This window comes from Bacillus sp. SN32, from assembly GCF_002837495.1.
In the GTDB taxonomy this organism is placed as follows: domain Bacteria; phylum Bacillota; class Bacilli; order Bacillales; family Bacillaceae; genus Bacillus; species Bacillus subtilis.
Genome location: NZ_PJCT01000003.1, coordinates 1 through 57671, shown reverse-complemented (window position 1 = coordinate 57671; position 57671 = coordinate 1). Strand labels below are relative to the sequence as shown.

The window sequence follows — 57671 nt, the reverse complement described above, 5'->3', positions numbered from 1 at the left end:
GGGAGAGAACAATGCACAGCTTACTCGCATACATACCGATCGCTGCCATGATGGTTATCATGCCGGGGGCAGATACGATGCTTGTGATGAAAAATACGCTTAGGTATGGCCCGAAAGCCGGCCGTTATAACATTCTCGGATTGGCAACAGGACTTTCCTTTTGGACGGTGATTGCCATTTTAGGATTATCGGTGGTGATCGCAAAGTCAGTGATTCTTTTCACAACGATCAAATATTTGGGAGCGGCATACTTGATTTATTTAGGTGTAAAAAGTTTTTTTGCTAAAAGTATGTTTTCGTTAGATGACATGCAATCCCAAGCAAAAAATATGGCAAGTTCTCCGAAACGTTATTATAAAACTTCCTTTATGCAAGGATCACTCAGTAACATTCTCAATCCTAAAACTGTTTTGGTGTATGTTACAATCATGCCCCAATTTATCAATTTGAACGGAAATATAAACCAGCAGCTCATTATTTTAGCTTCAATCCTAACCTTATTAGCGGTGTTGTGGTTCCTGTTTCTTGTTTATATTATTGATTACGCAAAAAAATGGATGAAAAACTCGAAGTTCCAGAAAGTGTTTCAAAAAATTACCGGAATAATATTAGTAGGTTTCGGCATCAAAACTGGTTTGAGTTAACACTTAAATGAAGTGAATGAAATTTGAAACCAAAGTTTAATTTAGTGTTTGGCCCTATAAAAAAGACAAGGGAGTGAGTATCCCTTGTCTTTTCTTTATTTCATCTTATGTCCTCTGCGGGTTTGCACCTTATATAAAATAATCAATAAAACAAACCAGACCGGGGTGACAAACAAAGCAATACGTGTATCATTCGCCAGTGCCAATATGACAAGAATGAACGCGAGAAATGCAAGTGTTAAATAGTTGGATAATGGGTAAAAAGGCATTTTAAATTTGTTTGCTTTCGCTTCATGCTGCCTTGTTTTTCGATATTTCAAATGGCAAATCACCGTGATACCCCAAATAAAAATGAAGCATATTGTAGAAACACTTGTAATCAGTGTGAAGACTTGCTCGGGCATTAAATAATTCAGGCTAACGCCAATCAGAATGGCGACGGATGAAAAGAACAGCGCATTGCTTGGCACGTTAGAAGAAGTCAATTTCTTTAATAGTCCAGGTGCGTGATGATCCTTTGCAAGTGAATAGACCATTCGGCTTGTGCTGAATAAAGCGCTATTTGCAGCTGACGCGGCTGATGTTAATACAACAAAATTGATCAAACTGGCAGCCACAACGATGCCTACTGCAGAGAAGACCTGAACAAATGGGCTTTCGTTTGGATTCAACACATTCCAAGGATAAATACACATAATCACGAAAAGTGCGCCAACATAAAAAAGTAAAATCCGGACAGGGATTTGATTGATGGCTTTAGGGATCACTTTTTGGGGATTTTCTGTTTCACCTGCTGTCAGTCCAACAAGTTCAATACCCACGAAAGCGAAGACGACCATTTGGAACGACAGGATAAACCCATGCCATCCATTTGGGAACATGCCGCCGTGGCTCCAAAGATTGGTGAGGCTGGCAGGGCCGGAAGCTGCGGAAAAACCTTTCGCAATCAGGACAATGCCAGTTACGATCAGAGACAGTATGGCAATGACTTTGATCAATGCAAACCAAAATTCTAATTCTCCGAAAAGTTTAACGGTGGCAAGGTTCATGATCAGCAGGATAATAAGCGCAAGAAGACCCGGCAGCCATTGAGGCACATCGGGAAGCCAATATTGTGTATAAATGCCGACCGCCGTTAAATCAGCCATCGCGAGGGAAATCCAACAGAACCAGTAGGTCCACCCAGTGATAAATGCTGCCATGTTTCCTAAATAGTCCCTTACAAAATCAACAAAAGAGTGGTATCCCGCATTTGATAAGAGCAGTTCTCCGAGCGAGCGCATAATGAAAAAGCAAAATACGCCGGTGATCAAGTAAGCAAATAAAATGGATGGTCCTGCAAAGTGGATGGATTTACCTGAACCTAAAAATAAACCTGTACCGATTGCACCTCCAATCGCCATTAATTGTATATGCCTGTTTTTAAGGCCTCTAGACAATTTCTGTTGCTGGCCAAAATTGTCTTTGCTAGAATTGCCTATCAATTTTATTTTCCTCCAGTAATAAAAAGATGAGTAAAGTTTTATCGGATATTATAACATTTAAAAGAATAGATACTTTTATTTTTAAATTTTAAAACTATTTTAAGTGCTGTTACATGTCTTCAGGCTCTATTTTCACTCGTGATTCTACCTGAATAGCAGAGTAAAACAGGAAAGTCATTTGGACAATCTGACAGGCTAGTTTTAATCGGTAACGATTTGTATAATTGCATATCCACTATGATTGAGGCCTGCAGGGGGGATCAAATCGAGAGAATCGGAGATAAAGTTTTTAAGCTTACAGATTCCTTAACTTTCAAGGTGGATTGCAAAAATGACGAAGTTTTGCATATTGTAATACTGTGGCGGTCACATAGAGTGTCCGTCTTTTTTGTTGTGAACGAACCTAAGGGGTTATATTTAGGAAAATTGTCCTGATCTATAAGATTCATTTTTTGTCATTGATGATTTTGACATCATTACATTCCCCAAGAATGATAAACTGTTTACTGATTATTACTTTTGAAGGGGACTGGCCCTCCAGAACCGCGAATCTATCATACTAATATGAGTTGCAAATGATTCGAAATGTAAACATATATGCATAAAAGCCAGCTTTGTCAATCTGCTATAGAGACCTTTTTGAACGTGTATCAGCAGATAATCTCAACGCGGACTATAAAGTTTCGAAATATTCTTGTTAATGGCTTATCTAATAAGGACAAAGGATGATAGACGTGAGAAGAATAGATAAAATATACCATCAGCTCATGCATAATTTTCATGATTCAACCTTAGATCATCTATTAAAAATACAAGGGAATTCAGCAAAGGAGATTGCCGAGCAGCTGAAAATGGAGCGGTCCAATGTCAGCTTTGAATTGAACAATCTCGTCCGGTCCAAAAAGGTCATCAAAATTAAAACGTTTCCTGTAAGATACATCCCAGTCGAGATAGCAGAAAAATTATTCAACAAGAAATGGGATACAGAGATGATGGAAGTGAAAGACCTTCAGGCGTTTTCCGGAAATTCAAAGCAAAATCATCAACACATTTCCACGAATCCCCTAGAGCTTATGATAGGGGCAAAAGGGAGTTTGAAGAAAGCGATCTCCCAGGCAAAAGCAGCTGTCTTTTATCCGCCGAACGGTCTGCATATGCTCCTCCTAGGGCCGACTGGTTCCGGTAAATCCCTTTTTGCGAACCGAATTTACCAGTTTGCCATTTACTCTGACATATTGAAGGCCGGCGCACCATTTATTACATTTAACTGTGCAGACTACTACAACAACCCTCAATTATTGCTTTCTCAATTATTCGGACACAAAAAAGGTTCATTTACAGGTGCTGACGAGGATAAGGCAGGTTTAGTCGAACAGGCCAATGGGGGCATTCTTTTTATGGATGAAATCCACCGTCTCCCTCCCGAGGGACAAGAAATGCTGTTTTATTTTATTGACAGCGGTTCTTATAACAGGCTTGGAGAATCTGAACATAAACGAACATCGAACGTATTGTTTATTTGTGCGACTACAGAAAATCCGAGTTCTGCACTATTGAAAACGTTTTTGCGAAGAATCCCAATGACCATTCATATTCCTTCGCTTGAAGAACGATCGCTTAAAGAAAGAGTGGATCTGACGACGTTTTTATTAGGGAAAGAAGCAGAGCGGATTAAGAAGAATCTGAGTGTGCATATCGATGTCTATAATGCGCTTATTCACTCTGCGAAATTTGGGAATGTCGGACAGCTGAAATCAAATGTCCAGTTAGTTTGCGCACACGGATTTTTGCATAACCTTGACAGAAATGAGGTTATTGAACTGACTGTTCGCGATCTGCCTGATGAAATCAAGCAAGAATGGATGTCCAGCAGCAAAAACATGCAAAGAAGCAAAGCCATTTCTGAATATGTCAATATTACAACGATTATCTCTCCGATTGTAGAAGATGAAACAACAAAAATTGAGGAAGACCTCTCATTTAACTTATATCATTTGATTGAGGAAAAAGTGAAAACGCTTATGAAAGAAGGTTTATCCAAAAAGGATATTAACCAATACATCTTGACTGATGTCCATTTGCATGTCAGAAGTTTTTTTCACCATCAAGCTTTTCAAAAAGACAACCTGCTGACATTCGTTGAAGATGACGTGATTCAAATGACAAAACAGTTAAAAGAAATAGCTGAACATGAGCTGGATTGCACATTTGACCGCAAGTTTATTTATTTCTTGAGTATGCATATTGACGCATTTTTAAAGCGAGGAAAGCAAATTGATGTTTTAAATACACAGGAGACGGATGAAATTCGTGATACTCACGTGAAAGAATATCGGGTGGCGATGATTTTTAAAGATAAAATTCAGGAATATTTTAAAGTGGCTATTCCTGAAATAGAAGTCATCTACTTAACGATGTTAATCCATTCCATCAAATCGTTAAAAGAGAACAAAAGAGTCGGAATTATCGTGGCTGCTCATGGAAACAGTACGGCGAGTTCAATGGTTGAAGTTGCGACAGAACTGCTAGGGAGCACGCCGATTGCAGCAGTTGACATGCCGCTTTCTGTTTCACCTTCGGACATTCTTGAATGCGTAGCGGAAAAAATGAAACAGGTTGATGAAGGCGAAGGTGTTTTAATGCTGGTAGACATGGGGTCGCTTGCAATGTTGGAAAGCAGGCTGGAGGAAAAGACAGGTATTTCCATCAAAACGATCAGCAATGTTACGACTTCAATGGTGCTGGATGCTGTCAGAAAGGTCAACTATTTGAATTTAAATTTGCATGCGATCTATCAATCGGTCACGAAGGATTTTATCGAGCTGTGGGAGCGTCAGCCCGCGGCATCCGGCAAAAAGAAGGCATTGGTATCCATCTGCACGACGGGCAGCGGAACGGCCAAAAAGCTGGAAGACATTCTAACCACGATCGTAAACAAGGCCTCCGATACCCCGATTCACATATTGACCGTATCATCGATTAAACTGGCCAACAGCATAAAAGAAATCGAAAAAGAGTATGAAATCCTTGCGACAGTCGGAACGAAAGACCCTAAAATCAATGCTCCGCATGTATCTTTAGAAGTGTTAATTGAAGGGGAGGGAGAGAAGCTGATTCAACAGGCGATTACAAAAGGAAGCATCCCCTTGAGCAATGGATTGAACGAAGCAAATATTATTGTCAGGGAGCTTTGCGAGGATAGCCTGAAAAAATACCTTGTCTTCTTGAATCCCCACCATGTGATCGAAATATTATTGGAGTGGCTGCAAACCGTTCAAGATGAGCTGGGGGTCATTTTCAATAATGCGGTTTTGATCAAAGTCATTATGCACACGGCTTTCGCCTTTGAAAGGGTAATTAAGCAGAATCCGATCGCTTTCTCGGAGGAAGAAGAGATCAATGATCAGCTGAAGGAAATGGTGTACGTGACAGAACGAACATTAGCCCCTTATGAAGAAAAGCTCGGACTTCGCATAAGTGATGATGAAAAATTATTTATAGCCGCCATATTTGCTGAAGAAGTGCATGGCCAGCTGTTTTAAAAACAGTTTTTTTATATGAACCTGTATTAAATGGAACACCATTTTAATACAGGTTTATTTTTTTCGTTTTAAGTGTTTCGACAACAAATTGCTATTGGCTGAAATAACAATGAAAACGCTTAACACAACTGTGTTGGCACGATCCTTGCATTATATATGGATGTACAAAACAGGAAAGGAGCAATAGATATGATTTCAGTTATTATCAGCGGTCATGGAGATTTTCCCATAGCATTAAAAGAATCTTCAGGGATGATATTCGGTGAAGAAAATAACCTGATTGCAGTGCCGTTTTTTAAAGGGGAAGGAATACAAACGCTGCAAGAAAAATATCATCAGGCGCTCAAGGATATCCCGGAAGAACATGAAGTGCTTTTTTTAGTCGATATTTTTGGAGGGACGCCATATAACGCGGCAGCTTCCTTTATTGCTGAGGATCAAAGAATGGATATGGCAGCCGGCGTAAACCTGCCGATTCTGCTGGAGGTTTTAAGCCTGAGAGAACATCTGGCTCTCAAAGATTTGCTGAACAACTTAAAAGCAATGAGTCAGCAAAGCTTTCAAGTGTGCAGTGAACATTTAGAAAAAGTAAAAACAGCCAATCAAGATACAAGAGAGGATGAATTATGATGAACATTGTGTTAGCAAGAATTGATGACCGCTTTATTCACGGCCAAATCCTGACAAGGTGGATAAAAGTCCATGCAGCCGACCGAATCATCGTTGTCTCCGACGATATTGCTCAGGACGAAATGAGAAAAACGCTGATCCTTTCTGTTGCGCCTTCAAATGTAAAGGCAAGTGCCGTCTCGGTTTCTAAAATGGCAAAAGCATTTCATAGTCCGCGCTACGAAGGCGTAACAGCAATGCTCTTGTTTGAAAATCCGTCTGATATTGTATCTCTTATAGAAGCAGGTGTACCGATCAAAACCGTAAACGTCGGGGGAATGCGTTTTGAAAATCATCGCAGGCAAATCACAAAATCAGTCAGTGTCACAGAACAAGATATAAAGGCATTTGAAACATTAAGTGACAATGGCGTGAAACTGGAATTGAGGCAGCTGCCTTCAGATGCCAGTGAGGATTTTGTACAGATTTTACGGAACGTAACAAAATAATCAAGGGGATGAGAATATGTCTTCATTACAAATTATTTTGTTGTTAATCATTGCAGCAATCACCGGAATCGCAAGTGTATTGGATGAAGGGCAGACACACCGTCCGCTTGTGGCCTGTACGTTAGTTGGCTTGGTGCTCGGGGACTTAAAAACGGGAATTATTCTTGGAGGCACACTGGAGCTGATGGCGCTCGGCTGGATGAACGTCGGGCTTGCCATGGCACCTGATACAGCGATCGCCTCTGTCATCTCAACCATTTTAGTTATTACCGCTGATCAGGGAATTGGCGAAGGGATTGCTGTTGCTGTTGCTTTAGCAGCTGCGGGTCAGGCGCTGACGATTTTTGTTCGGACGATCACTGTCTTTTTCATCCACCGCGCTGATCAATATGCAAAAGCGGGAAATATAAAAGGAATTGAAATTATGCATATTACCGCGATGGTGTTTCAAGCTTTGCGCGTCATGATTCCTACATTGATTGTTGCTTTAATTAGTGTCAGCGCTGTTCAGGCGTTCCTGGGAAATATTCCTGATGTCATTACAAAAGGACTGCAAATAGGCGGAGGCATTATTGTGGTTGTCGGGTATGCCATGGTGATCAATATGATGAATATTCCTTATTTAAAGCCATTTTTCTATATTGGTTTCTTATTAGCGGCGTTTACCGATTTTAACTTAGTGGGATTTGGAGCCCTTGGTCTCTGTCTGGCGCTTTTATACCAGCAGGTGATGCAAAAACAAAGCGCTCACGGAGCAGTCGCGGCCGCATCAGACAGTGGCAGTGTTGCTGTTTATGATGACGATGATGATCTTGATGCCTAAACGATGAGGGGGGAAGAAAAAATGGAGAAAGAAAAACGATTAACGAAAAAAGAAATTTTCAGCATGTTTATTCGTTCAAATTTTTTACTCGGTTCCTTTAACTTCGAACGTGTGCAGGCAATGGGATATTGTTATGTCATGATACCGGCGATCAAAAAATTGTACGGTCCCGGAGCGAAAAGAAACGAAGCCTTGCAGCGGCATTTGGAATGGTTTAATACACATCCGTGGCTGACAGCGCCTATATTTGGCGTGACGGCAGCCATGGAAGAAGAAATGGCGAACAATAAAGGAATTGACGGAAAAGCGATAAGCGGAATGAAAATCGGTTTGATGGGACCAATAGCGGGCGTAGGCGACCCGATTTTCTGGGGAACGATTCGTCCTGTTTTAGCTGCGCTAGGAGCCTCCCTTGCTTTAGGAGGAAACATTGCCGGCCCTTTGCTATTCTTTTTCTTGCTGAATGCCATAAGATTAAGCACAAAATATTACGGATTAAAGTATGGCTATGTGAAAGGAATGGAGATTCTTCAGGATTTAGCGGGGAATCGCATTCAAAAGCTTACAGAGGGCGCTTCGATTCTCGGATTATTTGTTATGGGGGCTCTCGTGTCCAAATGGACCACCATCAACATTCCAATCGTTGTATCCAGGATTAAGGATGAAAGCGGAAAAGTAGATGTTCAAACTGTACAAAATGTGTTAGACAGCATTATGCCGGGTGCGCTGCCTCTCGGATTAACGTTATTGGTGGCATGGATGCTTCGCAAAGGGGTGAATCCTCTTCTCATTATTTGCGGCATCTTTGTCATCGGGATTCTCGGGTATTGGGCTGGATTCTTAGCATAAGGTGTGTGAAGGAAAAAGAGAGAAACTGCAGAAGTCTTTTCATATATAAATCATTCGGATAACAGCGAAACAGAGGAGAATTGCCAGAAACGGACCAGCTTGCGCAGCAGTCTCTCTTGAAAGTGTTCAAACATGAAGAGAGGAGCGAAGGAACAAATGAAAAAGAGACTTATTCAAGTCATGATCATGTTCACCCTGCTGTTGACTATGGCATTTTCGGCAGATGCAGCCGATTCAAGCTACTATGATGAGGATTACCGTCCTCAATATCACTTCACACCGGAGGCAAACTGGATGAATGACCCAAACGGAATGGTATATTATGCTGGGGAATATCACTTGTTCTATCAATACCATCCATACGGGCTTCAGTGGGGGCCCATGCATTGGGGGCATGCCGTCAGCAAAGATTTGGTTACATGGGAACACCTTCCTGTTGCGCTCTATCCGGATGAAAAAGGCACGATCTTTTCTGGAAGCGCAGTTGTAGATAAAAATAACACAAGCGGTTTTCAAACAGGCAAAGAGAAGCCGCTTGTGGCCATTTATACACAGGATCGGGAAGGCCATCAAGTGCAAAGTATTGCCTATAGCAACGACAAAGGAAGAACATGGACGAAATACGCTGGCAACCCTGTCATTCCAAACCCGGGTAAAAAAGATTTTCGCGATCCAAAAGTCTTTTGGTATGAGAAAGAAAAAAAGTGGGTAATGGTGCTTGCGGCCGGTGACCGAATCCTCATTTATACATCAAAAAATCTGAAGCAGTGGACGTATGCAAGTGAATTTGGACAGGATCAAGGAAGCCACGGGGGAGTATGGGAATGCCCGGATTTATTTGAGCTTCCGGTAGACGGCAATCCGAATCAAAAGAAATGGGTCATGCAGGTCAGTGTCGGAAACGGAGCGGTCTCGGGAGGATCAGGCATGCAATATTTTGTAGGGGACTTTGATGGAACTCATTTTAAAAATGAAAACCCGTCAAACAAAGTTCTCTGGACGGATTACGGCAGAGACTTTTATGCGGCTGTATCCTGGTCTGATATTCCAGCCACAGACAGCCGCCGGCTATGGTTAGGGTGGATGAGCAATTGGCAATATGCGAATGATGTTCCGACATCCCCATGGAGAAGTGCAACGTCCATTCCAAGAGAGTTAAAATTGAAAGCGTTTACCGAAGGGGTTAGAGTGGTCCAAACACCAGTGAAAGAGCTGGAAACCATTCGCGGAACCTCTAAGAAGTGGAAGAATCTGACCATATCGCCTGCAAGTCATAATGTGTTAACGGGGCAATCTGGAGATGCCTATGAAATAAATGCAGAATTTAAAGTAAGCCCTGGTTCAGCTGCTGAATTTGGTTTTAAGGTCCGAACAGGTGAAAATCAATTTACGAAGGTCGGCTATGACCGAAGAAACGCCAAATTGTTCGTTGACCGGAGCGAGTCGGGCAACAACACCTTTAATCCGGCCTTCAACACCGGAAAAGAAACAGCCCCATTGAAGCCGGTAAATGGGAAGGTTAAGATGCGCATTTTTGTTGACCGCTCCTCGGTTGAAGTATTTGGGAATGACGGAAAGCAGGTCATAACGGATATTATTCTCCCAGACCGATCAAGCAAAGGGCTTGAATTATATGCTGCAAATGGCGGTGTAAAGGTAAAATCTTTAACCATACACCCTTTAAAAAAGGTATGGGGAACGTCACCTTTTATGTCCAATATAACTGGCTGGACGACTGTAAATGGCACGTGGGCCGACACGATTGAGGGGAAACAAGGGAGGTCGGACGGAGATTCCTTTATCTTGTCTTCAGCATCCGGGTCAGACTTCACTTATGAATCTGATATCACCATTAAGGATGGAAACGGAAGAGGGGCAGGAGCACTAATGTTTCGCTCTGACAAAGATGCCAAAAACGGTTATCTTGCGAATGTGGATGCGAAGCATGACCTAGTGAAATTTTTTAAATTTGAGAACGGTGCTGCTTCTGTCATTGCTGAATACAAAACACCGATAGACGTTAATAAAAAGTATCATTTGAAAACAGAGGCCGAGGGCGATCGCTTTAAAATCTATTTAGATGATCGTCTTGTGATTGATGCAAATGATTCCGCATTTTCAGAAGGCCAATTTGGCTTGAATGTGTGGGACGCGACTGCTGTCTTTCAGAATGTAAAGAAGGAGTCTTAATTTTAAAAAAGGCACAGACCCGAACAGTCTGTGCCTTCTCGTTATTTTAACAAATTTAAAGATTCGCGGTTAAATGCTTCCAAATCATCAGGTGTTCTGCTTGTGACAATGTTGTGGCTGACGACTACTTCTGCATCTTTGTAGTTTGCACCGGCATTGATTAAATCTTTGCGGATGCTGCGGTAGCCTGTGATATCTTTGCCTTTTAGAAGATCCGTATCAATCAGTACTTGCGGGCCGTGGCAAATTGCGAAAACAGGTTTTTTGTTTTCGACAAATGCTTTTGCGAATTCGCCCGGACGGTCATCTGCACGAAGCAAATCCGGAGAGAATCCCCCAGGAATTAAAAGTGCATCAAAGTCACTTGCATCCACATCTGAGATGGCTTTGTCAATCTTTACTTTCTCGCCATGCTTACCGGTAACTTCTTTGCCGGCTTCTAAATCGATAGCCACAACACTGTAGCCAGCTTCTTCGTATGCTTTTACCGGACTTGTATATTCGATGTCTTCGAATTGGTCTGTAACAAGAACTGCAATTTTTTTGCTCATAAAAAACCCTCCTAATAACTCTCTATTCATAGAATAACAGGAAGATTGACCGGCCTTCAAAATATTTGCTTAACGAGATCGTTTTTCGTGAGTTTCATTAAAAGCGGGTCAGCCCATATAAGGACTAACCTATTACAATGTGGAAATATCAATCACAAATCGATAACGGACATCGCTTCGGAGGATACGTTCGTATGCCTCGTCCACTTGGTCAGCTGCGATGACTTCGATTTTAGGTTCGATGCCATGCTCAGCTGCGAAATCCAGCATCTCTTGAGTTTCTTGAATTCCGCCGACTAGAGAACCTGCAATGTTGCGGCGCCCCATGATTAGGGAAAACACACTGTATGTGTCCGGCTTGGCAGGAGCTCCCACGTTTACAAGTGTCCCGTCTATACGAAGCAATGATAAATAGGCATCTACATCGAGATTTGCCGATACCGTATTTAAGATCACGTCAAAACGCCCGGCCAATGCAGTGAATGTGGCTGGGTCACTTGTTGCAAAGTAATGATTTGCACCGAGTTCCAGAGCTTCCTCTTTCTTATTCATGGAACGGCTCAGGACGGTTACCTCTGCACCCATCGCATGTGCAAATTGAATCGCCAAATGTCCAAGGCCACCCACGCCTACAATCGCAACCTTTTTACCAGGGCCAACATTCCAGTGTTTCAGCGGGGAATACGTTGTAATACCTGCACACAACAGCGGACTGGCAACATCCATTTCCAAACGGTCTGGTATGCGAACAACAAATCTGTCAGTGACAACGATTTTTTGGCTGTACCCGCCATAAGTGGGGTTTCCGTCGTAGTCTACTGAGTTATACGTTTGAACAACACCCTTCGTGCAGAATTGTTCCTCTCCGTTGAGACAGTATTCGCATTCTCCGCAAGAGTCAACAAAACAGCCGACACCAACGCGGTCCCCGACAGCAAACTTGGTGACTTTTGTTCCAATGGCTGTTACAACACCGGCTATTTCATGTCCAGGCACCATTGGGAAGATGCCACCGCCCCATTCATCAAAAGCGCTATGAATGTCTGAATGGCAAATACCGCTGAATTTAATACCGATTAAGACATCGTGCGGCCGTAATTCTCTTCGCTCAATCGTCGTTTGTTCAAATTTGGCTTTTGCATGTGACACGCTTAATACACGGGTTTGATGTTGATTACACATATGAACCAATCCTTTCTTCATCATAAGTGTTGTAAAAAAACATGCACTTATTTATGTTTTATGGTGTCTTCAACATAACGATAAACCTTAAAGTCTGCTTTAAGGCAAGGGTTTTTTAAAAATAACATTTAAAATGAACCTGATATATAAGCTGAGAAACAGTCAGCAATTAATACAGAAACTGTAATCATGCTGCGATCCCGGGTGAAAGTTCTTCCTCTCTTGCCCAAATGTCACCGAATAGGACATCATCATGAAGTTCAGCAAACTTTGGCGCAAATTCTCCTAATTGTTCTCTTCCGGCAGTTAGTTTATTTGCCATTCAGCAATCCCCCCATCTACACTGTTTTTATTGCATGGAGAAGTATAGAGCTTAAAGTGTGCTTTAAGGCAAGTCCCGAATATATAAACCCAGATTCAGCAGCTAACCACTTGCTTGAGCTTGACTTAAAGTTAACTTTAAGTGTTACCTTCACAACATGCAGGATAGAGAGGTGAAGATAATGAATATTGCTCAGGTGGCAAAGCAGTTTGGCCTGACAGCCGCAACACTCAGATATTACGAACGTGTAGGATTAATCCCGCCTGTAAAACGAAAAGACAGCGGCATTCGCGACTATGATGAAGAAGATATCAAATGGATTGAATTTATTAAATGCATGCGAAATGCGGGACTATCGATAGAAGCGCTAATTGAATATACAACATTATTTACCGAAGGTGACCGTACGGTAGAAGCTCGAAAAAATATCCTGGCTGACGAACGACAGCGGCTGATAGAGAAGCGGAAAGAAATTGATGAAACAATTAAGAGATTAGACACAAAAATTAAAGATTATGATGGGAAATTGCGTGAAAATGAGGCAAAGCTCAAAAGCAGGCCTAAAACGGAAAGTCTTCACGGATCAGTGGAGCAAAGAAGGTAGCATTCTTTGCGTGTGAAGAGGGCAGGTCAAAAACGAAGGATTTTGTTTCTGGCCTGTTTTCTCCATCAAGAAATCGCATAAAAAGAGGTGGTTACGAATTCTTATTTGATTGGAGAATTTGCAAACATTATCGGAGATCAGATGGAGAAAAGCGGTTAATCTATTTACGGTCATAGGACCCGAAAATAGTGCTCATGGCGATTCAACTTGAAGCTGAGGAACAGTTGTGGCCAATCAATACTGTTCCTCAGCAAATCACTCATTGTATGTTAAAGGGTTGGCAATTGAATGGCTGTATCAATATTTTTTAAATGTAGCTTGACTTGTTCGTCTGTGTTCCAAGGGTGGTACCAGCCTTTTTCCATCATATAGCTTGAGAGTTGTTCGTGCATATCAAGGGCTTCTTCCAAATGGCGGATAAGGACCTCTTTCACTTCAGGCGTTCCGGCTTCAGTGGCTGCCATCGCATAATTTCTGACTCCGTTTTTTGCTGCAATTAATAAGTCCATAGCAATGATTTGGTCTGTTAGAACATTCATGCCGGTCAGATATTCAATGATAGGATTCATGATTTATTCATCTCCTCATTCGTGCTTTGCATTAGATAAAATAGAGGCAAATTCCTGCAGCTGGCGTGTGGTGATATCAACATCTTGCTGCATGATTTCTTTCAGCTTCGGATCAGATACCAGTGCTTTCATTGTTTTAGATTTCGTCAAACAAAGTGTCTTAAATGCAGTCATTTCCTGAACCTCAAGCACTTCGTGTAAGGCGTATTCCATTTCTGTAACCTCCGTTTTTTAAGGCTTTAACACAACTTTGATACAATCATCCATTTTTGAATCGAAAATGTCATATCCATGCTTGGCTTCACTAAGCGGCAGGACATGGCTGACAACATCTCCCGGGTCAATTTTGCCCGTTGATACTAGTTCAAACATGTACGGCATATAGTGGATCACAGGAGCCTGTCCAGAGCGTATATTGACGTTTCGCTGCATGATATCGCCTAGCGGAAAACCGTTATATCTGCCTCCGTACACACCTGTAATTTGTATGGTTCCTCCTTTGCGAACAGCTTGAGAGGCAATGACCAATGCACTCATTGTTCCGCCATGAAGCTTTAAGCCGCTGGCAAGGAACTCGAGATCGCTCATTTTACCATCCATCCCAACAGCGTCAATGACTACATCCGCTCCGCCTTTCGTGATTTCCTTTAAATAATTCCCTGTATTCTCATGGTCTTCAAAATTAACGATTTCTACTTTGTTTGTACGTTTCGCATGCTGTAAGCGATAGTTTACATAGTCAACTGCTATGACGCGTTTTGCGCCTTTTAGCCAACAAAACTTTTGAGCAAACAGGCCGACTGGTCCGCAGCCGAGAACGATAACAGTATCGCCGTCTTTTACACCGGCATTGTCCACACTCCAAAAGCCGGTGGTCATGGCATCGGCAATCACGCTTAATTTCTCATCGGGTTCCTCACAAGATTCAGGGATTTTAAAATGGGTAAAATTCGCAAACGGCACTCTTAAATATTCAGCTTGCCCGCCTGGATAACCGCCAGTTTGCCCTGAATAGCCGAAATAAGCACCCATTTCCCCATTGTCATTAGACTGATCACATTGGCTTTCCAGCTGGTTTTTACAAAAAAAACATTCACCGCAGGCGATCGTAAAAGGGATAATGACGCGGTCACCTTTTTTGACCTTTGTAACCCCTGGCCCAACTTCTTCAACAATTCCCATCGGTTCATGGCCGATGACATAGTCTTCATGAAGATTAGGAATCAATCCATGGATTAAGTGTAAATCTGATCCGCAAATGGCTGTACTGGTGACTTTGATAATCATGTCATCGGATTTTTCAATCTTTGGATCGGGGACATCTTTGACAACAACATTTTTAATGCCTTGATACGTTACTGCCTTCATGCTGTACAACCTCCAGTGTTAGTGTTCATCAGGTGTCCGGTCAAACATCCCTTTACGATTTGTTTCATCAGGAAAGAGGTTCATATTGCCGACCATGATCGTGTTTTTTGCAGAGAGCTGATCCAGCTTATACTGTTCGCTCAGCTCATATGGGTGGAACCATTTTTTGCTGATCATCAGTTCCGTAATCTCTTGGTGCATTGCAATTCCTTGCATCAGCTGTTTCCGCAGCAAGGCTCTTACATCTGGTGAAGCGGTTTCTGTCAAAGCTACAGCAGTATTCCTTACGCCTTCCTTAGCTCGTATAAGAAAATCCATCGCGAATGTAGTGTCTGCTAGTTCAGGCACATTCAGCGAATTAATGGGGTCTAAATGATCATTATTCAAAGAGGCTTACCTTCCTTTCAATTGATGATTGGCGTTGGGCGGCTTTGAGGGACAGGGGCCTGAAATGAGGCACGCTCATACACCGCCTGTAATTCAGTAAGGTCTTGAATGGATTGCTGCACATCTTTTTGCATCAAGTCCTTCAGTTCTTGGTCAAACACAAGTCCTTGCATTAACTTTGATTTCGCTATACAAAGTGTTTTAAAGTTCACGATTTCATGTAAGTCAACAGCCTCGTGAGCTGCCAATGTTTGATGATCCATATTGATGTAACCTCCTTTTATCAACGTTACATTTCCCGAAATGACGTTGAAGCATACAGAAAGTACACTCGGTATCATTTTTTGTTTTAAGAATCGCTGTTTTTGCCCGTTCTTATGACTTGCACTAAACTGCACTTAAATCTGAAATAAAGGTGAAGTATGGAAATTTATTTATGGAAACTTGACATAGTGCTGTCAGGTTTCCTTTTGTATTATTAAATTGGATGACCAGTAAAAAGTATGGTTTTATAGGAGGCACTCGATATGAAGCTGTTACAAATTAGACTTTTGGTGAATGATTTTAAGAAAAGCGTCGAGTTTTACAAAGATTCATTAGGACTTCAAATAAGTTGGTTAGAGAATGAAATGGAATATGCACTCTTTGATAATGGGGAAACGAAAATAGAGCTTTTATCTCGAGAAACGATGGCTGAAATCGTTGGAGAGGGAAAAAAATCGTTGGAAGGAGAAGCTCAATCAAAATTTTTGCTTCAGTTTAAGGTAGAAGATGTTGATAAAATGTATGACGATTTACACAAAAAAGGAGTTAAATGTGTGAATAAACCGCATGATCGCAAGGAATGGAGTGCCCGAGTTGCTCACTTCAGAGATCCAGATCATAATCTGATTGAAATATATAAAATGTTATGATTTTTCGACTCGCAAAATCATAGAATAACGTTTGAGAACGTACCTAATCATTTTTATACGCCCTGGTAAAAGAAAGCAAAGTCATAATAGGTTGCGGACACTGAACTTGCAGCATTTACGCTGATTTGTTTGGTGTCCGTTTTTGATTGGTGAAAAAGGTGGAGTATCTATGAATCGAGAAGAAGCGTGGATAAAAGGAAGCAGTACACTGATTGAGTTAATTGGTGGAAACGAAGCCGCTTGATCCATGTCCTTTTTCCGGATTGTCAATCGTGATTACTGACTGGACAAATGATTAAGAGCCAAATGTAACATACCATCAATATCAAGCCTGACTACCATTTATTTTGTATCCTTAATTGTCGAAAACATAGGAATAATTCCACTTTTGAAAGATCTAGTTTATGGTACATTGATAAATATATGGGAGGGGAGGAGGCATGGTATCTGAAAGTAAATCCTTAACTGGATGTAAGAAAGTCAAACGTACGTCATTTATAAGGGGAGGGTATAAGGTGAATAAGCTAAAGAGGCTAAGTATGCTAACGGTGATGATTGCATCTTTGTTCATTTTTTCTAGCCATGCACTTGCGGCTCAGTATTATACGGTTTCAACAAGCAGCGGTGCGCCTGTAAATATGCGCAGCGGCCCAGGTACAAGTTGGGGAATTGTAACGACCATTCCGAGCGGAACCCGCATCCCGATCTATTGCTACAAAACCGGTACAACTGTAACTGGAAAGTATGGAACGAGTAATATTTGGAATTACACAGAGCGGACGCTTGCCAGCGGGGAGATCGTTCCTGGATTTGTCTCTGATACATATATGTATACAGGCTCAGACGGTCCGGTTGTTCCTAAATGCAGCTGGTAGCCTATGTTCTATCGTTTTTTAAAATGAAGGAATTGAAGAAAGAGGGATGACATTGACTAAACTGAAAATGCTGAGTATGTTAACCGTGATGATTGCATCTTTATTCATTTTTTCCAGTCAGGCACTTGCCGTTCAGTACTTTACTGTCTCAACAAGCAGCGGTGCGCCTGTCAATATGCGCAGCGGTCCTGGTACAAATTATCCTATTATGCTTTCCATTCCGAGCGGCTCCCGTGTTCCTTATTATTGTTACGCTTATGGAACGACTGTTACAGGGAAGTATGGAACGAGTAATATCTGGGACCAAATCCAGTGGAAAGATTCCCGGGGGATCGTGAATATTGGATATGTGTCTGACACATATGTGTACACAGGATCAGACGGCCCTGTCGGTTACAAATGCAATTAGTTAAATACTCCGTACAATAGAATCTCTTCTTAAGGGCCTATCTAGGACGAACCATACCAACAACATTAGTTGGTATGGTTTTTGCTGCGATGAAGTCTTCCATACCTGCATTTGTGGTAATTTTCAAAAGAGATTCATGATGTTAGACACTGGTTGTTGTTGAGGAAAAAATAACGAGCCGCTTTAGAGTTGTATCTAATGGTATAAAATACGGAATTAAAATAGGAAATAATCAATAGGAGAACGTAATGTACAAACCTATTTTTCGATGAAATACCTAATATCACTTTGGTTAGACATCTCACATTGCGTTCTCGTTAGTGAAAAGTTCTTTTTACGCTTCGTGAAATCTTCTCTAATTCTATAGTTAGTTTTACCTGTCCTATTTTGAACACGTATGTTTCTTTTCTCTTTCTAACATGTCGTGTAACCTCTCAGAAAATTCTTTATGATGCATTGTGTACCCCGTATGATTTCCGGGGAATTCAACCAATTCTGTTTTCAATTGTTCCGCTAGGGCGTTCGCGCAACGATAAGGAAAAAGCTCCCGAGAAGCACTTCCGCCAGCTGGGAGTATCTTCATCGGTGAAGATGTAAACACAGTTTTTAATGCTTCGAAATCTAATGTATAGTTGAGAATTCCTTGAATTTCATACTCAGTGAAATACGTTGAATTGCCGAGAAGCCGCTTTGTCAGGACAGCCTTTGATTGTTCGTCTGTCTCTAATCTTGACATTAATTTAATGACTTCACTTCGATGATTTTTCTTAAGGTCTTCCATGAATTGCTCGGCTTGTTTCAGCTCATTTCCATGCAGAAGCTGCAATAAGATTGGTTCGTGTGGGATCATGACATGTACTTGTTCGGGATGGCGTATGCACAGATCAAGCCCGATAACAGCCCCGGAGCTGCTTCCAAATACGTATGCCGGTTTATTGGTGATTTTGGCTAGAAGACGGTGAGCATCGTCACTGTGTGTTTCCACACGGTAATCCTCAATCTGATTGGCGAGATTGCTGCGGGAATGGCCGCGGCGATCGTAAGTAACAACCGAGTACCAGTTAGCCAGATGATTGGCAACATGATGGAACTTGTCGGCATCACCGCCTCCGCCGTGGACCAAAAGAATGATTGGACCTGAGCCACGCACCTGATAGTGGATGTTCGCGCCGGGTACTTGCAACGTTCCATTGTTTATCGTCATTTGTAGGACCTTCCTTTCTTCTCATCTCCCTTAACTTTACACAATTGGCCAATGGTATCATATGCAGGAAATAACTAAGAAACAAACTCGCCATATAAAAAGCACTGATGATTTTTCATCAGTGCTTCCGTTTTGTTTATTGAGAGTAGACAATTTTTTTTATTGTTTCATCAGAGAGGTGATATTCATCAGATAATTGATGAATTGTTTTGCCGTTTTTAAATGCTTTTTTAATAGAAGCGTTTCTATCATCGATCAGCTTTCTTGTTCCTGAACACGCACCCCATTTTTGATGAGAGGATTCAGGTTTAGGGATATATATTGTTTTTCCTTGAACATACTTTTGAATTTCCGATATCAGCTTTTCAGGTAAAATAGCGGTTGCTTTTACATATGCCATTTCTGCCAGCTCCTTATTTTTTTTATGTCAAATAAGGTGCAAAGCCACTATATCAGAAAAGCTTACTTGGGCGATCTTTTAGAAAGTCTACCCCATGCAAAGTATCGCCTTCCTAATAATAGGCTTTGCATGGGACGTTGCGGAATCTGGCATTCTCATCTTGCTTGCCATTTACATCACCTCCCTAACGATTTTCTATGATCACTTCCATTATAAAATAGAGTAAAGCCTTATGGCATCTTGTTAATTAAAGTTGAAGCAGTATGAAAATCAAGGGACCTTCCCAGTGAGAGGGGCTAAGGCTGATTGGCAATGAAAAGAGTAAGATTTAAGCTATATTACTTTAGATTCAAAATATTGACAAATTGATGTATTTTCAACAATAGGGCAGTTTCTTCATGTATACTGAGTCTGTATTTACAATATTTAGAAAGGGGAAGTAAAATGAAAATCAGTATGCAAAAAGCAGATTTTTGGAAAAAGGCAGCGATCTCATTACTTGTTTTCACCATGTTTTTTACCCTGATAATGAGCGAAACGGTTTTTGCGGCGGGACTGAATAAAGATCAAAAGCGCCGGGCGGAACAGCTGACAAGTATCTTTGAAAACGGCACAACGGAGATCCAATATGGATATGTAGAGCGATTGGATGATGGGCGAGGCTATACATGCGGACGGGCAGGCTTTACAACGGCTACCGGGGATGCATTGGAAGTAGTGGAAGTATACACAAAGGCAGTTCCGAATAACAAACTGAAAAAGTATCTGCCTGAATTGCGCCGTCTGGCCAAGGAAGAAAGCGATGATACAAGCAATCTCAAGGGATTCGCTTCTGCTTGGAAGTCGCTTGCAAATGATAAGCAATTTCGCGTCGCCCAAGACAAAGTAAATGACCGTTTGTATTATCAGCCTGCCATGAAACGATCGGATAATGCCGGACTAAAAACAGCATTGGCAAGAGCTGTGATGTACGATACGGTTATTCAGCATGGCGATGGTGATGACCCTGACTCTTTTTATGCCTTGATTAAACGTACGAACAAAAAAGCGGGCGGATCACCTAAAGACGGAATAGACGAGAAGAAGTGGTTAAATAAATTCTTGGACGTACGCTATGACGATCTGATGAATCCGGCCAATCATGACACCCGTGACGAATGGAGAGATTCAGTTGCCCGTGTGGACGTGCTTCGCTCTATCGCCAAGGAGAACAACTATAATCTAAACGGACCGATTCATGTTCGTTCAAACGAGTACGGTAATTTCGTAATCAAATAAGCAATTGAATGAGTAAAACGTCAGCGTTTCTTATCGATGTTTAGCCAGCATTTTCAGCACGATGTGGAAAAGACAAGAGACAAACAAGCCCTTGTCTTTCCTATATATGATAGTTCAGCATAAATATTTAAGAAAAATGTCAGTATTGAGTAATGAATGTATCACCAGGCGTATGCCTCAGGTGTCTCTCCTCCAGGTCCGGGAAAGATATCATTTAACATGCGGAGAATCTCCTCATCCAGACTGATTTCAACGGCTTTTATCGTATCACGCAGCTGCTCAACCGTTCGTGGTCCGATGATCGGAGCAGTTAAAACTGGATTTGCCAGCACCCATGCCAAAGCCACATTTGCTTCTTTTTCTCCTAGTTCTTTGCATAAATCTGAAAATTTCTCGAGTTGTAAACGATGTTTTTCAATTAAATCTGCTCTTTTTGCTGTACGAGTTCCGGCATTGCTTTTCAATGCCTTCCCGCCAAGAAGCCCTCCTGCAAGGGGACTCCACGCCACTACTCCTAAACCAAGATCCCGTGCAGCCGGCAGCACTTCCATCTCAGCTGTTCGTTCTAATAAACTATACTTATGCTGTTCAGTGACGAGTCCCATGAATCGCCGTTTTTCAGCTTCAGCTTGCGCTTTAACTAAATGCCAGCCTGCAAAATTACTGGATCCAATATAGTCTACTTTGCCGGAGCGAACCTGAGTCTCAAAAGCTTCCCATATCTCATCCCACGGTGTCCGCCTATCGATATGATGCATTTGGTACAATTCGATATGATCTGTCTGAAGCCGCTTCAGTGATCCTTCCAGGTGACGTCTGATTTTGTATAGAGACAAGCCCCTCATATCATTTGGCCCGTCATTCGAATCAGAAATCGGTTCATATACTTTTGTCGCCAGAACAACTTTCTCGCGGCGCTGTCCTCCTTGTGCAAACCATTTTCCAATGATGCTCTCTGTCAATCCTGCGTTTTTGCCCCAGCCGTAAATATTGGCAGTATCAAAAAATTGGATGCCGTTATCAAGCGCTTCATCCATGATACGGAACGCAGTCTTTTCGTCTGTATCAATTCCAAAATTCATCGTGCCTAAACATAAACGGCTCACCCGCAATCCTGTTCTCCCTAAATAGGTATACTCCACAACAAACCTCTCCTTTATCATTATTTTTTGCAACAGCTGCAATACAATTGATTCAACAATTGTTTCGCTCTTTGTTACGATTAAAAAGACGAAGCAAATGTAAAGCAGACGCAAAATTATAGGAGGTTTTTTCAAATGAATATAGAGGATCTATGGGATCAATTTCATCAGCCGTTAAAAACATATATTTCACAAAGGGTTAACGATCAATCTATCGTTGATGACCTCTTGCAAATCGTATTTATGAAAATACAAGTGCATCTCCCAAATCTGATCGATGAACAAAAGATCGACAGCTGGATTTATCGGATCACTAGAAATACGATTATTGATTTTTACCGTACAAAAAAAACAAGCGAAATATTGCCTGATGATCTACATTTTAATAACAGTGCAGAGGAAGAAAATTTCACCAAGGAAGCAGCTGTGTGTATTCGATCGACCATCAAACGGTTGCCTGAAAAGTATCGAGAGGCGCTCGAGTTAACTGAATTTCAGGGGTTATCACAGAAAGAGTTGAGTGAAAAGCTCGGCATTTCTTACTCAGGAGCAAAATCAAGGGTACAACGCGGACGGGGAAAATTAAAACAGCTGCTTGAGGGGTGCTGTCATATTGAAGCGGATCGATATGGAAATATCGTAGACTTTCGTATTTTAAAGGAATAACTGATGAACAAAGTCAGTTATTCCTTTAAAATAGTCCATCCGCATGAAGAGCATTTTCCCTTTGATGTTTGCAAGAGATGCATGTATAATATAAATCGTAATGTTTTCGATTTAATAAAAAGGAGTGTTGGAATGAACATTTTATTTTCAAAGCGGCTAGGCATATTAACGATTGGTTCATTACTCGTATTGGCAGGATGTCAGACTTCCGGTTCATCTAAAGGTGAGTCTAATCAAACAACATCATCCTCAGCAGTTGAAGAAGACTCTTCCAAAACGCAAGAGCAAACATCTGACAGTCATACACACGAACATTCTCACGATCATAGTCATGCGCATGATGAAGAAACAGAAAAAATATATGAAGGCTATTTTAAAAACAGCCAAGTAAAGGATCGCTTACTTTCTGATTGGGAAGGAGATTGGCAATCTGTATATCCATACCTGCAAGATGGTACTCTTGACGAAGTGTTTTCATATAAATCAGAACACGAAGGCGGCAAGACAGCTGAAGAATATAAAGAGTATTATAAAAAGGGCTATCAAACAGATGTTGACCGTATTGTAATCCAGAAAGATACTGTAACGTTCTTCAAAAATGGAAAAGAATATTCTGGTAAGTATACGTATGACGGGTACGAAATTCTCACCTATGATGCGGGCAATAGAGGGGTAAGATACATATTCAAACTAGCTAAAAAAGCAGAAGGGCTGCCTCAGTATATTCAGTTTAGTGATCATAGTATTTACCCGACTAAAGCTAGTCATTATCATCTCTATTGGGGGGACGACCGTGAAGCTTTACTTGATGAAGTCAAAAACTGGCCTACCTACTACCCGTCAAAAATGGATGGACACGATATTGCCCATGAGATGATGGCTCATTAAATGATGATTACTCTATGAAGTATGGTGTTCTTTTATCATAAAGCTGTTCTGCAACAGCCATTTATCAATGTGGAAAATGGCGCCTGTCCTTTATAGAGGTGAAATGCTAAATGCTCCTGTTTTAGCTGCTGACCCTTCGCCGAGTTCGTTGAAGAATAGGGTCCGCGTAACGTATTGACCAAACTCACGATGCTGCCGAGACTGGAGCTCGTGCTGCCGGAATTGGTTCCTTTATCATTATATTTTTTCATCGTGGCATTTGCCGGGACCCTGTTAATCGTTGTCGTCGCCCCCGCCTTCATTCGATATACATCGATAAGCGGACCAAGACCGTCAATTACACTGTAGCTCTGGTTTCTGCGATATCAAAATATGCGGCATTTTCCTCTCTGAAAGTACGGCGTTCTGCAATGAATGTTGGCATCCAACAAGAGGCAATTGATCAGTTGGGGGAGCCACTTCATAAAGAATATGTTTCAAGCTGGTGCTTATTGCTGCCAGCTTGTTTATGTTTATCGGTACTAATGATGGTTGATGATGCCGGTAAACAGCTAGCGGATTGCCGAAGAAAGGCAGGGGTACCAACGAAAGCCTCTGTTTCTCCAATGCGCCCGAATAGCTAAAGTAGCTTTCAGAAAAAAACAACTGAAATTTCAATTTACTGCCCGATCTGCAAATTGTTTAATCATAGTTCTTTTATTCACATATTCATTATTGTTAAATAAAGTAGAGGAAATCAATCGCTAAAGAAAAAACTTTAGGCAGTTATTTATGTGTAGAAGGAGAGGCAAGCAATGAAAAATAGAGAGGAAGCAATTGATTATTGTTTGAGTTTTAAAAATGTATATGAAGATTACCCGTTTCGTGATAAAAATTGGACGTTAATGCGACACATAGAAAACAGAAAGGTATTTGCGTGGATATTTAAAAAAGATGATTATATTTGGGTCAATGTGAAGTGCGAACCCGGTTTTCTCGATTTTTGGAGACAGAAATACACTTCGGTCGTTCCAGCATTTCATCTCAATAAAGAGCATTGGAATTCTATCATTCTTGACGGAACTGTCCCAGATAAAGACATATACGATATGATAACACAAAGCTACATGTTAACTAAAACCAAGTAAGCGACAGGCCCGAGGGAGAGGGGATGTAATATGTAAAGCCTTGAAGTGCTGCAAGAGCCTTTCGTCTTGATATGGAATCTTAAGGTGAGCATTGAAAAGGAAAAAAGCTTAATCTTTTTAAGGATTAAGCTTTTTTAAAAGTTCAAATATATGTAACGACCCATTGGTATCATCAATGCCTGTCAGTCTAGAATGTCTTGCCTCATAAACTCAGCGACGAGCTACAGTGGATACTTTAAACATCTTCTGACAGATACTCCCCCTCCTTTTTCCAACTATTTTAAAGTTGCGTAACAAATCATAAACCCTGTTGTGACGATAGGGTCAATACTTTTCCTGCTTACATGCAATTGTTATGAAACTGGAAAGATCATTTCTTGGCGGATCTTTTTAAGAAAACGAAAAAGAAGATAACAGATTGATCTCAAGATTGCTCAGTTAAGATTTTGAAGGTAACCGTGTATAGTGAAGAAAGAATTCTTAGAGCTAAGACGAAAGGATGAGATGGATGAAGGAATATTTTACAATTGGCGAAACAGCCCGTCTAAATAACATCTCAATTCAAACATTGCGCTATTATGATAGGATCGGAATTTTCAAGCCTTATTATACAGATCAGGATAATGGTTATCGGTATTATCATGTCAAACAGTTCTTTTATTTAGATGTTATCAAGTATCTAAAATATATTAGGACACCTCTAGAAGAAATTAAGCGTTTCAGCTCATATACTTGCACCCCAGAAGATATGCAACACTTTCTTGAGGAGAAAGAAAGCGTTATTGTGCAAGAAATGGAAAAGCTCGAACGTGCTCGTCAATTACTTCATAGGAGACGAAAACAGCTTAATGAACAATTAGAAATATGCAGTAAAAAAGATGAAGGTTTCGTTTATTTTCGGTATATAGATAAACAAACAATATTAAAAGTAGAGACGCCTCAAGTTAATCCTCATAATCAATCCGATTTGTATTACAGAAAGCTGGCTGACGTTGTCGAAAAAATAGGGGATGTAATAGATAACTATTATGGATTCATTTATGATTTCAAGCCCTATAAGGATTCTCGTGAAATTTATTGCAATAGTATTTATACGACTGTTTGCAGTGGGAAAAAAATAGACATAGGAGAAAAAAACATGAGGTTAGATACGATCCCATCTGGTGAATATGTATGTATTGCATTTAATTGGTCTGCAAAAAATTATGATGAGTATTATCAAAAGCTTTATCAATATATTGAATCTCACGGCATCCAAACGGATGGAAAAGTATATCAAGTTTCTCTTCCAATCGACTATAACTCATTAAGAGAAGAAAACTTCCTTACAGAATTAAGAGTGCTAAAAAATAACTAACCCTTGACCCTATAGCTGCTATAGGGTTTATGATTTGTTCATCATATTCATTCATGAAAGGAAGGATGTATAAAATGACAAATAAAGAAGGTATGCGCTTCGGTTACTCATGCCGCAATGGCAAGGCGGTAACAACCCTTACGTACTCGGAGCACACTTATTAAACTGACTTGCTCCCAAAACGAATGGCCCATTTGAAGAAGTACTTGTCGATTTAGATGCGGATCTTGAAAAAGAGCAGGGGATTATTGGAAGGAGTTTTTGATTAAAGCAAGCTCGGTCTGCCAAAAGTTTAATTCAAAAGCACAGCCCTGATCGTGTTATCGTTTTTGGCGGGGCGTGCGGTGTAGAGCTTGCTCCTTTGCATACTTAAACGAAAAATACGATGGAGATACTGCTTTATTATCGGTTGATTGACATCTGACACCTCAGTCCCTGACCACCATCTCATGTACTTCTAATTTGCTGGGTTAGCTTTTATCATTGTTGTTTTGCCGCATCTCAAATTTTAATAAAAATTAAATCTAAAACAAAAGGAGCGATGAATATGAGAGCACCGATAGATGAACCAATTTGGTACGCCTACCCTGGAATGGTAGCCGTAGTTACGGCTCAATATGAAGGTGAAAAAAACGCAATGTCTTCTGGGTGGCATACGTACATTGGATCTTCTCCAGGAATGTATGGGATATCAGTAAACAAAGAGACATATACTTACAAATTGATTGAGAAAAGTGGTGTTTTCGGTGTGAATTTTCTTCCAGGGAGATGTTCGGGATTAATTCAAGCATTAGGCACCCATAGTGGTAGAGATATAAATAAGTTTGAAGCATTTCATATTCAATACGAAAAAGGGCTAAAAGCCGAGGTGCCGATTTTAACTGATGCTTATTTTGCTTATGAGTGTAAAGTACACAGTGTTTCCACGTTGGGCGATCAAGAGTGGATTGTGGGAGAAGTTTTACAGAGATATCAAGATAAAGAGCTTTTCCTGAAAAATGGAATGCCAGATTTAGAAAAACTGGATATTCCGCTGCACATTGGAAAATCGAGCTACCGAATATTAAACAGCAAAGCAGAGGAACGTCAACACGCATTTGATCCCACAACGGATTGAGACCATTCAGGATCCGCCACATTATTGTGACGTGGCATACCTTGAGTTCATCTCACATGAAGAGTAGAAGAAACCTATATCAAAATAAACAATCAATGGATGTATGGGCAGTTGATTCCGCTTGAAATCTATAGGCTTATACAAAGCAAAAAAGAGACCCAAAAACCGCAAAGCTTCTTCAAGAAAGCTTTGCGGTTTTTATATGTCTAAGCCTCGATTCATCTCACCATAAAAAGGTATTTCAACTTTCTCTTTTGATCGACAATAGTCCATAAAGGGAAGAACATTTCCCACACAAGTCGCGGCAGTAATCTCCATAGGTGTGTTTGCATGGCCCCACTTTATATGGTTTTGTTTAAATCTAATAAAAAACAGACGCCATAAAGATTTCTTATGGCGTCTGATGGATATGAGGTAAGGTGTGTTCTTAATAGCCACCAAAGAAAGATGTCCCAACGATGATTAATAGGATGAATAGAACTACAATTAATGGAAATGACCTCATAACATCACCTTCCTTAAAAGAGGATAGTACATGATATGCAGATCGAGCTTATTCGATAGTGATGCTAGTTTAATTGATGTAAAAATATTTTTTAGCCTAAGGCTGGACTGCTAAATGATCTTTATTAGTTATTGGATCATACTTATCATTTTGGAATGAATCCGTTTCAAAGTGATGTGTTGTTCTCGGCCAATCGCTGGCTAATCTTCCTGATGCAATCGAGCTATATGAAGCCACTCCTCTTTTATGGAATTACACCCAAAACTTCTCTCTCTTGCAGACCCTTAATCATTTGACTTGCATATCGAGCGTAAGCATGCCTCATCTAAAAATAAAGTGCACCATCTGCCATTTGTTTTAACATTTTTAAGACAGTGATGCACACCTTTTGCGTTGAGCAAATGGAACAGGTTCAGAAGGGGCGAGCTGCTCCTTACTTCACCCAGATAAAAGACGGAGATAGTCGGCATGTACCGAAGCTAACTGAAAGTTAAATTGAAATGAAAAAAGGGGCATGTTAAGCCCCCTTTAAGACTATCGAGAGCTTCTCAATAGCCTAATGCATTGTATGTTTAACATGTTTTAATTTTTCACAACGGATAAACTGACACTGTTGCCTGAGACTGTTACTTTAGCGAAGTCTTGTGTATCAATTACAGGTGTTATTGCTTTGTTGTCGATGGTGATGTTTGTAAAAGATGTTGAAAAGTTTGATTTGATAGATTGGCGTGACCCTGTTGTAGCAACTGTAGCGAGCGCTTTCCATTTGGAGATGGAGCCGACATTTGTTTTGCTGATTTCTGAAATGAGACGGCCATTGTATCCCGCATTGTTCGTGCCCCAGTATGTAGCGCGTGTATTGCCGTTAAGGTTTTTGTAGATGGTAAGTTGTACGGTGCTGCCGGGACGGAAGCCTTTCGTATTCGTGAATTGGCTTCCTCCTTCGAGGTACTGAACCTGATCCTGTCCTTTTGAACCGACTTTCATATATGGTTTCCATACGTTATATTTATCACTGTACTGAAACCCGATATCGGATTCTGTACCTCCGCTAAAGCCAGAGTAGATATAGGCTGTCCCATTTGAAACCTGAATGGAGCTAGGAAGCTGGATTTTTGTAACAAAAATGGCACCAGTGCTGTTCAAGTAAGCCCTCCCGCCGATTCCATCAGTTAGCTGTGATGCAGCTTCTGCGGTTTTTGGGCTAATAATACCCGGCACATCTACTGCACATGTGCCAAAAAGCACAGTTGCCGTAAGCGCACCCGCAAGCAGTCCTTTTTTCATCATCATTATTTCCCCCTATCATTATAATTAGAAAGCGTTATCATCTTGTATTATAAAACATTATGAAAATAATTCCATAATAAACATGAAAATAGACACAGAATTTACACATTATTACTTTGTATATCTGGCAAACGGTCGATTCGCAATCTCGAAAAATGTCCCGTGAAGTGTACATGTTACGATAACTTTTCAATCGATACTTGTGCTTTATTGTAATAGAAAAGCTATAGAGATGGGGTAGAAATAAGAGGGGGGAAGAGGGAAAACACTGTAATCAGATATGTGTGTATAACTCAATTGTTTGTTAGAAAAAAAGTGGGCTTTTTAAGCCCGCTTCTTAGTTCATGTTTCCCTTCAGGAGACTGTCTTTTTCATTTACATTGGATAACAAACCCGAATTATTACTTCTTCCTTTTGTAAATTTACTGAAAAATCATGATTTGCATTGTTTATAACCAGAGCCCCTTACATTCAATGTCCAACACGACTCCTTTGATTTTCATCTAATATTTCAAACAATTTTTTGTACTTTGATATGATTTCTTGGTCCACAATTTTCTGGCCTGAATTGAAAAAGGTGATTGAGCCCGATCCTTTACCAAGCTGGTTACGATCTGCAAGAACTTTTTTCAACTGTTTTGCAGTACCGACACTGCCTGAAATCATATCAACTTTTATCCCAAACAGTTTTTCAAAACTGTTTTTGAAAAACGGAAAATGAGTGCATCCTAACACAATCGTTCCGTATTGTTTCAAATCAAAAGAAGATAGTTCGTTCTCTAGATATTTAATGATCTTGTCTTCACTAAAATCAAAGTTCTCAGCAAATTCAACTAGTCCTGGAAGCGCTAAGCAATCAACAAGGTCATGGTGATCAATTTCTTTTACTAGATTATGAAATTTCTCTTCTTTAAGGGTCAAATTAGTAGCAACTACCAGAACTCTTTTTCTTTCCTTTGTACATTTATTTATAGCAGGCTTTACAGCGGGTTCGATTCCGATTATCGGAAAGTCGAAGTTTCTCCGAAGATCCTCTATCGCAATGCTAGTAGCTGTATTACACGCAATAACAAGAGCTTTGATATTTTGACTGGCCAGAAATTTAGCTGCATTGAAAATATATTCTTTAACTTTACCCTTTGATTTTTCACCGTATGGAACGTTTAACGTATCTGCATAAAAAATGTAATCTTCATAAGGAAGAACTTTTATGGCCTCATACAATACAGTCATGCCGCCAATTCCTGAATCAAAAAATCCTATTTTCATCACTTCTCACGCTTTCTGTCTCATTCTTTTTTTATCATATGACTTTATATCATCTGAATCAAACGAAAAAGAACCATTTTACTATTCAAATTTAATATGGGAGTTATCGATTTTTCGAATAGGGAGCAAAACTGGAGAAGGGGAGATAAGATCGAAATATTGGTGATGTATTGTGGTTGTGGTGAAATTATCAAGACCGCATCGTATCAATGGGATGATTGATAACCTGATTCAATTAGCTTTGAAAATGTAGGAGTATTTAAATTTCCAAAGTCAGGGGATGAAATTACGAAAAAAAAAGCAAACTGCCTGTCGAAGTTTGCTTTTTGCTCTATCAATGAGGTGCGCCTATATTTTTATATCCTCTTGGCAAAGCTGATTTAAAAGCTGCTTAACCGAAATTTCCTCAGTCAATGACCGTATCCCTTGACCTGCCCATAAAGACATCTGATCATGGTTATTTTGAAGTGAAGCCTGCTGTCTCATTGCCTTCGTTAGTGTATTTTGATAAGGGTACGGAAGGGTTTGTGTCTCAAACTGTTCTTTTTCTTCCATCCATTTATTTACGATTCCTCTGGCCTCTTTACCTGAAAATAATGTCGTAAGCTTTGTATCTGCTTCGTTTGCTTCTAGTATTTTCTGTTTATGTACTGGATGTGCGTTACTCTCGTGACAAATTAAAAAGGCAGAACCGATTTGAACTCCTTGGGCTCCAAGGGTTAAAGCTGCTTTTACTCCTCTGTGGTCTATCATTCCCCCAGCAGCTATGACAGGTACGCTCAGTGCATCTGCTGCTTGTGGAATCAGAGCCATTAAACCTACGGCAGATTCACCTTTGGAAGGTAAGAATGCTCCGCGATGTCCACCGGCTTCACTTCCTTGAAGGACTACTATATCCATTCCCCGTTCTTCCATTAACAATGCTTCTTCTACTGTTGAAGCGGTTCCTATTAAACAGCATCCAGCGGTTTTTAGCTCCTTTACTGTGTCTTCAGGCGGCAGATCAAAAGTGAATGAGCAAGCCTTAACCTTATATTTTAAAATTAGATCAATTTTTTGATAGAAGTCATCCCACTCTTCTTGTACAGATGTGAATTGATTTACTTGATTAGCTAACGGTATGTTTTCTTTCCACTTTTTAACCTGATCTTCTGGTGGCATTTCTAGACCAAGCGGAACAAACACATTAATTTGAAAAGGAGCGTCTGTCAGCTCAAACATTTCTTTTATCTGTTGTTCTAGCAGGTCTGGCGTAAGATACCCCGATGCTAAGCTGCCAAGAGCACCTTGATTCGAAACTGCAGATGCAAGTCGGGGCGTTGTAATACCGCCAGCCATTGGAGCTTGAATAATCGGTTTTGTTAAGGAAAACTTCTTCATAAATTCATTCATACCGAATCCCCCCGTTAAGACATGATTTTTGAAAAAAGTGTCATTTTAAAATTTACTCAAAAACTCGTATTCGCTTAAATATATCGTTTTCCTTCTTTTTGTCAATCTCTCATACTAGTTAACATGTCGATAAAGCAGGGGGGATTAAAGTGTGTCAAAGATAGTGTCGTCCCATGGCGGCTCTACAAAAAACTGAATATTCATGTAGTCCGTCATAGTTGATATCTGATTTTGAGATGTCTTGCATCTTAATTTTGAATGTTATATAGGAGAACATCATGTAAAATAAAGCTTAGAAGAATACATCACATTCAAGAGTAAAAAAATCTATAAGACGTACAGATCAATATTCGGTTTTACAGTTAGATATTAAGGCTGAAACGGAGGAACATGTAATGCGAAGTGAACAGGAAATGATGGACATTTTTTTGGACTTTGCTTTGAACGATGAGAGAATCCGATTGGTCACTTTGGAAGGGTCACGTACAAACAGAAATATCCCTCCTGACAACTTCCAAGATTATGACATCTCGTATTTTGTAACTGATGTAGATTCTTTTAAAGAAAATGAGCAGTGGCTCGAAATCTTTGGGAAGCGCATTATGATGCAAAAACCAGAAGATATGGAGCTTTTTCCTCCCGAATTAGGTAATTGGTTTTCATACATTATTCTTTTTGAGGATGGCAACAAATTAGATCTAACCCTTATTCCAATTCGTGAAGCAGAAGATTATTTTGCTAATAACGATGGTTTGGTTAAGGTCTTGCTCGATAAGGATTCGTTCATCAACTATAAAGTGACCCCAAATGATCGCCAATACTGGATGAAAAAGCCGACTGCAAGGGAATTTGATGATTGCTGTAATGAGTTCTGGATGGTTTCGACTTACGTAGTAAAAGGATTAGCAAGAAATGAAATCCTTTTTGCCATTGACCATTTAAATGAAATTGTACGTCCTAATTTATTGAGAATGATGGCTTGGCATATCGCATCTCAGAAAGGGTATTCATTTAGTATGGGGAAGAACTATAAATTTATGAAACGGTACCTTTCAAATAAAGAATGGGAGGAACTCATGTCTACATATTCTGTGAATGGGTATCAGGAAATGTGGAAGTCTTTATTTACTTGCTATGCATTATTTAGAAAGTATTCAAAAGCTGTATCAGAAGGTCTTGCATATAAGTATCCTGATTACGATGAAGGTATTACTAAGTATACGGAAGGTATTTATTGCTCAGTAAAGTGATAAGAATATAGGATTGTCTTCATATGATATTTGATTCTCGCTGACAATGGAGACCAAGTAGTCAGATGTTTGTAAAAAGATGCGTAAATCGTTACGTTTAAGAATGTCTACGCATTTTACTATGATTATTCTTGTCCGAAATTTTTGTTCTTTTTAACGAAACGAAGCATTATAATTAACCTATAGGCACATTGAAAAAATAAAAGAATGTAAAGGAGGATTTTTGTGTTCCAAACCTTAGACCATTTTTTGAAATCTTGGGAGTTCGAAGCAGATGCTACACAGAAACTATTAAATAGTCTAACTGATGAATCACTTAAACAAGAAATAACTTCACAAAATTGGACTCTAGGCCGTATTGCTTGGCATACTGTTGCTGCCATTCGCATCATTACCTCAAACACAGACTTAACGTTCCATGCCCCAGCTGAAGATTATCCTGTTCCAACTTCGGCTCAGTTTATAGCTGACAGCTATCATCAAGCCAGTAATGCATTTGTACAGGCATTAAAAACCCAATGGACTGACCATACACTTCAAGAACGTATCAACTTTATCGGACAACAATTGCCTAACGGTTCACTTTTGATGTTTTTGATTCAACATCAAAATCACCATCGGGGACAAATGACTGTTCTTATGAGACAAGCAGGTTTAACTGTTCCAGGTATTTATGGTCCAGCAAAAGAAGAATGGGCAAAATTTGGTTTGGAAGCCCCGAAAATGTAATCAACCTTTTTATAAAAAAGCTACGCTATGACAACATATAAGAAGATGTTTTGATCTATCTTTTTTCAAAACATGTTCTTTTTTTGTTCGTTTACCAATGATAAGAACATATTCGAATCATTTTTATTCCAAACCACTTCAAATGACAACGTTCTTCCGATTTATTGTTGGCCTATTCCCAACGATGTAGGTATAATTTTTAATGCTGTCAAATCTTCAATACACATATCTATAGATTCCTCTCTAACAAAACCCCCGCTTTTTCTGCCATCACTCGAGGTGGGGAAGGCATTTCATTCTTCAACCGCCATTCGACTACTCCTACGTATGCATTTGCAACAAATTCGATCTATGGTTCAGAAATTCCAATGAAACATTCAGGTTCTGCTCAATTTGGAATAGAAGCTGCTGCGCCAAAAGGAAGCTTATTGGAAGAGTCTAGCTAAGTTGCAACAAATGGATATAAGAGAGGAACGTCTTCTCAAAAGGGAAGGCAATTTATTTACTGTAATTCATACAATGAGTAAAGCCTCTAAGGTTACTTCGTTCGACAAATTCTGCAAATTGTAGACAACTTCCTGATTATTTGGATAATTAACTGGATAGGAGGGGAAAAGTTGTCATATTTCATTATACTTATCATCGTTCTATTAATCGGAGCATTGGTAACAGCAGCAGTCGGTATCATCTCTTCAAAAGTAGAGGTAATCTCGCCGAAAACTACAATAAAATCTAAAGAGGAAGAACAGAAAAGTTTTTATACGCTGAAATAAAGCAGAGAAAGAGCATCTCCTACGGGGGTGTTTTTTATAGAGGAGTTGAAAAAACTGAATCAGACTAATTTACTTTTAAGATTCACCCTTGAAATGGCTGCACTAATCTCCTTAGGGGTGTTTGCTTGGATAAGCTTTAATGGTTATTTTAAATATGTTTTAACTTTGGTTTTACCTATTGCAGTTATGATTGTCTGGTCTGTATTTGCAGTACCTCATGATCCTAGTCGAAGCGGACAAACTGTAATAGCTGTAAACGGGGTAACAAGGTTAGTTATTGAATTATTGATCTTTGCAATGGCTGTTGCAGCGCTTTATTTTAGTCATTTAAAACCAGTTGGTATTGTCTTTTTATGTCTAATAATACTCCACTACATCTTTTCAGCTGAGCGTATCAAATGGCTTCTAAATCAATAGAATAGTTTTTAATTTCGGCACTCGTTATTTGAGTGCTTTTTATCATTCTCTGTAGAGCCAGTGATTCTCAGATTAGATTATTGAAGGTTAACGGCTTGGGCACAGTTGCAGTTTAGAACGCATTTTCCAATAAAGAAGGCGCTCATTTGAAATTCATCATTAAACAATTGTACAAAAGTAAAATTTGTATTTAGAATGTAGTAATAAATAGAAATTCTACGTAGGAGGGTATCTTGTGGAAGAAAAGAAAGCTTTAATCATTGTGGATGTACAAAAAGCCTTCGATGATAAAAAATGGGGGGAACGGAATAACGTAAAGGCGGAAGAAAACATTAGTAAAATACTAAAATTATGGAGAGAAAAAGGATGGACAGTCATATACATACAACACACTTCTGATAAACCTCATTCTTTATTCCATCCAAAGAATGAAGGGTTTGCGATAAAGGAAATAGTTAAGCCTATGGATGAAGAAGTCATTATAACCAAGACAGTAAATAGCAGCTTTATTGGTACGAATTTAGAAGAATTCTTAAAATTAAATGAAATAACCACTGTAGTCATAACTGGTTTAACCACGCCTCACTGTGTATCAACCACCACAAGAATGAGTGGTAATTTAGGGTTTGATACATACCTGATTTCAGATGCAACAGCAGCCTTCGGAATGAGAGACCAAAATGATACATATTATGATGCGGCGACTATTCATAATATATCTCTAGCTACATTGCATGATGAATTTGCCACAATATTGACAACTGATCAATTAATAAATGATTTTATAAAAACTCACTGATGAAAAACATTTTGGCACAGTAAAACGGCAGGCGTCTTTCCAATAGGAAGGGCGCTTTAATTCGATTTCATGCTTTACTGCTCAATAGAACTATTAACCACAGGCAGCACCTCGGCTGAAATCTCAATTTCTTTCCAAACCGCACTTCCACATAACAAACGCACCAATAGCCAGCCCTTCGCCTTTGTTGGGTCATAGAAAACGTGATTCATTAAGTTATATGGGACGGCTGAGACAATTAACCCCCTTCTGTAGCAGAAGGGGAGGGGAGAGGTACATTGAGTTACCTCATTTTAGGTCCATTTTTACAGTCTTTTTATGATGGTTTCAGCTGATGAAACAAAATAAAGCCTTACTGATTTAAGAATCAAACTTCTTTATGGATCAAAACGCTAGTGTATTATATTTCGAGATGTTTAATTAATTTAGCTGGATTGCCCCCAACTACAACATTATCTGGCACATTTTTAGTAACAACAGAACCAGCAGCAATAACCACATTGTTACCTATCGTAACTCCTGGATTAATGACTGAGCTTCCTCCGATCCATACATTATTTCCAAAAGTAATGGGTTTTCCATATTCTAACCCTGAATTGCGTTCTGTTGGATGAAGGGGGTGTGTTGCCGTATAGATTTGTACACTAGGGCCAAGCATACAATTGTCACCAAATCGCACTTCACATACATCTAAAATTGTACAATCAAAATTTGCGAAAAAGTTATCACCTACATAAGTGTTATACCCATAGTCGAACCTAATATTGGGTTCCATATATACGTTTTCTCCAGATGAACCAAGTAACTTTTTCAATAAATTAACCCGTTTAACTATTTCAGTTTCTGTAGTTTGATTGTAAATTCTAACAAGTTGTCTTGCTGTTTGTCTGTCTTTTGCTAACTCGGAGTCCGACGGATCATATAAATCTCCGGCTAACATTTTCTCTTTTTCTTTTATCATTAATATCACCCTTGTTATGTTTAAAAGTTGGTACTTGCAAGAGATAGTAATATGAGTGGATTATTTCTAAGTTCTTATTTCTCTTGGATTTCCTTCCTAGCAGAAATAAAGTTCAGTACATGCTGTCTGCCCGGTGCAGCGTGAATTGCTCCTTTTACAGAAGCAGTGAGAGCCCCGCTTGCATTTGCAAACGTGAGCAAGCGTCGGTGATGTTTACTTATTTGTTCGCATAGCGTCTCCTTTGATATGCCGATTGACATCAATTCAGATAAAAAACCGCCGATAAAGGCATCACCCGCACCGGTTGTATCCGAAACAGCGACTTTAAACCCTTTATGTTTGTGCGACTCGCCATTTTTTAAATAAATCGCCGCACCGTTGTTACCTTTTGTCAGAACAACGACGTTAACAAGTCCGGTGAAAAGCGATGTGACCGCTTCTTGTTCGTTATCAATGTTTGTGATAAACTGCAGCTCCTCATTAGACACTTTTACGATATCCGCAAGAGGCAGAAACCTCTGAATCGTTTCACGGCAGCTTGCCTCATCAGGCCATAAAGGAAGCCTGATATTGGGGTCAAAGCTTATGATTCCACCTATTCTTTGAAAGTCCTCAATAACTTTGATATGGGCTTGTTTCATTGGACTGTCAACTAAATCGATTGAACAAAAGTGAAGCATATCTCCTTGATTAAACCTTTCTGACATCAATTCATCCGGTGAAAGCAGCAAGTCGGCGGCATTTTTTCGATAAAAATGGAAACTCCTTTCCCCAGACTTGTCTACAGATACAAATGCCAATCCGGTTTCACCTTCATCGCTTTGAATAATATAAGAGGTATCTACGCCATTTTCTTTAAGTACGCCAACTATATAATCCCCGAAATGATCGTTAGCAATCTTCGTCAGCATGACGGCATGCGCGCCGTATTTTGCAGCTGCGATTGCCGCATTCATTGGCGCACCGCCGGCAACGCGCTCAAAGGTAGTGACATCTTGTAAAGCCTTTTCTTTTTGGACTGGAATGAAATCAACCAGTGTTTCACCGATGCAAAATATTTTTTTCAAGTGATTCATCTTCCTTCCAGATGTCTTTTAAAGTCCAATAAGTGAATTCCTCAACCCTTACAACGCCTTTCTCAGAAAAAAGCTCAATTCCCAATCGATTTTTTTTCGGATAAATGCGGCTAGTCATCGTTATTTCTCCATGGTTTGCGAATACTTCTATCGAGGATCTGTCAATAAATATACGCAGTGTCAGCTTTCCATTTGCTTCTAGCGGCGCATTTCTCACACTGTCTCGCGATTTCCCCATTTTAGAACAATCGAGTGAGAGCTTTTGATCAGTTATGCTGTATTTGATAGCTGTTTCTTCTTCAAGGCCGCGAATCTTCAAACCTACTGATTCGGCACTGCAATCTCTTAAGTCATATACGACTTGAATTTCAAGAAGCTCTTCGTCTGTTTTTGCCAGGTAACCCCCTGAAATCAACTGATTAGCACAATCCAGATGTTTTGATTTTCGCAACAACTTAGTTTCTTCCACAGGATTCATTAAAATTTTATGATCCTTCCGCAATGTTAATTCTCTCGGCAATGTCAAAGCACCGCACCATCCATCGGCTTTTGTCGGCATCTCAGACTCCCACATATCCATCCAGCCTATGGCAATTCTGCGTCCTTTATCGTCTAATAACGTTTGTACAGCATAAAAGTCATGGCCGTAATCCAGCTCTGTAAAAGCACCGTACACAAATTCGTTTGTTTCATTATCATATTCTCCAATTAAATAACCGGTTTGATGTAAATTCTTATATAAATCACCGTCTGCTTCAATGCCTTGAGGAGAAATCAGCAAGACATGTTTGTCGCCCAATTTGAAGAAGTCAGGACATTCCCACATATAGCCGAGATTTCCATCACTTTGGGCAAGAACACCTTTGTATTCCCAATCTCGCAAATTAGGCGAGCGGTATAAAATAACTCGCCCGACGTTTTCTTTCGTTGAATTACCGACTACCATATACCAGCTGTCCCGATGCTTCCATACTTTAGGATCGCGGAAATGGCGGGAGCTGTCTTCCGGCGGTTTCGCGATGACAGGGTTTTCCTGAAGCTTTTCAAACACGATCCCATCTTGACTGACAGCGATATTTTGATTTTGATAGAAAATGTCCTTCTCTTGATCTATCACATTATGCCCTGTATAAATTAAAGCAAGTTTTCCATTATAATCTACCGCGCTTCCTGAGAAACAGCCGCTTTTATCAAAAGAGTCACCAGGGGCTAAAGCGACCGGGAGATGTTCCCAATGAATGAGATCTTTGCTTTTTACATGGCCCCAATGCATTTGTGCCCAATTCTCATCATACGGATGATGCTGATAAAAGACATGGTATTCTCCTTTATAGTGAATAAGCCCGTTTGGGTCATTTATCCAGTTTGCCCGAGGCATAATATGGTACCCTAATCGATAACGAGTGTTCATCTTTTCCACCGCTTTCTTCAAAGCTTCCTCTGCCTGTTGGATTCTATCCATTCGTGACATCCTCTCTATATCTGTTTTTTCGAAAAGGCTGAGTATACGCAACACCTTTCTTCGAATCTAATAAAGTGAAAATTGAAATAATTGTGAAGCACAAAGCCAGGGTTCCCATGAAAAGATAAGTGTGACGGAAACCTATACTATCGTATAAACCTCCCGCAATCGGGGAGAAAATCGATGTACCAACTTGAGATGCAAATTGAAAGCCGACAAGGTAAAGAACTGATGAAAGACGTGTATCAAAATTCGCGGCTAAATATTTGAAAATCGCAATCAGCATGATTGGCAATTCTAAAGCATGAATAAGTTTCATCGATGAAATTCCAAACGGCCCGATGACAATTCCAGACCCAATAATACGGAAAGACATCAAAAATCCCGCGAGAATCAAGCTTTTTTTAGGACCGAGTCTATTAACAATAAAGGGGGCTAAAAACAACATGCCCGCTTCAATAAATACTTGAAATGAGTTTAAATATCCATATATTTGATTCCCCATAGCTGAAGTGGGAAATAAAGAAGCGTAGTAAATCGGGAATTGCTGATCATAGACGCCGTACACACATGTCACTCCGATTACGTACAACATTAAAAACCAAAAGTCTTTTAATAGAAAAAGTCCTCCTACGTCTTTTAATCGGATCGAATCCGCTCTTTCCTTATCATAATCTGTCATCTCAATTTTTATGGACATAATAATGGCCACCAATATGACTGCTGAAAGGGAGGCAATCCAGAAATTGATATTCGGATTGATATTGAACAGCTGTCCTGCAAAAAAAGTTGCTGCCGCCCAGCCAAGTGAACCCCACATCCTTGTCTTGCCGTATTCGAACTGATATTTTCGGCTGACCTTTTCAATATAGGTTTCAATAGCGCCAACTCCCGCAAGAAAAGCAGTTCCTAAATAAATACCACCGACAATGGCGCCGAGGAAGACATCATATTGTAAAAGCGGCCCGTAGATAAAGATATAAAACGGCCCGGTAAAAACAATAAGTATACTAATCATAAATAATATGTTTTTCTTCAGCCCAAGTTTATCAGAGATAAAGCCATATAAAGGCTGCATGCATAAAGTAAAGATAGCGTTTACAGAAAAGATGATCCCAGTCGCCGATCCATTCAATTTGACTTCCTGTCCCAACCAAATCGCAAACAAAGAGTAGCTGGAAGACCAGGTAAAAAAGAAAAAGAAGAGATAAGCGCTCAGTTTCCAATACAGACTTTTTGAGCCTTTCATTTCTACAGCTCCTTTTAACCCAACATTGATATCTACTTAATACCTGTTCCTGAACCGCTAAGACCTTCCAAAATGTAGCGCTGAGCCACAATATAAATCAAGATCAATGGGATGGTGGAAATCGTCAAGACAGCCATAACTTGATTTGTGTAGACAGGCTCTGTGCTGTTGATAGCTGTAATCGCAACTTGAATCGGAAATTTCGACTTATCCGTCAAAACCATTAGCGGCCAAATATAATCATTCCAGCTGCCGATAAAGGCTAAGGTTCCGACAGTTGCTACAGCTGGTTTAGACATCGGTATCATTATCCGCCAGAAGATTTGCCATGTATTTGCCCCGTCAAGCTTGGCCGATTCAATCATTTCCTCCGGAATTGCCATGAAAAAGTTTCGGAACAAATAAATATTGAATGCCCCCGCTAATGCTGGCAAAATAACGGCAAGGCGTGTATCGACCAAACCGATTTTGTGAATAATTGTAAACTGCGAGATTAAAATCGTTTCAAACGGTACAATTAAAAGCGCCAACAAAATGCCAAAGAGCATCTTTTTCCCTGAAAATTGCAGCTTGGCGAATGCAAACCCTGCCATTCCGTTAATCACAACAGATCCAACTGCTACGCACAAACCATAAAAAAGACTGTTACCAATATACATAAGCAAATCAAACCGAGTCAGCACTTCCCTATAGGACGAAAACCATTCTGCCAGATGAAGAGAGGGCAGAAACGCTTTAAAGCTGTTCATATTGTTGTAAATTTCCGCTTCCGGTTTCATGGAAGATGCAATCATCCAAATTAGCGGAAAGATAAATAGAACGGCCAGCAAAGCAAGACACGTATACTCCAGAATTGTCAAAGGCCCTAACTTACGTCTCAATGGTCTTCATCCTCCTTAACCAGCTTGCGTTGTGCGAGTGTCACCAATCCAATAATCGTTCCAAACAAGAGCGCGATCGAGCTTGCATATCCGACCATCCGATCGGTAAATCCAGTTTGATAAATATAATAGACAACGGTCATCGTTGAATTGACTGGTCCGCCCTGGGTCATGACCATGGGCTGAACAAGGAGTTTAAACGCGCTGATCAGCGTTGTGATAAAGATAAAAACAGATGTCGGTTTTAACAATGGTAATGTAATGTAAATAAAACGCTGCCATTTATTCATACCATCTAATTGTGCCGCCTCGTAGACATCCTCGGGAATGTTTTGCAAACCAGCTAAAAAAATGAGCATCTGAAAACCTGCTCCCTGCCAAGCGGAAACGACAACGATCGTAAAGATTGCTTGCTTAGGGCTCGTCAAGAAAGGCTGTGGTGATAGACCGAAGTGCGCCAATATATTATTTATCATACCTTCATTCGGATTCAGCAAGTACATCCACAAAACGGAGATGACAACCAGTGACATGACGACAGGACTAAAGTATGCGACTTTGAAAAATGCGTTGGCTTTGCGCTTTTTATTCAATAGGAGGGCAAGCCCAAGTGCTGCCCCGATCTGTAACGGTATCAATAAGACAACAAATTTTATGGTGTTGCCCAAACTTTTTAAGAATATTGGGTCCTGAAAAAGTTTGATGAAATTATCAAAGCCAATAAACTTACGCAAATCAGGCGTCAACAAATAGTAATCTGTAAATGCGTAGTACACAGCCATGATAGAAGGAATCACAAGAAACATTAATAAAATAAGCAACGCCGGTCCTAAGAACATATATGCGACTGCGTTTTCCCGCCAGCGTATTTTATTCACTGTCTTTCTTTCTATTGGCAAGGCCGGTCTAGTCTCTTTCAATATTGTTTTATTCATGGCGTCCACCTGCTAGTTTGCCTTATCGATGGCAGATTGCATTTCTTTTACACGTGTATCCAGCACTTTTTGAATATCCTGATTTTGATCATAAAAGCTAATATCATCGATTGTTTGTTGAAATGCTCGAGTTACCTGCGGATATGCCGGTGTCACCGGACGTGCATGGCCTGTTTCTTTCAGCTGCTGCATAAAGACATTCATCTCATCAGAAAATTCTTTTGTCAGCACTTTCTCTGAAGAATAACGTACAGGCAGGGCGGCGATTGATCGGCTCAATTCGATATTGGATTCCTTATTAGTCATCCAATCTACTAATTTTGCTGCCCATTCTTTATTTTCAGACGCTTGTGTCATTGCGAACTGCCAGCTTCCCGAAGGAGAGACGAGCTTTTTGGTTTTTGGCGATACAGGATACGGCATCACTCCATAATCGACGTTGGGAAAGTTTGTTTTCAGATCGGTTATTGTCCACACGCCGCTCATCTTCATCGGGTATTTCTCCGTTTCAAACGCTTGTTTGACAGGGGTGCGTGTTGTGTAGCCCTCTTTAAGCATCGTTTGTATAAACGTCATCGCTTCAACTGTTGGTTTTTTGTTAAAGACGCCATCCGCTTTCTTCCCGTTTTCTGAAAGAATATCCCCACCAGCTGACCAAACAAACGGTAAGAGCGCATAAGACAATATTTCGTCTTTTGACTGTAATTGCATATCGATGGCTGGTTTATCGTATTTATTTTTCAGCTTTTCGCAAAGCTCAAGAAATTCTTTCCATGTCCAAGGATCTTTCACTGTTGGTAGCGTTTTCAAATCAACCCCGGCATCCTTAAGCATTTTTTTGTTATAGTAGATGCCGACCGACGATTCACTGACGCCGATGGCATACAGTTTCCCTTGGTAGGTGCCTTGCTGCTTAATACTTGGCAATAAATCATCCTGGTCTTTAATAAACTCATCCAAAGGTGCAATAACGCCAGATTTCGCATAAGCCGCAGTATTTGGTCCGTCCAAAGTGATGACATCAGGCAGGGTGTTCGTTGTTAGTGCCGCATTCACTTTGTCTTCATAACCTCCACCGTTGCCGCTTCGGGGAATGAATTCAATTTTCGCCTCGACATTTTCTGAAGCGTACTTTTTATTAAAAGCATCCACCCGCTTTTGATAAACCTTTCCTTCCTCATTATCATCCGATACGTGCACCCACATTGTAACCGTTTTCTTTCCGCTGCTATTTGCGCTTTCGCTTTTGTTACAACCCCAGACTGCAAACATGAGCAGCAACGACAAACTTCCTAACATCAACCTTTTCATATTCATTAATTTCCCTCCTTTTGCACAAAAATGTAAAAGCGCTTTCAAGAAGAATTGTATGTCAACCGGTTTCATATGTCAACCGGTTGACATAAATTTATGCATAATTCTAAATTTAAAGAACGAACTTGAGTATATACTACGAACTATGGAAAATCCTTGCACATGTCAGGCTGATTCTCTAAAATAAGTGCGTGACGAGAATTGTAAGCCATTTCAGTAAAAGCAGGGGGAAAGGGAATGAAGCCTAGCATTCACGATGTTGCAAAATTAGCGGGAGTTTCATCTACAACCGTTTCGAGGGTATTAAATAATCGCGGCTATATAAGCGAAAAAACAAAAGATAAAGTTTACAAGGCGATGGAAGAAATCAATTACTTTCCAAATGATTTGGCCCGTTCTTTATTTCGAAAGCGCACCAATTTAATAGGGCTTATCATTCCAAACTCCAGCAATCCGTTTTTCGGCGAACTCGCCTTTTATATTGAAAGCATCTGCACGTCCATGGGCTATAAACTGCTGCTTTGCAACAGTTTAAATCGAATAGATAAAGAAGAAAAATATCTCGAAATGCTGATCAGAAATCAAGTGGATGGCGTCATCGCCGTCACTTACAACAGGGGAATACTCAATTATCACCAGCAAAATCTGCCGATTGTCGCAATTGACCATTACCTATCGGAAACAGTTCCTGTCGTCGGCTCAGACAACTTTGACGGAGGCAAAAAGGCAGCAGAACTATTGATAAAAAAGGACTGTCAGCACATCATTCACATCAATGGGCCGATTGAACTTGAAACGCCTGCAAATCTCAGGAGAAAAGCATATGAAGATGTGATGCGTGAACACGGAAGACAGCCTATTACATATGAAGTGTCATTTCATGATAACTACAGGAACATTATTTCAAAACTATTTGATGAACAGCCTGCAGTTGACGGGATTTTTGCCAGTGATGATATCATAGCTGCAGGAGTCATTACGGAAGCCAAAAAACGCGGAAAAGACATTCCAGGTCAATTAAAAGTGATTGGTTATGACGGTACAGAAACCATTCAGGCTATTCTGCCAGAATTGACTACTATTCAACAGCCGATCGAATTAATTTCCAAAACGGCCATTGAGATTTTAGAAAAACAAATTGAAGGCGAATTTGATGATTTACCACTTGAAACATATTTGCCCATACAGCTTTCCGAAGGTGGGACGACGTAATAAACATGTTAGAAGAGTTCCATGGAGTTAGTTAGATGATCTGTTTTTATAGATGGCCTTTTAACGCTTCTAATTGATTTGCTTGTTCTACATTTGATACGCATAAAATGAGAAACAAGATTTGATTTTGAATTTTGAACCAAAATTATTCTCTTGTTAAAAATTTGTTATAAGGTTTGAGAAAGATTATTTGCAGAGGATCTATTTCAAAAAGAAAACATACCAAATGATATTGGTATGTTTTTATTTATATGTTGATTCTCTTAAAGGTATCCAAACATGCCACCAATGCCATGTGCGTGTAGCTACCCGAGCTAACTATATCTAATAGATTCGAGAACTGGTTTGTTTTCGCGATTCGCTTTTTCATTACTTCTTTCCCAGCGGGACCAAATTCACAAGGGTATATGCATGTGAAATAACACAGGACCTCTCTGCGCAATCTATTGGATTTACACAAAGTCTCCTTCTTTACATGCTAATCTTCAAATTTTAATAACAATTGATGAATGTTATTAGAGATACAAGTAGGTGTTTTTATCATCCCATTGTTAATCCATTCTTCTATAATTCCTACCACACCTGAAACGATAAATGTTGTTTCAAATTTCTCAATTTCGGTAATTGATTTTGCTGATTGTATCATGCTCAATTCCTCAATCATTTTTGTTTTGAAAAACTCTTTTAGTTTGTTGATTGAAAGAACATTCATTTTTGGTTTTGTTAACAATGTGAAAATTTCGACGTTTTGGTATATGTATTCTGTCGTTTTTTCTATAAAGGTCAGTATGTTCAGTGGATCATCACTTGGAAAAGATGCATCATAAATGCTTCCTAGCTGTTGAAATATTTCGTCTTCGATCTGTTCATACAAGTCAAAAACGTCTTTGTAGTGAAGATAAAAGGTGCCTCGGCCTATATCGGCTTCTTTAGATAATTCGGAAACAGTTATTTTGTTGATTTCTTTTTCCTGAAGCAACTCTAAAAAGGCATGTTTTATAGCACTTTTTGTCTTGATTGATCGTCTGTCCCCCATAGCGTCCTCCGTTAATATACAATTTATCATGTATTGTTCATTAATGAACATGTACAGCTAAATTGCAGATTGATACTCAAATTTTCTTACCATTATAATGAACATGTGTTCATGAGTCAAAAAATGTTTATTGGAAAAGGAGGTGTATCAATGTTTCATTATCGACAAGCAAGAGCTGATGAATTAAACAAAGTGACAAATCTATTCCATGAATCTTTCAATCAATATCCTTTTATGGATTTACTCGTAAAACGCGAAAAAAAGATCGTTCATTTATTTTTGAAATGCATAAAGTACTAACAAAAGCATATTTTAAAAAGCATTTCTGTTTTGTTGGTATTCAGAATGGTGAAATTGTTGTTGCTGCTCTATTAAAACATCGTGATAAACCTGACATTAGCTTGATCGATTATATAGCAGCAGGTGGAATAAAATTAATCAAAATAGGGGGATTTTCAGTATTGAACATGTTAAAGGTGGCTAATGAGGCTAAAACATCTTACAAATCCTTAAAAGAGCCGGCATGGTATTTAGAAGTATTAGGAGTTTCGCCATCTTATCAGAGAAAGAGTTTGGGCAGCAAAATGATTAATGACTGTCTCATCCCTTTTATTTCAAAAAGCGGGGGCGGCATTTTGGCCCTTATCACCAATACTGATCTTAATAGATCATTTTACAAAAAGAATGGCTTTGAAGAATTTAGTGAATCCCGTATCAGGCGATTTGATCATGAAATTTGCAATTGGGGTTTTAAAAGAAAAGTCCCTCAAACATATCATTAGAATTCTTTTCGTACGAATTTTATATTTAGAGATTGTCTTAACCTTTCATAAAGATGGAGGTCGAATGAATGTCTTCAAAAGAAAAAAAGAGTGTAACCATTTTGACGGAAAGTCAATTGTCTTCGAGAACATTTAAAGATGAAGCGTATGAATTTTATAAAGAATTGCGAAAATCACAGCCTCTCTACCCATTATCTTTAGGAGCTCTGGGGAAAGGCTGGCTCATATCGAGATATGATGATGCAATACATTTATTAAAGAATGAAAAATTAAAGAAAAACTATGAAAATGTAATAACCGCAAAAGAAGAGAACCGTCCTGTTCTGTTGAAGAATGAAGAGCCTTTAACAAAGCATATGCTTAATTCAGATCCCCCGGATCACAATCGTTTGCGAACTCTTGTTCAGAAAGCATTTACTCATCGGATGATTTTGCAGTTGGAAAACAAAATCCAACATATAGCAGATTCTTTATTGGATAAAGTACAGCCCAACAAACTCATGAACCTAGTAGACGATTTTGCGTTTCCTTTGCCGATTATCGTGATAAGTGAAATGCTTGGCATTCCCCTAGAAGATCGTCAAAAATTCAGAGTGTGGTCGCAAGTAATTATTGATTTTTCAGATGCTCCTGAAAGACTTCAGGAGAATGATCATTTATTAGGAGAATTTGTTGAATATCTGGAATCCTTAGTTCGCAAAAAAAGGAGCGAGCCTGCAGGAGATTTAATCAGTGCATTAATTCAAGCGGAAAGTGAAGGCACACAATTAAGTACAGAAGAATTGTACTCGATGATTATGCTGCTTATCGTTGCAGGTCATGAAACAACCGTAAACTTAATCACCAATATGACATATGCTCTGATGTGTCACGGTGATCAATTTGAAAAGCTCCGCCAGCAGCCAGACTTGATGAATTCAGCCATAGAAGAAGCATTGCGGTTTCACAGCCCTGTTGAGCTAACGACAATTCGCTGGACGGCTGAACCTTTTATACTGCATGGGCAGGAGATTAAACGGAAAGATGTGATCATCATTTCTTTAGCATCAGCAAACCGTGATGAAAAGATATTTCCAACTGCCGACATATTTGATATTGAAAGAAAGAACAACCGCCATATTGCTTTTGGCCATGGCAATCATTTTTGTCTTGGTGCACAGCTAGCCCGCTTAGAAGCAAAGATTGCGATGTCCACCTTATTACGCCGCTGTCCAAATATACAGTTAAAAGGCGAAAAGGAACAAATGAAATGGAAAGGGAATTTTCTGATGAGAGCACTCGAAGAACTGCCGCTTAGTTTTTAATTTTTTGGGGATATGTGATTTTCAAACATATCTTGTTTTACTCCTCAATTAGATTAAACGATAGTAAAAGCTGTAACATAAAAATTTGATATGATAGCTTTTCAAAAACAAAGTTTAGCATTATTTATGCCTACCGGGCATGAAAATGTTTTGCAAACACCAATAGTTTCATCCTATCGGTGTTTTTTATTTGTTTTCAGCCTCATTTGGACAAACAGCTGTTACTTAGTAAACATTTGTTAAGATAAAATAATGGAGGGCACAGTTTCTAATGAGAAAAATAATGATAGATGGAAGAGACTTTGAAAATATAGAAGTTTTACATGATGTTTTAAAAGATAAATTAGACTTCCCAGACTACTATGTGAGAATTTTAGACGCTTTATGGGATTGCCTGACAGGGTGGGTGGATTTGCCGCTCACTTTAGTCTTGAAAAATTTTGAGTTCAGCAATACACTTTTAGGTTCATACGCTGACGATGTATTAGAAGTTTTACAAGAGGCTCAAGAGGAACTAAAGGACGAATTTAAAATAATAATAGAGTAGACTTTCTGTTTTGCGAATTTTAACAATTTTCGTTCGCGGAAAAAGGCAATGGGCACCGCAAATTAAATTTTCGGTGAGACCGCAATAACTTTTTGGCTTCTGATAAGTTTCTTATGATGTTGGTATCAAGTCACACAAGTACATAACTCTCCCATGACTTCTTTCTGATGTAAGTTAATTTAATTATGAGTTAATCGAGGGGGTAATTTTATTCTGTGAATAATATTTTAAAAGGATTTAAATTTAAATAATATTTGATCGACGAATAAAAATTCGTTATTATTTAAATTGGATGAAATATAATTCTGTTAAGGGTATTGGGGGTTATGAAATGGGTATTATGCTTGACGAAACTGATAAGGCCATCTTAAGAGAATTGCAGGAAGATGCTTCAATATCAAATCTAAATTTATCTAAGAAAATTGGGCTTTCACCATCAGCTTGCCTTGCAAGAACAAAGAACCTAGTAGAAGCAGGTATAATTAAAAAGTTTACGACTATTGTTGATGAGAAAAAACTTGGAATCGAAGTCACAGCACTAGCTCTCATCAACTTATCACCTTTAAATAGGGAGACAATTCATTCATTTTTAGAGGATATAAACAAATTCCCACAGGTTCAAGAATGCTACACACTTACAGGAAGCCATGACTATATGCTTAAGATTGTGGCGAAGGACATGGAGAGTTATCGGAATTTTATCATTGATTCATTAATGCAGAACCCTGCTATTAGTGGAGTTGACACAAGCATAGTCATGAGTACAGAAAAAAGAACTGTCAGTGTGCCAATTGATGAAATGTAGGAGGTTGTTGATTTGAATAAAAATAAAGAATCGTTACATTTAAGCTCTTCTGCTATAAACACTCATATGAATAAGAGAAGTCAAATATGGGCTGCATTTCGTTCTGCATTCCCATATACCATTCCGATTTTTGCGGGGTTTTTGTTTTTGGGGATAGCTTATGGAATCTTTATGCATTCTTTGGGATTTAGCGCAATCTATCCAATCATCATGAGTTTTATGATATTTGCGGGCTCAATGGAGTTTGTTGCAGCGAATTTTTTACTTGGTGCGTTCAACCCTATGAATGCTCTTTTTTTGACGTTAATGGTCAATGCCCGGCATTTGTTTTATGGAATTTCCATGTTGGATAAGTACAGGGGGACTGGAAAGAAAAAGCTTTATCTGATTTTCGGAATGTGCGATGAATCATTTTCTATCAATTATACCGCTAATGTTCCGGCGAATGTTGATAAGGGCTGGTTTATGTTTTTTGTGACACTGCTTAATCATTTATATTGGGTCGCGGGGGCAGCGATAGGAGGTATTTTTGGGTCGTACGTGAAGTTTAATACCGAAGGGCTTGATTTTGTGATGACTGCTCTGTTTATTGTGATATTCATAGAACAATGGATGAAAGAGAAAAAGCATTACAGTGCTCTCACGGGACTTGGACTTTCAGTAGCCAGTCTTATCCTTTTTGGCGGAAACCAATTTATTATTCCTGCTATGCTCGCCATTTTAGGGGTACTGACTGTTCTGAGAAAACCATTGGAGAAAGCTGAGGTTTCCGTATGACAATGACTATGACGCAGCAAATGATCACCATTGCAATGGTCGTGCTTGGAACAATGCTGACACGGTTCCTTCCATTCATGATTTTCCCGTCTGGCAAACCGACACCGAAATATGTACAGTATCTTGGTAAAGTGCTGCCATCAGCGGTAATCGGGCTTTTGGTTATTTATTGTTTGAAAGATGTGAGTCTACTTTCTGGAAGTCATGGCATTCCTGAATTGGCTGGAGCAGCTGCAGTTGTACTGCTTCATTTGTGGAAGAAAAATATGCTTCTTTCCATAGCGGGGGGAACCGTTGTTTATATGGTTTTGGTGCAATTGGTTTTTTAACCGATATCGGAAACGATCAAAATGATCATGCTTTTATTGAACTTGATAAAAATATATAAAACTGACACAAGCTTATTTTGGAATCAACACTGTGCCAGTGCAAATAGCATCTGTAATGTTTCCTGGCTATTCAAGAAGTGTCTACTTTAATCGGAGGATATATAATGTCAAAAAAAGTGTCTGCTTCCTATATCATCATTATAGGATTAATGCTATTTGCATTGTTTTTTGGAGCAGGAAATCTCATTTTTCCGCCTATGCTTGGTCAATTGGCCGGGAAAAATGTATGGGTCGCTAATGCAGGTTTCTTAGTGACCGGAGTTGGATTGCCATTACTGGCTATAACAGCATTTGTTTTTTCGGGTAAACAAAACTTACAGTCGTTAGCCAGCCGTGTTCACCCGGTGTTTGGCATTGTATTTACGACGATTCTCTATTTGGCAATCGGGCCTTTTTTCGCTATCCCGAGATCAGGAAACGTATCGTTTGAAATTGGGGTAAAACCTTTTTTATCAAATGATGCAAGCCCTGTCTCATTGATCATATTTACAATATTATTTTTCGCATTGGCATGCTTGTTATCACTCAATCCTTCAAAAATCATTGATATAGTTGGAAAATTTTTGACGCCAATTAAGCTGACATTTATCGGATTGCTTGTAGTGGTAGCTCTTATTCGCCCAATTGGAACCATTCAAGCACCATCAAAAGGGTACACATCACAAGCGTTTTTTAAAGGATTTCAGGAAGGATACCTCACTCTGGATGCCCTTGTAGCATTTGTTTTTGGAATTATCATCGTGAATGCATTGAAAGAACAAGGAGCTTCTACCAAAAAACAGCTGATGGGTGTTTGTGCAAAAGCAGCCGCGATTGCAGCTGTACTCTTAGCAGTTATGTATACAGCCCTTTCCTATATGGGGGCTTCCAGCGTTGAAGAACTGGGGATTTTAGAAAATGGAGCAGAGGTTTTGGCTAAGGTTTCATCCTATTATTTTGGTTCTTATGGTTCAATCTTATTGGGCTTAATGATTACAGTGGCGTGTCTGACGACAAGTGTCGGACTGATCACTGCGTGTTCTTCATTTTTTCATGAATTATTTCCGAACATTTCTTATAAAAAAATTGCTGTCGTTTTATCAGTGTTTAGTACGCTTGTCGCAAATATAGGATTAACCCAGCTCATTAAGGTGTCAATGCCTGTCTTACTGACGATGTATCCTATCGCGATTTCCTTAATATTTTTAACGTTTTTGCATTCTGTATTTAAAGGGAAGACAGAAGTGTATCAAGGCAGTTTATTATTCGCATTCATCATCAGCCTATTTGACGGTTTGAAGGAGGCGGGAATACAAATTGAAGTTGTGAATCGTATTTTCACTCAGATTCTTCCTATGTATAACATAGGGCTGGGGTGGCTCATTCCAGCTATTGCAGGAGGAATATGCGGCTATATATTGAGTATATTCCGAACAAAAACAAGTTGATCAATCAACAGCAATATCACTCATATCTGCAGGAAGGACAAAGTGCTTGTTCGCCGGTTGCATTGCTTATTAAATGTGATCAACCAAATTTACAATCATCCTTCCTCCTGCTTCGCCTCTTCGTAAGGTAGGAAGAACATCCGGTAATTGATCAAGAAGTTTACAACCACGAATACTATTCGGAGTACGAGAAAGACCTCTCCCTAGCAAAGGCGTTAAACCCAAACGTATTAATAGCTTTGGAAATTAACAATGAGCCGTTAACTGTAGAGAGGGGTGGTCCTGTTCGGCTTGTTCTTCCCGGCTATTATGGAACTAATTCTACAAAATGGCTGACTCATTTGATTGTTTCAGATTCCCGAAGCAACAGTGCTTTCACTACCAAATATTATGTTAACCGAGAAGTAGTAGATGGACAACTAAAAGAGTCACCGGTATGGGCTGTTAGCCCAAACAGTATTATTGTACATCCGCCGAATGGACAATTGGTTGAACTTGAAGAGATTGATATTTTCGGTTGGACATGGGCAGAACATCCAATTGTAACAGTTGAAGTATCCACTGATGGAGGAGAGAGTTGGAAAGAAGCTCAAGTTGAAGGTCGTAAGAGTGTTGAGTGGCAGAAATTCTCTTTCCGTTGGCACCCGAAATCTGTAGGTGAATATTTAATAGTTGTGAGAGCGACTGACTCTTTAGGAAATAGTCAGCCTTTAACTTCAAGACGCAACCAAGTGTCTAGGGCAATGATCTTCGTTCAAAATTCTTTGAATGAAGAAAATCTACATCCTAATATCGGCTAGGTTTCACGATTCAGAGTGCGAAATCACGAAGAAAAAGCAAACTACATACCGAAGTTTGCTTTTTTGCTCTATACAAACAATGAGATGCGCCTATAATTTTATATCAGACAACTGATCAGGGGTATTTTGAGGCGAAGCCTGCCTTCCATCCATTTATTTACGATTGATCTGGCCTCTTTACCTGAAAATGATCCCTCATATGCGTTAAAAAAGCAGATAAAGCAGGGGTAATTAAAGTGTCTTTCCGCCTTATAAACATGGTTGATACGAAAGAATATTTGTCAGAGATAGTGTGGCTGCGGATACGGCCTTCTTTTTCATGCGAAGCAATGATTGAACGAGGCAGCAGTGAAATCCCCAAGCCGGCGCTTACACAGCCAATGATCGCTTCAAGTATGCCAAATTCCATTAATTTTATAGGTAATAAACCTTCTTCTTGCAGGATATGATTGAGCTTTGCTCTGTAAGAGCATCCTTCACGGAATACAAGCATTGTTTGTGTTTGAACATCCTGAATGGAAGAAATCACAGGGTGTGAAGCGCTTGTAACAAGAACCATCTCTTCATCCAATACCTTTTCTTGAACTAAATCAGGGTGTTCAATAGGCCCTGAAATAAAAGCGCCGTTTAACTCATAATGTAAAACTGCTTGTATTTGTTGTTCCGTAGGGCCGGTTACTAGGTTCAAATCAACATTTGGATAGAGGTTATTATAATGTGCAAGGAGTTGAGGAAGCCAAACTGCAGCTGTTGTTTCCATTGATCCTATACGCAGTGGCCCAGAAGGCGCTGATGATTCGCCCATGGCTGCTCTAGCTTCTTCAATAGTATGTAGAATTTTCTCTGAGTAAGAAACAAGAATTTGCCCTGGGGGAGTAAGTGTGATTCCTCGACTATGGCGATAGAATAATTTTGTCTGTAAATCGTTTTCTAGTTGTTGTATCTTATTCGTTACATTCGATTGTGCATAATTTAAAGTCTGAGCAGCCTTGGAAATACTGCCTTCACGAGCAGTAGTGAGAAAAACCTGTAACAACTGAATATTCATGTAGTCCTCCATAGTTGATATCTGATTTTGAGATGTCTTCCATCTTAATTTTGAATTATATATGATAGCAGAGCTTCATGTAAACTAAAGATTAGAAGAATAAATGATTTCTAGAGTAAGTGATAAGGCTATTTCAAAAAATGGTTAATTACTCGAATCTGATTCTGTATATTGCCTATGGAAATACACATCATAACATAGGCTTGACTAACAACAGAATGAAGGGGTTATTGGGAAATTATTTTATTCTAATGTAGTAAGAATAAAAATAAGCACATTATGTAGCAGCTGTTTGGAAATAGCTGACACCTAATGAATGAAATTAAAAAGACTGTTGATTTGTAGTAGAAGGAGGAAATTTTATGCCATTACTTCGTTTTGACTTAATAGAAGGGCGAGATCAATCAAGTTTGAAAAAACTTTTAGATGTCGCTCACAATGTTGTAGTAGAGGCTTTTGATGTGCCTCAACAAGACCGTTATCAAATTGTTCATGAACATCCAGAAAATCATATGATTATTGAGGATACTGGGTTAGGATTTAACCGAACTAAAAATCTTGTTGTTCTTTCAGTTACAAGTAAATCCCGACCGGCAGAGAAGAAACAAAAATTTTACAGGCTGTTAGCCGAAAGACTGGAATCTGAGTGTGGTATCGCATCAACTGATTTAATTGTATCTATTGTTGAAAATGATAATGCTGACTGGAGTTTTGGACTTGGTGAGGCCCAATTTTTAACAGGTAAATTGTAGTTGCATACTACCCTCAAATGCTTGAGTGAAGAAAAGGAAAAGGATAGAGAAACTAGGTTAGCGGAGCAAACCATGGGTTTGCTCCGCTTTTTAGAGAATAATTAAGGAGGTATTGTGGATTTCTATAAAAATATTTTGACATTTCAGTAAAGAGTAGGTATATTTATATATGAACACATGATCATATATAAATATTATTACATTATGTTGGAATGCTTCATAACAGATTTGAAATAATAAATACATATGTATCAATAAACTTTGGGTAAGGAGGAGTTTTTTATGGGTCACAATCATAATGAAGGAGCAAATAAAAAGGTTATATTGATCTCTTTTATCATGATTACAGGTTATATGATAATAGAAGCTATAGGTGGATTTTTAACAAATAGTCTGGCGCTTTTATCTGATGCAGGCCATATGCTGAGTGATTCAATTTCATTAATGGTTGCCCTGATTGCTTTTACATTAGCTGAAAAAAAGGCAAATCACAATAAGACATTCGGCTATAAACGATTTGAGATTCTTGCAGCTGTGATAAACGGTGCTGCCTTAATTCTTATTTCTCTTTATATCATTTATGAAGCAATCGAACGCTTCTCTCATCCACCAGAAGTAGCAACAACCGGCATGCTTACAATTAGTATCATCGGGTTAATTGTGAATCTATTGGTCGCTTGGATTATGATGAGTGGCGGAGATACAAAGAATAATCTGAATATAAGAGGAGCTTATTTACATGTAATAAGCGATATGCTCGGCTCTGTAGGTGCCATTTTAGCTGCCATACTTATCATCTTCTTTGGATGGGGCTGGGCAGACCCATTGGCTAGTATCATTGTGGCTATTCTTGTTCTAAGAAGCGGTTACAATGTGACTAAAGATTCCATTCACATATTAATGGAAGGAACTCCAGAAAATATCGATGTCTATGATATCATTCGTACAATTGAAGGGACAGAGGGAATTCAAAACATTCATGATTTACACATATGGTCTATCACAAGCGGATTGAATGCTCTTTCTTGCCACGCAGTTGTTGACGATCAACTGACCATTTCAGAAAGTGAAAAAATTTTACGCAAAATTGAACATGAACTTGAGCATAAAGGCATTACGCACGTAACCATTCAAATGGAAACCGAAGCGCATAATCACGACAATGCGATCCTTTGTCAGGCCAAAATTGAGAAGCCGCGTGACTACCATCACCATTAAATTTTTTATCTAGCTTTATAGTGAGGAGATCAACTAGCATTTTGCAGATTCTGTCTACTGACAATTTGAAATTGGCGGGGTGATAATGTGTACGACACTATAGTAATCGGGGCTGGTCAAGCAGGGATCTCGATAGGATATTATCTTAAGCAGTCCGATCAAAATTTTATTATTTTGGATAAAAGTCATGAGGTGGGGGAGAGCTGGAAAGATCGGTATGACTCATTAGTTTTATTTACTTCTCGAATGTATAGCTCTTTGCCTGGAATGCATCTTGAAGGAGAAAAACATGAATTTCCTTCAAAAAATGAAATTGTTGCTTATCTAAAGAAATATGTTAAAAAATTTGAAATTCCAATCCAATTACGGACAGAAGTAATAAGTGTCCTAAAAATAAAGAATCATTTCTTAATAAAAACAAATCGGGAAGAATATCAAACGAAGAATCTTGTCATTGCTACAGGTCCTTTTCATACCCCTAATATTCCATCAATATCAAAGGATTTAGCTGATAATATTAATCAACTACACTCATCACAATATAAGAATTCAAAACAATTGGTACATGGAAATGTACTAGTAGTTGGTGGTGGGAATAGTGGTGCTCAGATAGCTGTTGAATTATCCAAAGAAAGAGTTACATATTTAGCCTGTAGTAATAAACTAGTTTATTTCCCTTTAATGATCGGGAAAAGAAGCATCTTTTGGTGGTTTGATAAATTAGGAGTTTTACATGCAAGTCATACATCAATAGTAGGCAAATTCATTCAAAAGAAAGGTGATCCAGTATTTGGGCATGAATTAAAACATGCAATAAAACAGAAGGAGATCATCTTAAAAAAAAGAGTCATTGCCGCAAAGCAAAATGAAATCATTTTTAAAGATTCATCTACATTAGAAGTAAACAATATTATTTGGGCTACTGGTTTCAGGAATCCCTTATGTTGGATAAATATAAAAGGTGTTTTGGATCAAGAAGGTCGAATCATACATCATAGAGGTGTTTCACCTGTAGAAGGATTGTACTTTATAGGTTTGCCTTGGCAGCATAAGCGAGGTTCAGCATTGCTTCAAGGCGTAGGAAATGATGCTGAATACATTGTAAAACAAATGAACAGTGAATAAACGAAGCAGAGCAGTAACTCACATGTTTACTGCTCTATTTTTTTTGTGAATAAGTTTAGTGATGTTACTGTGTAATGCCGCAAAAGTATCACTGCTGACTTATGAATAAGAGGTACCCTGGCTCACTGATTGTGCAACCTTCTGCCGTACTTCCCGTGCTAAATGTGTAGCACGTAAGGTTGCCTCCCAAATAGTTGGATGAACTGTAGAATGACTGACTGATAATGCCCGTTGTGTGTATGGAACCATTGGTCTTAGGAGACTTTCTGCCTCGTCTACCGATGACGCGTATTGTTGACCGGATGCTCTTCGGAGGTCTGCTATAGCTGCAGGGAAGTTTGACCATAGGCGAAGTATCGAATTCATGCAGCCTACCATAAGAGGGAAATGAGGCGCACGTCCTTGTCCGGAGGCTAGAAGCTCCGCTGCACCTAAGGCAGAATAAACGTGATAACTCAATGGAGTAAGGTATTTCGCGTGCACAATATGAAGTTCACGTAATCCCCAGGTATCTGGAAGAAATCTGAATTCTGAACTCATGCCGCATCCTAGAGCAAGAGCCCTGCTAACAACTCTCAAGTCTTTCACAACTGTAGCCATTGACTCTTTGAAGGAGGATGAGTGTATTGGAATTTGGCGAATAGTAGATAAAAGGCTTCGCATTTCATTGTTTGCTTGACTTAAATCAGGGTGTTGACGAAAATCGTAAAAATAATCATACGGATTGGATGGAAAATGCATATCTGTACCCCTTTCATTGAAGACTTTTAGGCAGGATATGCACCTAGCTTGTTTATTGATCAAGGCAATCGCCTAAAATAAGATTATAAAAAATGACATTGCTTACTTGCTAATAAAAGCCTTCATTGAATGAAGGTTTACATATGTAAAAAGTGATTTGCTTCACGCAATAAAAGCATCCCTAACTTTTCTGATACTAATACTAAATTAAGGGACTCTTTTAGTATTAGTATATGTAAAAAGCGATTTTTTAAATCGCTTTTTTTGCCCAAAATAATGTTAACCTCTAACTTCTTTATCAGTAAGAACTTTTAAAGCATCTCTTACTTTTAATGCGAAGTTGATAGGTTTATCAATTGATTCGAAATGAATATACATCAGTCTTGGTTTATCAAA

The 57671-nt window shown here is 39.4% G+C and carries 62 protein-coding genes and 7 pseudogenes; 39 read left to right on the top strand and 30 right to left on the bottom strand.

What is annotated here, in order from left to right; translation table 11 throughout:
• Positions 1-11: 11 nt before the first annotated feature.
• Positions 12-644, top strand: coding sequence for a LysE family transporter (locus CW370_RS13860; RefSeq protein ID WP_014477480.1), 633 nt, complete (start codon positions 12-14; stop codon positions 642-644).
• Between the two features lie 95 nt (positions 645-739).
• Here the strand turns inward: CW370_RS13860 and CW370_RS13855 are convergent, their stop codons facing one another.
• Both CW370_RS13855 and CW370_RS21300 read right to left on the bottom strand, forming a co-directional pair.
• A complete protein-coding gene (locus CW370_RS13855; RefSeq protein WP_101169767.1) occupies positions 740-2128 on the bottom strand; it encodes an amino acid permease in 1389 nt (462 codons plus the stop codon).
• 38 nt (positions 2129-2166) lie between these two features.
• Positions 2167-2306: pseudogene (locus CW370_RS21300) on the bottom strand (hypothetical protein).
• A 556-nt stretch (positions 2307-2862) separates the two neighbouring features.
• Here CW370_RS21300 and levR point away from each other — a divergent pair.
• From levR to sacC, 7 genes are all read left to right on the top strand, one after another.
• Positions 2863-5670: a transcriptional regulator LevR gene (gene levR / locus CW370_RS13850; RefSeq protein ID WP_101169766.1), complete on the top strand. Its 2808-nt coding sequence runs from the start codon at positions 2863-2865 to the stop codon at positions 5668-5670.
• Positions 5671-5859: 189 nt separating this feature from the next.
• Complete coding sequence (gene levD / locus CW370_RS13845; RefSeq protein WP_003246144.1) at positions 5860-6300, top strand: PTS fructose transporter subunit IIA; 441 nt, start codon at positions 5860-5862, stop codon at positions 6298-6300.
• Positions 6300-6788, top strand: a complete 489-nt coding sequence (gene levE / locus CW370_RS13840) for a PTS fructose transporter subunit IIB (protein WP_024571538.1) — start codon at positions 6300-6302, stop codon at positions 6786-6788. The genes levD and levE overlap by 1 nt, the downstream gene beginning before the upstream one ends.
• Positions 6789-6804: 16 nt before the next feature.
• Positions 6805-7611 (top strand): PTS fructose transporter subunit IIC, encoded by an 807-nt coding sequence (gene levF / locus CW370_RS13835; RefSeq protein ID WP_014477476.1) that lies wholly within the window; start codon positions 6805-6807, stop codon positions 7609-7611.
• A gap of 21 nt (positions 7612-7632) precedes the next feature.
• Positions 7633-8460, top strand: coding sequence for a PTS fructose transporter subunit IID (gene levG / locus CW370_RS13830; RefSeq protein ID WP_003229834.1), 828 nt, complete (start codon positions 7633-7635; stop codon positions 8458-8460).
• 80 nt (positions 8461-8540) lie between these two features.
• Positions 8541-8708, top strand: a complete 168-nt coding sequence (locus CW370_RS21600; protein ID WP_225722062.1) for a hypothetical protein — start codon at positions 8541-8543, stop codon at positions 8706-8708.
• Positions 8641-10650, top strand: a complete 2010-nt coding sequence (gene sacC, locus CW370_RS13825) for a levanase (protein ID WP_234398225.1) — start codon at positions 8641-8643, stop codon at positions 10648-10650. The genes CW370_RS21600 and sacC overlap by 68 nt, the downstream gene beginning before the upstream one ends.
• Positions 10651-10691: 41 nt before the next feature.
• On the opposite strand, the gene yraA is transcribed toward sacC, so the two are convergent.
• From yraA to CW370_RS13810, 3 genes and pseudogenes are all read right to left on the bottom strand, one after another.
• Entirely contained in the window at positions 10692-11201 is a 510-nt protein-coding gene (yraA, locus tag CW370_RS13820) for a cysteine protease YraA (RefSeq protein WP_003229836.1), read from the bottom strand.
• Positions 11202-11333: 132 nt separating this feature from the next.
• Positions 11334-12383, bottom strand: a complete 1050-nt coding sequence (gene adhA / locus CW370_RS13815; protein WP_101169764.1) for a formaldehyde dehydrogenase AdhA — start codon at positions 12381-12383, stop codon at positions 11334-11336.
• A gap of 128 nt (positions 12384-12511) precedes the next feature.
• A pseudogene (locus tag CW370_RS13810) lies at positions 12512-12705 on the bottom strand (carboxymuconolactone decarboxylase family protein).
• 181 nt (positions 12706-12886) lie between these two features.
• Here CW370_RS13810 and adhR point away from each other — a divergent pair.
• On the top strand, positions 12887-13309 hold the full coding sequence (gene adhR / locus CW370_RS13805; RefSeq protein ID WP_004398725.1) for an aldehyde stress transcriptional regulator AdhR: 423 nt from the start codon (positions 12887-12889) through the stop codon (positions 13307-13309).
• Positions 13310-13578: 269 nt separating this feature from the next.
• Here adhR and CW370_RS13800 read toward each other — a convergent pair whose 3' ends face one another.
• Genes CW370_RS13800 through CW370_RS13780 form a run of 5 tightly spaced genes read right to left on the bottom strand, consistent with a single transcriptional unit; the run spans position 13579 to position 15896 of the window.
• Positions 13579-13878, bottom strand: coding sequence for a spore coat protein (locus CW370_RS13800; protein ID WP_017696054.1), 300 nt, complete (start codon positions 13876-13878; stop codon positions 13579-13581).
• A 15-nt stretch (positions 13879-13893) separates the two neighbouring features.
• On the bottom strand, positions 13894-14091 hold the full coding sequence (locus CW370_RS13795; RefSeq protein ID WP_014480384.1) for a hypothetical protein: 198 nt from the start codon (positions 14089-14091) through the stop codon (positions 13894-13896).
• Between the two features lie 18 nt (positions 14092-14109).
• Positions 14110-15246: a zinc-dependent alcohol dehydrogenase gene (locus CW370_RS13790; RefSeq protein ID WP_024571543.1), complete on the bottom strand. Its 1137-nt coding sequence runs from the start codon at positions 15244-15246 to the stop codon at positions 14110-14112.
• Between the two features lie 18 nt (positions 15247-15264).
• Positions 15265-15633: a spore coat protein gene (locus CW370_RS13785; protein ID WP_009967868.1), complete on the bottom strand. Its 369-nt coding sequence runs from the start codon at positions 15631-15633 to the stop codon at positions 15265-15267.
• Positions 15634-15650: 17 nt separating this feature from the next.
• Complete coding sequence (locus tag CW370_RS13780) at positions 15651-15896, bottom strand: hypothetical protein (RefSeq protein WP_014477469.1); 246 nt, start codon at positions 15894-15896, stop codon at positions 15651-15653.
• Between the two features lie 264 nt (positions 15897-16160).
• Between CW370_RS13780 and CW370_RS13775 the strand changes: the two genes are divergently transcribed.
• From CW370_RS13775 to CW370_RS13765, 4 genes are all read left to right on the top strand, one after another.
• Positions 16161-16547, top strand: a complete 387-nt coding sequence (locus CW370_RS13775; protein WP_041339577.1) for a VOC family protein — start codon at positions 16161-16163, stop codon at positions 16545-16547.
• A gap of 142 nt (positions 16548-16689) precedes the next feature.
• On the top strand, positions 16690-16791 hold the full coding sequence (locus CW370_RS21295; RefSeq protein WP_152611889.1) for a hypothetical protein: 102 nt from the start codon (positions 16690-16692) through the stop codon (positions 16789-16791).
• A 271-nt stretch (positions 16792-17062) separates the two neighbouring features.
• Entirely contained in the window at positions 17063-17422 is a 360-nt protein-coding gene (locus CW370_RS13770) for an SH3 domain-containing protein (RefSeq protein ID WP_119899611.1), read from the top strand.
• 52 nt (positions 17423-17474) lie between these two features.
• On the top strand, positions 17475-17831 hold the full coding sequence (locus tag CW370_RS13765; protein ID WP_014664754.1) for an SH3 domain-containing protein: 357 nt from the start codon (positions 17475-17477) through the stop codon (positions 17829-17831).
• Between the two features lie 382 nt (positions 17832-18213).
• Here the strand turns inward: CW370_RS13765 and CW370_RS13760 are convergent, their stop codons facing one another.
• Entirely contained in the window at positions 18214-19035 is an 822-nt protein-coding gene (locus tag CW370_RS13760; protein WP_101169762.1) for an alpha/beta hydrolase, read from the bottom strand.
• Between the two features lie 136 nt (positions 19036-19171).
• The gene (locus tag CW370_RS13755) at positions 19172-19435 is read right to left on the bottom strand and encodes a CD3324 family protein (RefSeq protein ID WP_101169761.1); all 264 of its coding nucleotides are present in this window, start codon (positions 19433-19435) and stop codon (positions 19172-19174) included.
• Positions 19436-19879: 444 nt separating this feature from the next.
• On the opposite strand from CW370_RS13755, the gene csn reads away from it, so the two are divergent.
• Positions 19880-20713, top strand: coding sequence for a chitosanase (gene csn / locus CW370_RS13750; protein WP_101169760.1), 834 nt, complete (start codon positions 19880-19882; stop codon positions 20711-20713).
• A 161-nt stretch (positions 20714-20874) separates the two neighbouring features.
• Here csn and CW370_RS13745 read toward each other — a convergent pair whose 3' ends face one another.
• Entirely contained in the window at positions 20875-21855 is a 981-nt protein-coding gene (locus CW370_RS13745; protein ID WP_101169759.1) for an aldo/keto reductase, read from the bottom strand.
• A 135-nt stretch (positions 21856-21990) separates the two neighbouring features.
• Between CW370_RS13745 and sigZ the strand changes: the two genes are divergently transcribed.
• Together sigZ and CW370_RS13735 are read left to right on the top strand one after the other, a co-directional pair.
• A complete protein-coding gene (gene sigZ / locus CW370_RS13740; RefSeq protein ID WP_024571550.1) occupies positions 21991-22521 on the top strand; it encodes an RNA polymerase sigma factor SigZ in 531 nt (176 codons plus the stop codon).
• A 132-nt stretch (positions 22522-22653) separates the two neighbouring features.
• Positions 22654-23409, top strand: coding sequence for a metal-binding protein ZinT (locus tag CW370_RS13735; RefSeq protein ID WP_101169758.1), 756 nt, complete (start codon positions 22654-22656; stop codon positions 23407-23409).
• A 134-nt stretch (positions 23410-23543) separates the two neighbouring features.
• Here CW370_RS13735 and CW370_RS21595 read toward each other — a convergent pair.
• Positions 23544-23821: pseudogene (locus CW370_RS21595) on the bottom strand (phospholipid phosphatase); the annotation flags it as partial.
• Positions 23822-24203: 382 nt separating this feature from the next.
• Here CW370_RS21595 and CW370_RS13725 point away from each other — a divergent pair.
• The 4 genes and pseudogenes from CW370_RS13725 to CW370_RS21290 form a co-directional block, all read left to right on the top strand.
• Complete coding sequence (locus CW370_RS13725; RefSeq protein ID WP_024571552.1) at positions 24204-24536, top strand: MmcQ/YjbR family DNA-binding protein; 333 nt, start codon at positions 24204-24206, stop codon at positions 24534-24536.
• Positions 24537-25044: 508 nt separating this feature from the next.
• Complete coding sequence (locus CW370_RS13720; RefSeq protein ID WP_024571553.1) at positions 25045-25893, top strand: MerR family transcriptional regulator; 849 nt, start codon at positions 25045-25047, stop codon at positions 25891-25893.
• Between the two features lie 547 nt (positions 25894-26440).
• The gene (locus CW370_RS13710) at positions 26441-27010 is read left to right on the top strand and encodes a flavin reductase family protein (protein WP_101169757.1); all 570 of its coding nucleotides are present in this window, start codon (positions 26441-26443) and stop codon (positions 27008-27010) included.
• Positions 26991-27151: pseudogene (locus CW370_RS21290) on the top strand (hypothetical protein); the annotation flags it as partial. The gene CW370_RS13710 and the pseudogene CW370_RS21290, both read left to right, overlap by 20 nt.
• A gap of 286 nt (positions 27152-27437) precedes the next feature.
• Here the strand turns inward: CW370_RS21290 and CW370_RS13705 are convergent.
• The 4 genes from CW370_RS13705 to CW370_RS13680 all read right to left on the bottom strand — a co-directional run bounded on the left by CW370_RS13705 (position 27438) and on the right by CW370_RS13680 (position 31466).
• Entirely contained in the window at positions 27438-27515 is a 78-nt protein-coding gene (locus CW370_RS13705) for a YjcZ family sporulation protein (protein ID WP_072175780.1), read from the bottom strand.
• Between the two features lie 582 nt (positions 27516-28097).
• On the bottom strand, positions 28098-28805 hold the full coding sequence (locus tag CW370_RS13700) for a YrpD family protein (protein WP_015483480.1): 708 nt from the start codon (positions 28803-28805) through the stop codon (positions 28098-28100).
• Between the two features lie 471 nt (positions 28806-29276).
• Entirely contained in the window at positions 29277-30074 is a 798-nt protein-coding gene (gene murI, locus CW370_RS13695) for a glutamate racemase (RefSeq protein WP_101169756.1), read from the bottom strand.
• A gap of 348 nt (positions 30075-30422) precedes the next feature.
• The gene (locus CW370_RS13680) at positions 30423-31466 is read right to left on the bottom strand and encodes a nitronate monooxygenase (RefSeq protein WP_101169754.1); all 1044 of its coding nucleotides are present in this window, start codon (positions 31464-31466) and stop codon (positions 30423-30425) included.
• Between the two features lie 395 nt (positions 31467-31861).
• Here CW370_RS13680 and aadK point away from each other — a divergent pair, with 395 nt between their 5' ends.
• Together aadK and CW370_RS13670 are read left to right on the top strand one after the other, a co-directional pair.
• The gene (gene aadK / locus CW370_RS13675) at positions 31862-32716 is read left to right on the top strand and encodes an aminoglycoside 6-adenylyltransferase AadK (protein ID WP_101169753.1); all 855 of its coding nucleotides are present in this window, start codon (positions 31862-31864) and stop codon (positions 32714-32716) included.
• A gap of 225 nt (positions 32717-32941) precedes the next feature.
• Positions 32942-33445, top strand: coding sequence for a DinB family protein (locus CW370_RS13670; protein ID WP_015251612.1), 504 nt, complete (start codon positions 32942-32944; stop codon positions 33443-33445).
• A 229-nt stretch (positions 33446-33674) separates the two neighbouring features.
• Here CW370_RS13670 and CW370_RS21590 read toward each other — a convergent pair.
• Positions 33675-33794, bottom strand: a pseudogene (locus tag CW370_RS21590) (TetR-like C-terminal domain-containing protein); the annotation flags it as partial.
• 268 nt (positions 33795-34062) lie between these two features.
• On the opposite strand from CW370_RS21590, the gene CW370_RS21420 reads away from it, so the two are divergent.
• The 3 genes from CW370_RS21420 to CW370_RS13655 all read left to right on the top strand — a co-directional run bounded on the left by CW370_RS21420 (position 34063) and on the right by CW370_RS13655 (position 35434).
• Positions 34063-34218, top strand: coding sequence for a hypothetical protein (locus tag CW370_RS21420; protein ID WP_174245731.1), 156 nt, complete (start codon positions 34063-34065; stop codon positions 34216-34218).
• 45 nt (positions 34219-34263) lie between these two features.
• The gene (locus CW370_RS13660; RefSeq protein ID WP_101169803.1) at positions 34264-34635 is read left to right on the top strand and encodes a DUF2568 domain-containing protein; all 372 of its coding nucleotides are present in this window, start codon (positions 34264-34266) and stop codon (positions 34633-34635) included.
• Between the two features lie 235 nt (positions 34636-34870).
• Positions 34871-35434, top strand: coding sequence for a cysteine hydrolase family protein (locus CW370_RS13655; RefSeq protein WP_015251614.1), 564 nt, complete (start codon positions 34871-34873; stop codon positions 35432-35434).
• A 77-nt stretch (positions 35435-35511) separates the two neighbouring features.
• On the opposite strand, the pseudogene CW370_RS21835 reads toward CW370_RS13655, so the two are convergent.
• The 8 genes and pseudogenes from CW370_RS21835 to CW370_RS13620 all read right to left on the bottom strand — a co-directional run.
• Positions 35512-35626, bottom strand: a pseudogene (locus CW370_RS21835) (baseplate J/gp47 family protein); the annotation flags it as partial.
• Between the two features lie 208 nt (positions 35627-35834).
• On the bottom strand, positions 35835-36395 hold the full coding sequence (locus CW370_RS13650) for a sugar O-acetyltransferase (protein WP_101169752.1): 561 nt from the start codon (positions 36393-36395) through the stop codon (positions 35835-35837).
• Between the two features lie 74 nt (positions 36396-36469).
• Positions 36470-37462: a carbohydrate kinase family protein gene (locus tag CW370_RS13645; RefSeq protein ID WP_199878753.1), complete on the bottom strand. Its 993-nt coding sequence runs from the start codon at positions 37460-37462 to the stop codon at positions 36470-36472.
• The gene (locus CW370_RS13640) at positions 37437-38933 is read right to left on the bottom strand and encodes a glycoside hydrolase family 32 protein (RefSeq protein WP_101169750.1); all 1497 of its coding nucleotides are present in this window, start codon (positions 38931-38933) and stop codon (positions 37437-37439) included. The genes CW370_RS13645 and CW370_RS13640 overlap by 26 nt, the downstream gene beginning before the upstream one ends.
• On the bottom strand, positions 38926-40182 hold the full coding sequence (locus tag CW370_RS13635) for an MFS transporter (protein ID WP_101169749.1): 1257 nt from the start codon (positions 40180-40182) through the stop codon (positions 38926-38928). Before CW370_RS13635 ends, CW370_RS13640 begins: the two co-directional genes overlap by 8 nt.
• A 32-nt stretch (positions 40183-40214) precedes the next feature.
• Positions 40215-41063, bottom strand: a complete 849-nt coding sequence (locus tag CW370_RS13630) for a carbohydrate ABC transporter permease (RefSeq protein ID WP_101169748.1) — start codon at positions 41061-41063, stop codon at positions 40215-40217.
• Positions 41060-41998: a carbohydrate ABC transporter permease gene (locus tag CW370_RS13625; protein ID WP_101169747.1), complete on the bottom strand. Its 939-nt coding sequence runs from the start codon at positions 41996-41998 to the stop codon at positions 41060-41062. Before CW370_RS13625 ends, CW370_RS13630 begins: the two co-directional genes overlap by 4 nt.
• 12 nt (positions 41999-42010) lie before the next feature.
• Entirely contained in the window at positions 42011-43315 is a 1305-nt protein-coding gene (locus CW370_RS13620; protein WP_234398222.1) for an ABC transporter substrate-binding protein, read from the bottom strand.
• Positions 43316-43549: 234 nt separating this feature from the next.
• On the opposite strand from CW370_RS13620, the gene CW370_RS13615 reads away from it, so the two are divergent.
• On the top strand, positions 43550-44524 hold the full coding sequence (locus tag CW370_RS13615) for a LacI family DNA-binding transcriptional regulator (protein ID WP_101169746.1): 975 nt from the start codon (positions 43550-43552) through the stop codon (positions 44522-44524).
• Between the two features lie 478 nt (positions 44525-45002).
• Here the strand turns inward: CW370_RS13615 and CW370_RS13610 are convergent, their stop codons facing one another.
• A complete protein-coding gene (locus CW370_RS13610; RefSeq protein WP_101169745.1) occupies positions 45003-45560 on the bottom strand; it encodes a TetR/AcrR family transcriptional regulator in 558 nt (185 codons plus the stop codon).
• Positions 45561-45710: 150 nt separating this feature from the next.
• On the opposite strand from CW370_RS13610, the gene CW370_RS21415 reads away from it, so the two are divergent.
• The 10 genes and pseudogenes from CW370_RS21415 (at position 45711) to CW370_RS13570 (ending at position 52391) form a co-directional block, all read left to right on the top strand.
• Positions 45711-45860, top strand: a complete 150-nt coding sequence (locus CW370_RS21415; RefSeq protein WP_199878752.1) for a hypothetical protein — start codon at positions 45711-45713, stop codon at positions 45858-45860.
• Positions 45845-46342, top strand: a complete 498-nt coding sequence (locus tag CW370_RS13605) for a GNAT family N-acetyltransferase (protein WP_101169744.1) — start codon at positions 45845-45847, stop codon at positions 46340-46342. Before CW370_RS21415 ends, CW370_RS13605 begins: the two co-directional genes overlap by 16 nt.
• A gap of 68 nt (positions 46343-46410) precedes the next feature.
• Positions 46411-47646, top strand: a complete 1236-nt coding sequence (locus CW370_RS13600) for a cytochrome P450 family protein (RefSeq protein ID WP_101169743.1) — start codon at positions 46411-46413, stop codon at positions 47644-47646.
• A gap of 271 nt (positions 47647-47917) precedes the next feature.
• Positions 47918-48193, top strand: a complete 276-nt coding sequence (locus CW370_RS13595; protein WP_101169742.1) for a barstar family protein — start codon at positions 47918-47920, stop codon at positions 48191-48193.
• A gap of 331 nt (positions 48194-48524) precedes the next feature.
• On the top strand, positions 48525-48998 hold the full coding sequence (azlB, locus tag CW370_RS13590) for an azlBCD operon transcriptional regulator AzlB (protein ID WP_015251617.1): 474 nt from the start codon (positions 48525-48527) through the stop codon (positions 48996-48998).
• A 12-nt stretch (positions 48999-49010) separates the two neighbouring features.
• Positions 49011-49775: an azaleucine resistance protein AzlC gene (gene azlC, locus CW370_RS13585; RefSeq protein WP_101169741.1), complete on the top strand. Its 765-nt coding sequence runs from the start codon at positions 49011-49013 to the stop codon at positions 49773-49775.
• Positions 49772-50104, top strand: coding sequence for a branched-chain amino acid transporter AzlD (gene azlD, locus CW370_RS13580; RefSeq protein ID WP_101169740.1), 333 nt, complete (start codon positions 49772-49774; stop codon positions 50102-50104). The genes azlC and azlD overlap by 4 nt, the downstream gene beginning before the upstream one ends.
• Before the next feature lie 164 nt (positions 50105-50268).
• The gene (brnQ, locus tag CW370_RS13575) at positions 50269-51591 is read left to right on the top strand and encodes a branched-chain amino acid transport system II carrier protein (protein ID WP_101169739.1); all 1323 of its coding nucleotides are present in this window, start codon (positions 50269-50271) and stop codon (positions 51589-51591) included.
• A 146-nt stretch (positions 51592-51737) separates the two neighbouring features.
• Positions 51738-51950, top strand: a pseudogene (locus CW370_RS21830) (molybdopterin-dependent oxidoreductase); the annotation flags it as partial.
• On the top strand, positions 51933-52391 hold the full coding sequence (locus tag CW370_RS13570; RefSeq protein ID WP_442778190.1) for a hypothetical protein: 459 nt from the start codon (positions 51933-51935) through the stop codon (positions 52389-52391). The pseudogene CW370_RS21830 and the gene CW370_RS13570, both read left to right, overlap by 18 nt.
• A 157-nt stretch (positions 52392-52548) precedes the next feature.
• On the opposite strand, the gene gltR is transcribed toward CW370_RS13570, so the two are convergent.
• Complete coding sequence (gltR, locus tag CW370_RS13565) at positions 52549-53439, bottom strand: glutamate biosynthesis transcriptional regulator GltR (protein ID WP_042976658.1); 891 nt, start codon at positions 53437-53439, stop codon at positions 52549-52551.
• Positions 53440-53801: 362 nt separating this feature from the next.
• Between gltR and CW370_RS13560 the strand changes: the two genes are divergently transcribed.
• The 3 genes from CW370_RS13560 to CW370_RS13550 all read left to right on the top strand — a co-directional run bounded on the left by CW370_RS13560 (position 53802) and on the right by CW370_RS13550 (position 56534).
• The gene (locus tag CW370_RS13560; RefSeq protein ID WP_024572236.1) at positions 53802-54191 is read left to right on the top strand and encodes a tautomerase family protein; all 390 of its coding nucleotides are present in this window, start codon (positions 53802-53804) and stop codon (positions 54189-54191) included.
• Between the two features lie 282 nt (positions 54192-54473).
• Complete coding sequence (gene czcD / locus CW370_RS13555) at positions 54474-55409, top strand: CDF family zinc transporter CzcD (RefSeq protein WP_101169737.1); 936 nt, start codon at positions 54474-54476, stop codon at positions 55407-55409.
• Between the two features lie 87 nt (positions 55410-55496).
• Complete coding sequence (locus tag CW370_RS13550; RefSeq protein WP_101169736.1) at positions 55497-56534, top strand: flavin-containing monooxygenase; 1038 nt, start codon at positions 55497-55499, stop codon at positions 56532-56534.
• 1020 nt (positions 56535-57554) lie between these two features.
• On the opposite strand, the gene CW370_RS21285 is transcribed toward CW370_RS13550, so the two are convergent.
• Positions 57555-57671: DUF1259 domain-containing protein (locus tag CW370_RS21285; RefSeq protein WP_157829192.1), on the bottom strand; the 117-nt coding region annotated here is incomplete at its 5' end.

What these genes read in the sequence shown, in the direction of transcription:
- CW370_RS13795 (WP_014480384.1), bottom strand. Translation starts at nt 14,091, where the DNA reads ATGGAATACGCCTTACACGAAGTGCTTGAGGTTCAGGAAATGACTGCA.
- levD (WP_003246144.1), top strand. Translation starts at nt 5,860, where the DNA reads ATGATTTCAGTTATTATCAGCGGTCATGGAGATTTTCCCATAGCATTA.
- CW370_RS13700 (WP_015483480.1), bottom strand. Translation starts at nt 28,805, where the DNA reads ATGATGAAAAAAGGACTGCTTGCGGGTGCGCTTACGGCAACTGTGCTT.
- CW370_RS13620 (WP_234398222.1), bottom strand. Translation starts at nt 43,315, where the DNA reads ATGAATATGAAAAGGTTGATGTTAGGAAGTTTGTCGTTGCTGCTCATG.
- CW370_RS13735 (WP_101169758.1), top strand. Translation starts at nt 22,654, where the DNA reads ATGAACATTTTATTTTCAAAGCGGCTAGGCATATTAACGATTGGTTCA.
- CW370_RS13780 (WP_014477469.1), bottom strand. Translation starts at nt 15,896, where the DNA reads ATGGATCATCAAACATTGGCAGCTCACGAGGCTGTTGACTTACATGAA.
- sacC (WP_234398225.1), top strand. Translation starts at nt 8,641, where the DNA reads ATGATCATGTTCACCCTGCTGTTGACTATGGCATTTTCGGCAGATGCA.
- adhA (WP_101169764.1), bottom strand. Translation starts at nt 12,383, where the DNA reads ATGTGTAATCAACATCAAACCCGTGTATTAAGCGTGTCACATGCAAAA.
- CW370_RS13705 (WP_072175780.1), bottom strand. Translation starts at nt 27,515, where the DNA reads ATGAGGTCATTTCCATTAATTGTAGTTCTATTCATCCTATTAATCATC.
- CW370_RS21415 (WP_199878752.1), top strand. Translation starts at nt 45,711, where the DNA reads ATGTTTCATTATCGACAAGCAAGAGCTGATGAATTAAACAAAGTGACA.
- CW370_RS13640 (WP_101169750.1), bottom strand. Translation starts at nt 38,933, where the DNA reads ATGGATAGAATCCAACAGGCAGAGGAAGCTTTGAAGAAAGCGGTGGAA.
- CW370_RS13800 (WP_017696054.1), bottom strand. Translation starts at nt 13,878, where the DNA reads ATGAATCCTATCATTGAATATCTGACCGGCATGAATGTTCTAACAGAC.
- brnQ (WP_101169739.1), top strand. Translation starts at nt 50,269, where the DNA reads ATGTCAAAAAAAGTGTCTGCTTCCTATATCATCATTATAGGATTAATG.
- CW370_RS13710 (WP_101169757.1), top strand. Translation starts at nt 26,441, where the DNA reads ATGAGAGCACCGATAGATGAACCAATTTGGTACGCCTACCCTGGAATG.
- levG (WP_003229834.1), top strand. Translation starts at nt 7,633, where the DNA reads ATGGAGAAAGAAAAACGATTAACGAAAAAAGAAATTTTCAGCATGTTT.
- levE (WP_024571538.1), top strand. Translation starts at nt 6,300, where the DNA reads ATGAACATTGTGTTAGCAAGAATTGATGACCGCTTTATTCACGGCCAA.
- azlB (WP_015251617.1), top strand. Translation starts at nt 48,525, where the DNA reads ATGGGTATTATGCTTGACGAAACTGATAAGGCCATCTTAAGAGAATTG.
- CW370_RS13560 (WP_024572236.1), top strand. Translation starts at nt 53,802, where the DNA reads ATGCCATTACTTCGTTTTGACTTAATAGAAGGGCGAGATCAATCAAGT.
- sigZ (WP_024571550.1), top strand. Translation starts at nt 21,991, where the DNA reads ATGAATATAGAGGATCTATGGGATCAATTTCATCAGCCGTTAAAAACA.
- CW370_RS13615 (WP_101169746.1), top strand. Translation starts at nt 43,550, where the DNA reads ATGAAGCCTAGCATTCACGATGTTGCAAAATTAGCGGGAGTTTCATCT.
- gltR (WP_042976658.1), bottom strand. Translation starts at nt 53,439, where the DNA reads ATGAATATTCAGTTGTTACAGGTTTTTCTCACTACTGCTCGTGAAGGC.
- CW370_RS13605 (WP_101169744.1), top strand. Translation starts at nt 45,845, where the DNA reads ATGCATAAAGTACTAACAAAAGCATATTTTAAAAAGCATTTCTGTTTT.
- CW370_RS13860 (WP_014477480.1), top strand. Translation starts at nt 12, where the DNA reads ATGCACAGCTTACTCGCATACATACCGATCGCTGCCATGATGGTTATC.
- adhR (WP_004398725.1), top strand. Translation starts at nt 12,887, where the DNA reads ATGAATATTGCTCAGGTGGCAAAGCAGTTTGGCCTGACAGCCGCAACA.
- CW370_RS13790 (WP_024571543.1), bottom strand. Translation starts at nt 15,246, where the DNA reads ATGAAGGCAGTAACGTATCAAGGCATTAAAAATGTTGTTGTCAAAGAT.
- CW370_RS13680 (WP_101169754.1), bottom strand. Translation starts at nt 31,466, where the DNA reads ATGAATGAATTTATGAAGAAGTTTTCCTTAACAAAACCGATTATTCAA.
- CW370_RS13600 (WP_101169743.1), top strand. Translation starts at nt 46,411, where the DNA reads ATGTCTTCAAAAGAAAAAAAGAGTGTAACCATTTTGACGGAAAGTCAA.
- CW370_RS13775 (WP_041339577.1), top strand. Translation starts at nt 16,161, where the DNA reads ATGAAGCTGTTACAAATTAGACTTTTGGTGAATGATTTTAAGAAAAGC.
- CW370_RS13760 (WP_101169762.1), bottom strand. Translation starts at nt 19,035, where the DNA reads ATGACGATAAACAATGGAACGTTGCAAGTACCCGGCGCGAACATCCAC.
- CW370_RS13720 (WP_024571553.1), top strand. Translation starts at nt 25,045, where the DNA reads ATGAAGGAATATTTTACAATTGGCGAAACAGCCCGTCTAAATAACATC.
- CW370_RS13755 (WP_101169761.1), bottom strand. Translation starts at nt 19,435, where the DNA reads ATGGCATATGTAAAAGCAACCGCTATTTTACCTGAAAAGCTGATATCG.
- CW370_RS13635 (WP_101169749.1), bottom strand. Translation starts at nt 40,182, where the DNA reads ATGAAAGGCTCAAAAAGTCTGTATTGGAAACTGAGCGCTTATCTCTTC.
- aadK (WP_101169753.1), top strand. Translation starts at nt 31,862, where the DNA reads ATGCGAAGTGAACAGGAAATGATGGACATTTTTTTGGACTTTGCTTTG.
- CW370_RS13650 (WP_101169752.1), bottom strand. Translation starts at nt 36,395, where the DNA reads ATGATAAAAGAAAAAGAGAAAATGTTAGCCGGAGATTTATATGATCCG.
- CW370_RS13725 (WP_024571552.1), top strand. Translation starts at nt 24,204, where the DNA reads ATGAAAAATAGAGAGGAAGCAATTGATTATTGTTTGAGTTTTAAAAAT.
- CW370_RS13625 (WP_101169747.1), bottom strand. Translation starts at nt 41,998, where the DNA reads ATGAATAAAACAATATTGAAAGAGACTAGACCGGCCTTGCCAATAGAA.
- CW370_RS13595 (WP_101169742.1), top strand. Translation starts at nt 47,918, where the DNA reads ATGAGAAAAATAATGATAGATGGAAGAGACTTTGAAAATATAGAAGTT.
- murI (WP_101169756.1), bottom strand. Translation starts at nt 30,074, where the DNA reads ATGAAAATAGGATTTTTTGATTCAGGAATTGGCGGCATGACTGTATTG.
- CW370_RS13610 (WP_101169745.1), bottom strand. Translation starts at nt 45,560, where the DNA reads ATGGGGGACAGACGATCAATCAAGACAAAAAGTGCTATAAAACATGCC.
- yraA (WP_003229836.1), bottom strand. Translation starts at nt 11,201, where the DNA reads ATGAGCAAAAAAATTGCAGTTCTTGTTACAGACCAATTCGAAGACATC.
- csn (WP_101169760.1), top strand. Translation starts at nt 19,880, where the DNA reads ATGAAAATCAGTATGCAAAAAGCAGATTTTTGGAAAAAGGCAGCGATC.
- levF (WP_014477476.1), top strand. Translation starts at nt 6,805, where the DNA reads ATGTCTTCATTACAAATTATTTTGTTGTTAATCATTGCAGCAATCACC.
- czcD (WP_101169737.1), top strand. Translation starts at nt 54,474, where the DNA reads ATGGGTCACAATCATAATGAAGGAGCAAATAAAAAGGTTATATTGATC.
- azlD (WP_101169740.1), top strand. Translation starts at nt 49,772, where the DNA reads ATGACAATGACTATGACGCAGCAAATGATCACCATTGCAATGGTCGTG.